Consider the following 57,671-nt stretch of genomic DNA (forward strand, 5'->3'; position numbering starts at 1 on the left):
GACGCACCGGAAGGTGCACGCAGGGTCGTCGTCCGGGAAGCCCGCGACCTGTCCGATTCGGGCCGGTATCGGAAACACGCGGGCATCGAACTCACCGCATCTGCCATCGTCGGTCATCTGGAGGACGCACCGGACGACATGTCCCTCCCCGAGAAGTGGAACTGGTGGGTCGGGTCGCTCGAAATCGCCTACGGAGGCTACACCGAATTTCTCGTCGTTCGCTGGCAGGGAAGCGAGAATCAGTGACTACGGGTTGAGTTGACCGGTCACCATCAGATAGGCGAGCGCGAACTGAATCGCGTTGAACGCGCCGTGGATCAGCGCCGAGACGACGAGGTTTTGCGTGTACTCGTATGCCGCACCGAGGACCGGCGAGAGCACGAGCAGGATGGCGAGATAGACGAGTTTTCCCGCACCCTGCAACGAGAAGAAGTGGACGAGCGCGAAGATCAGACTCGCCAGCGCGATGGCGGGCCACCGTCCGAACGACTCCCGGAGACGCCCCTGGACCACCCCGCGATACAGCAGTTCTTCGCCGGGACCGATGAGCAGGAACGAGAGCGGAATCAGGAGCAAGAACACGTTCGGGTCGCGTTCCCCGATGGCCGCCAGTTCGTTCTGTGCCGACTGAATCCCGAAGGTCGTGAGCACGAGCGACACCACGATGAGACCGCCGTAGAAGACGGCGAATCCGCCGACCGTCCACCCGAGGTCCGAGAGCGTCGGAATTCGTGCGTGGACGTAGCCGAGGCCGCGTCCCGTGTAGTGGAGATACGCCAGTGCGAACAGACCGAAGGAAACGCCCTGTCCCATGACGATCGAAACCGCGACGAGCAACGTCGGTCGGGAGAGCAGGGCGATACCGGCCGCGGAAAACAGAATCGCCGTGAACAGGACGACGATGACCGCGAACGCGTACCCTCCAAATCCCAATCCGACTGCGGTAAACGTCGCCCGAGTCTTCGGGTTCCAGATCGCGCTCATTCGCTCGCCTCATCGAGATTCGCGCCGGTCGCTGTCGTAATTTTCCCGTTCACCCCAAATCCTCCGCCTCGTATGTTTACTCGCAGGGTACTGGTTGTTGTGTAGAAATACTGCCAGTAACCCGGGAACGAAAACGGCGGGAATCGGTTGAGAGAGTGCGAATCGCGGTTGGAATCAAAACGGTGAGAGCGATGATATGAAAATAGGTAGCCGTCCCGATACAGCAATTCGATCTACACGTGTTCGTCCAAGAAGGCCGAAATCCGCTCGAACTCCTCCACGAGGTTTTCGCGGGAGGTGGTGTGGTGCCCCTCGTCCTCGAAGATACAGGTTTCGACGGGGAGGCCCTGCTCGCGGACTTTCGCGGCGATTTGCTCGGCTTCGCCGACGGGGACGCGGGGGTCGTTCGCGCCGTGTTGGATGAACAGCGGGCAGTCGATCTTCTCGGCATCGTGAATCGGACTGATCCGTTCGAGGAGTTCGGGGTCGTCCAGCGAGCCGTACTCCTGTTCGCGGTGACTCCGTCGCCACTCGCCCGTGTTTTCGAGGAAGGTCTCGAAGTCGGCGATGCCGACGAACTCGACGGCGGCGGCCCAGCGGTCCGGGTACTCCGTGATCGCCGCGAGGACCATGAACCCGCCGTAGGAGCGGCCGTAGGCGACGATTCGGTCGGGATCGACGGCGTCCTGCGCGTGGAGCCATTCGACACCGGCCTCGATGTCGGCCACAGAGTCCATGCGCTTTTCCTCGTCGTCCAGATGGGCGTAGGCCTCGCCGTAGCCCGACGAGCCACGGACGTTGGGTTCGAGAACCGCGTACCCCTGCTGGAGGAAGTACTGCTTGGTCGGGTAAAACCACGGCTGACGCTGGTGCTGCGGACCACCGTGGATGTCCACGATGACGGGCGTGTTACCGGGTTCGGCGTTCGGCGGGAGCGTCCAGTACGCCGGAATCTCACGCCCGTCGAACGATTCGAACCGAACCGTTTCGGGTTCGAGGAACGTGTCGCGTGGGATGCCGAGCGTGCCGAAGTCGGTCCACTGCGAGACGCTTCCGGCCTCCGGATCGAGGACGAAAACGTTCTGCGGGTCGTCGCTCCGACTCAACGTGAGCGCGCACTGCTCACCGTCGGGGCCGAATCCCGCACCGAAGAGCACGCCATCGGGGAAGTGAGGCGTCGCCGTTCGCTCGATCACATCGGCCTCGGCGTCCAGTTTGCCCGCGTGCACCTCCGAGTAGCCGTCCACGTTGCGCGCCCAGACGACTCGACCCGTTCCACCGTGGAGCGAGAAGTGAGAAACGTCCCATTCGCCGCCCTCCTCGACCGTCGTGAGAGTTCCATCGTCGAGGTCCAGTCGGGCGATGACGGTCGTGTCGAAATCGTGGTTCGTCACGCAGTAGCAGTTCCCGTCGGCGTCGAACCGCGCGCTGTGGTGCTGCGCGTCGGTGTCGTCGGTAAGTCGCCGATGCTCCCCGGTTTCGGGATCGAGCAGGAACAAGTTCTGATCGAAACTGGCGTTCGCCTTCGAGAGGACGAGACCGGGTTCGCCCCATGCTTCGACCGTCAGAAAGCCGCCCGCCCCTTCGTGAACGAGCGTGGCCGATTCGTCGTCGCGGCCCTGCACGTACACGTCGAACGTCGATCCCTCGCGGCGGTTGGCCGTGAACGCGATTCGTTCGCCATCCGGACTAAAGCCGCCCCACTGGTGGATGGCTTCCGGGGTCGCCGTCAGCGGCGTTTCGGTCCCCGTTTCGAGGTCGTAGCGGTACAGTTGGTCGTGTTCGTCGCTCCCGGTGTCCATGCCGAAGACGACCTCCGGACGCGAGGGCGACGCCGAGACGAACGAGACTCGCTCGTCGTGGCTCGTCAGTCGTTTCGGGAACGAATCCGGATCGTCGAGCGACCAGACCTGCGGCGTCCCCGTCGTGTCGGCGAGGAAGACGAGCGTCCCATCGACCGCGATGGTCGGGGAACTGGCCGAGTCGATACCGAGATAGCGCGTGAGCGGATACGGCGTGGTTGGCATGCTATAGCGTGCGAAGAGGGACGAGAAAAGGATTCGGCTCACGGTAGTTTTGATGGGTCGAAGCGGACGTGTCCGGAAGTTTCGTGATTGTAGTCGTTGCAATCCCAACAGAATCAAACTCGTTCGTCGCAAGCGGCTGAGGACGTTCGAAGTCAGCGCTCCTGTAGCTACGATTACAGCAAACCCGACTTCAGATCCAGCTCCTCACCACGAACGTCGGAGCAAGACCTATCGTGATTCATGACGTTCAATTGATGCGAGAACCCATCAGCGAAGTCCATCCAGCCAATGTCATCGGATCTGCTCCTCGTGTCGGCGTCGATAATCGCGCTCGGAGCGGCGTCGAAACTGCTCGCGGACCGGTACGAGATTCCGAACGTGGTGTTTCTGCTGGGTTTCGGCATCCTGTTCGGACCGGCAGGGGTTGGACTCATCGACCCGACGCTGTTCGACGACTCGCTCTCGACTATCGTCTCGCTGGCGGTCGCCATCATCATCTTCGAAGGGGCGTTCACGCTGTCCGCGTCGAATATTCGTGACGCGCCGAAATCGACGCTGAAACTGGTGACGGGCGGGGCGGCACTGACGTTCGTCTCCCTCTGCGGTCTCGTCCACTATCTTCTCGGCCTCCAGTGGAACCTCTCGTGTCTCATCGCCGCGCTGCTCGTGGCGACCGGACCGACCGTCATCACGCCCGTGTTGAATCAAATCGAGGTTCGAGAGGGCGTCAAGACGCTACTGGAGACGGAAGGCGTTATCAACGACGTGACCGCCTCCGTGTTGGGCGCGGTCATCTTCAGCGTGGCCGCGTTGGGCTACCATCCCGACCCGTTCGGGGGGCACATGGGCGCGGACGTCATCGTGGATTTCGTATCGAGAATCGGAACCGGCGTTCTCATCGGGATCATCACGGCCTTGCTGGCGGGATACGTCCTTCGATACCTGAGCCTGTCTCCACAGAACTCGCGGATCACCGTCATCGGGACGGCGCTGATTTCCTACGCCATCGCGGACGCGTTAGCGTCGGAAGCGGGCATCGTGACCGTGGCGGTCGCGGGCCTGATTCTGGGCACCGTGGATATCCCGTTCGAGCGGGAGATAGCGGGATTCAGCGGCGATGTCACGACCATCGTGTTGAGCGTGGTGTACATCATCCTCGCGTCGCTGCTGGACTTCCGGCATCTCCTCACGCTCGGGGTGGGCGGTCTCATCGTCGTGGTTTTGGCGATGGTCGTGATTCGCCCGCTAGCGGTGTTTCTCTCGACGACCGGGACGCAGTTCACGTGGAACGAACGCACGTTCATTGCCGCCGTCGGCCCGCGCGGGATCATCCCCGCTTCGACCGCGACGCTGTTCTCGCTACAACTCGCCAACGCGGGGGTGCCGAACGCGAAGAGCGTCGTTCACGTCGTCTTCCTCGTGATTTTGGTGACCGTCGTCGTGGAGGCAGGCGGCGCGCCGCTCGCGGCCAAAGCACTCGACATCATACCCATGACCGTACTCATCATCGGCGGGAGCCGAATCGGACGGGCGCTGGCAGACAGGTTGGACAAACGCGGCGAAAACGCCGTCATCATCGAACGCGACGATGCGGTTATCAACGAGTTGCGGTCGGACGGCTACTCGGTGGTTCGCGGCAACGGAACGGACGCGGCCGTGCTCGAAGAGGCGGGGGGTGACCGCGCGAAGATGGTCATCGCCGCGACGAGCGACGACGACCAGAACATCCTCGCCTGCCAGACGGCACGAACGCGGTTCGGCATCGACCGGCTCATCGCACAGGTGAACAAACTCGAGAACGCGGATGCCTTCTCCGACCTCGGCGTTCAGCCGGTGACGCCGGTCACGGCGACGGTAGACATGATGGACGATCTGATCCTCCGGCCGAACTTCTACGAGTGGCTGTCGGCGGTCGGCGACGAGAACGAAATCGCGGAGGTCGTCGTCAAGTCGGACGCGGCCGTCGGCGAACAGATACAACAAATCGAACTAGAGAACGACGCCGTCATCGCACTGTTCCGCCGCGACGACGAATTCATCGTCCCGAAACCGACCCTGAGGATTCGAGAGGGAGACGTGGTGACACTTATCGGAAAGCGGGAAGCGGTCGAACGGAGCGTCGCCATGTTGGAGTAGTCGGAATCGGTCGGATTCGGATCGACCCATCGTCCCGCGTATTTTTGGTGTCTCCGTGAGACGCTACAGGTGACACGGAGAAAATGGAGGACGTATCCCAGCCACCGACCGTCGAGGAAGTGAGCGAACTGCTCGACGCACGGGCGTACGACGACGTGACTGCCTGCCTGAAGCGGTTCGAAACGGCACCGGCCGACGACCGAAGAGGGCTGTCACAGGAACTCCAACGCGTCGGCGAGGAGACGCCCGACGCGCTGGCACCGGTCGTCCCGGCGCTCGTTCGATTCCTCACGGACGCGGAGCGGTCGGTTCGGTTGACGACGGCGAAGACGTTCGTCGCCGTCGCGAAACACGAACCCGACGCCGTCGCGCTGGTCGCGCCAGCGCTCGCCGAACGGCTCGCGGACGACGAGGAGTTCTACTACGTTCGCGCTCGCTCAGCCGAGGCGCTCGGTTACGTCGCCCTCGACCATCCAAATTCGGTCACGTCGCCCGAGCTGATGGCCGATCTGCAGGTCGGGCTGTCGTTCGACGAGCCGGAAGTAAAGCGGAAGCTGGCGAAAGCGCTCGAACACGTCTCGCTCGGCGATCCGAATCGGCTCGCCCATCGCGTCTCGAAGCTCACCGACCACCTCGATGACGACGACGAACTCGTCCGCTACCATCTCTGCACGGCGCTGGTGGCTGTCGGCTGTGCGAAACCCGAAAAAATCGGGGAGGCAACCGACGCGCTCACGCTGCGGTTGAACGACGAATGCGACTACGTTCAGGGGCGTGCCGCCGAAGCGCTGGGGTTGTTCACACGCACGGAGGAGGGGTCGTTTTCGCCGGAAACGACCTCGCTGTTGGAGGCCCGATGCGAGGACGGAGCGGAGTTCGTCCGCGAGAGAGCGGTGTTCGCGCTCGATGCGATCGATGACCCCGAGGCGGCCGACGAAGCGAACGGCGAAATCGGGACACTCGATGGGATCCGCGAGACGACCGAGGAGGCCCTCGACGAACTCACGTCGCCCGACGAGGAGAACGTGTGCCCGAACTGTGGACTCGCACTCCCGGACGCGGGGCCACCGTTGTGCCCCGGTTGTGGGATGCCCTGGTGAGCGGAACGAGGGACATCTCGGAATCCGAAAACGCTTTACTGTTTTAGGCGAGCCTAAAAACATGGCTCGAAACGGGAGAAACGACGATATCTCACGAATGGGACTGCAGAGGGTCCGATACGGTGATCATCGATGACGGCGACCGAGGACAGCTACGACGTCGTCGTCGTCGGCGGCGGCCCGACGGGTAGTGCCGTCGGCGTGTTCGCCGCACGATACGGACTCGACGTCGTGGTGTTCGACCGCGGCAAGTCCTCGCTCCGACGGTGCGGCCATCTGGAGAACTACCTCGGATTTCCGGGGGGTATCGACATCCAAACGTTCTACGAGTTGATGCACGACCACGTCGAGAAAGCGGGGTGTGAACTCGTATCCGATTTGGTCGAATCGGTGGAGTTAGTCGAGGAAGGGGAAGACGGGTTCGTCGTCGAAACGCAAGACGGACGCCGGGTCACGACGGACAGAGTGGTCGCCGCGACCCGCTACGGCGGCGAGTATCTCTCATCGCTGGACGACGGGTCGATGTTCAAGACGTACGAGTACGGCGGCGACGAGTACGAAAAATTCGACAGGTCGTACGCCGAGGACGATGGGACGACGCAAATCGATGGGTTGTACGTCGCGGCACCCGCGGAGGCGGCGGATCGACAGACGCTCATGGCCGCCGGACGCGGTGCACGCGTCGGTATCACGCTCCTCGAAGACGTTCGGGAGGAACGCGGCTACCCCGAAACGATCGCAAGCCAGTACGATTGGATACGACGCGAGGCGGGGAGAACCGGCGAGTGGAGCGACCGTGACCGATGGCGTGAATGGTTCGCCGAGCAGGTACCCGACGACTACGACCTCGACGAGGACGGACGAACCGAACTCCGCGAGCGGGAAATCGACCGGCGGTTCGACGCGTATCTGCCCGACGAAGAGATTGAACGGCGGCGTCGGCAGGGACACGAAACCCTCCTCGAACACATCGACGACGAACTCATCCTCGATGCCGCCCGCGAAATCAGGGACGAACGTGGAGCCGAGGGAAGCGACGGACGAGCGGAGTGACGTTTCTTTCACAACGTCTTTTAGGCTAGCCTAAAAAATCGAAGTAGTTATCAGTTATTAGGCTAGCCTAAAAACATGGCAAGAGACGGTGGAAGCCACGAAATGCCGACACGACGCGACTACGTCAAGTACGGTGGCGTCGTCATCGGCGGCGGGTTGTTGGCGGGATGTGCAAACAAAACGGAAACGGAAGCATCATCCACGACGCAAACGACGACCACATCGAAGTCGTCCGACGGGTCGACGGAGACGGAGAACGAGTCCTATTCGGTTTCGATGGCACCGACCGGGAAGGTCACGTTCGAGTCGGTTCCCGGTCGATGGGTCGCATACGACGGCGGCTATGCGGACATGGGCGTCGCGCTGGGGAAGGCCGATGGGATGACGGGTATCGGTAGTCCGGACCGGTACTACACGGGCGTCTACGACGAACTGCCCGGCGTGAGCGTCGACCGAAAGACGCTCGAAAAGAACGATTTCGGCAAAGCCGGGATGTCCAAAGAACTGTTCTACGAACTCGACAACGACGTGCACGTCATGGACCCGGAGATGCTCGTCAACTGGTTCGACTGGAGCGAGAAGGACGTCGAAGAGATCACGACGAAGGTCGGACCGTTCGTCGGAAACGTGATTTTCCGCCGCGAGGACGAGTGGCACGACTATCGGTACTACACCCTCTACGAGGCGTTCGAAAAGATAGCCGAACTCTTCCAGGAACGGGAACGGTACGAGGCGTTCGAAAAGCTCCACGACGAGTTTATCGCCGATATTCAAGCCAAACTCCCACCGGCCGACGAGCGTCCGAACGTGTTGCTCGTGTACGAAGGGAGCAACGAACCAGTGAAGTTCTCGCCGTATCGGCTCAACGACAAGGGGACCAGCAAGAAGCAGTGGCACGATCTCGGCGTCAGCGACGCGCTCTCCAGTACTGGAATCGACGGCATCAGCACCACCGACCGCGGGCGGATCGACTACGAGACGATGCTCGAAATCGACCCCGACATGATACTACTGCGCGCTCACGAGCGCCAGTCAGCGACCGAATTCCGGAACACGGTCCTCGAATTCATGCGGAACCACCCCGTTGCGAGCAAACTAACCGCCGTGAAGAACGGGCGGGTCTATCGCGGCGGCTACCTGTTTCAGGGACCGATTCAGAACCTCTTCCTGACCGAGCGCGCGGCGAAACAACTGTATCCCGATACGTTCGGCGAGGTAACGAACGACGAACAACTGTTCGACCGTCAGCGGGTTGCAGACATCATCAAGGGAGAGTTCTGAATGCGCGACGGGAGCGACGGATCGACGCGACGCGAGTACGTCAAATACGGCGGCGTCGTCATCGGCGGCGGACTGTTGGCGGGGTGTACGAGCGATTCGACCCCCGAAGACGGGAAAACGAAGACGACGAGCGAATCGACGGACGGGTCCGACGCTGAAACGGTGAAAACGACCGATTCCGACGGGTCGTACACGGTCACGATGGAGCCAGTCGGGGCGGTCGAATTCGAGTCGGTGCCCGTGCGCTGGTCGAACCCCGGCGGTCCCGCGTACCTCGATATGGGCATCGCGCTCGGGCAACTGGACGGACTCGTCGCCACCGGGTTCGGGTTGTTCCCGGCCGTGGCGTTCGAAGCGACGGGAATATCCATCGACGTGGATCCCGACGAAATTCCCGTCATCTGGCAGGACGGCGGCTTCGACAAGGAGGTGTTCTACGAAGCGGACTCCGACGTGCACTTCGCCGACCCGAACTACCTGCAGGCGTACGGCATGTCGAAGAAGGACATCGAGGAGGTGTCGAAGAACGTCGGCCCGTTCTTCGGCGCGTACGGTGCCCGGCCATACGACTGGAACAGCGACTACATGCCGTCGCTGTACGATCTCTTCGACAAGGTTGCCGAAGTGTTCCGCGAGCAGGGCCGCGGGGAACAGTTCCGGCAGTTACACGCGGGGATGCTCGACGACATCGAGGGCCGATTGCCCGCCGAGAGCGACCGGCCGACCGTCGGCGTCCTCTTCGTCGGGTCGAACCCCTCGAAGGGATCGTTTCAGCTCATTCAACTCAGAGAGGAGGGCTTCCGGCAGATGCACTACCGCGATGCCGATTTCGAGGACGCGTGGGCGTCGATGGACGTCCAAGCCGGGGAGTATCCGACGGTCGGATACGAGACGCTGCTGGACGTGGACCCCGACGTGCTCATCTACGACGCACAGATTCCGTCGGCGATGGATTCGACCGAACTCCGCGGGACCGACGAGTGGCGTCGTACCTACGTCGAACCCATGCGAGACCACGCCGTCGGGAGGAAACTCACGGCCGTCAAAGACGACGCCGTCTACCCCGGCGGACCGCCACAGGCGGGACCGCTTCTCAACCTGTTCAACACCGAACGGACGGTCAAGCAGGTGTATCCGGACGAATTCGGCGCAGACGAGAAACTGTTCGATAGACAACGAGTGAGAGATATCGTCAACGGAGCGTTTTGAACATGACAGACAGCAATAACAGTAGGATCGGCGTACCGACACGAAGGCAGTACCTGAAATACGGCGGCGCAGTCGTCACCGGCGGCGTGCTAGCGGGCTGTTCGAGCAGCGAAGGCGAACAGACGTCGGAGAACACCTCGACCGGAGAGACGAGTTCCACGGACGGAACGAGCGAGACGGGCAAAACGACGGACCAAAGCGGCGATGACGGGCCGTACTCGGTGACGATGTCGCCGGTCGGCGAGGTCGAGTTCGAGAGCGTCCCGGAGAACGTGATGATCTACAGCCTACTGTACGCCGACGCGGCGGTGGCGTACGGACACGGCGACGCGGTGAACTCCCTCGGCTTCGACTCCGAGGCCGGTGGAAACACGCTGGACGCGTACTACGAGCGCCTCGACGACGTCTCCTTCGACCGGGACGGGTTGACCCAACTCAACAGCGGGTCGGGAGGCGTCAACATCGACAAGGAGCTGTTCTACAAGCTCGATTCCGACCTCCACATGATCGACCCGGCGCTCGTGGTCTCGTTCAAGGGGTGGGAGAAATCCGATATCGAGGAGATTCAAAAGAACGTCGCACCGTGGTTCGGCAACAACTACAGCCGTCGGAACAGCCAACCGCCGAAGGCGTACCGGGACGACTACCAGTACTACACGCTGTGGGAAATCGCGGAGAAGGTCGCGGCCGTCTTCCGGGAAGAGGAACGCCACGCGAAACTCGCGGCGGTTCACGACGACCTCGTCGACAGGATACAGTCGAACCTGCCGCCGAAGGACGAGCGACCCACCGTCGGTTCCGTGATCTTCATGCAGGGGACGTTCTACCCGTCGAAGATCAACACGGCCGGGTTCGCAAACGCTCACGTCAGACCGCTCGGCGCGACGGACGCGTTCGCGGAGAGCGACGTGACGTTCCAAACCTCGTACGACTACGAAACGATGCTGAAGGTCGATCCCGACGTCATCCTGCATCGGTACGGAATCGCTTCGTACTACAACGTGGAGAAAATCCGGACGCAGTTCGAAGACGATCCGATCGGGAGCAAGCTCACGGCCGTCAAAAACGACGCCGTCTATCCGTCCGGAAACCCGGTTCAGGGTCCGCTTATGAACCTCTTCCAGTTGGAGATGACGGCGAAACAGCTGTATCCCGAGCAGTTCGGCGAGTGGCCCGGATACACGAACGGGGACCCCTATCCCGAAATTCCGGCGGACGAACAACTGTTCGACCGTGGGCGAGTGTCGGACATCGTCACGGGCGGTAACTGATTCCGACGACCCCGTTCGAAGGGACGATCTATCGACGGTAGGCACCCTTTACTTCGGGTATCGCGCCGCATAACAAAGGACGAATCGGTCGCCGAAAGAGACGAGGAAATCATGTTCCAAGCTCACGATCGCGGCCGATTCAGCATCGTATCCGACCTGCACGCGGCCAGTGGGGGCGCGTGAGATGTCCGTCGAGGACAACGAGACGACGGAAAATGCACCATCGTCGGACGCCGAGTACGAGATGTTGTTCTGTGACAACGGCTGGGTCGAGTTACGGAACCCCGACGATTCGGACACCCAGTGGCTGATGGCGAACACGAGCATGGAAATACGCCAGTGAGTCGTCGGAACGACGACTCACAGCGATACGAGAGCACGGTATCATCTCAGAAAGAAAGGAACGGCCGTCTTTTAATCGAAGGATATTAGTTCGAGGTGGAGATGGAGTTTCGAAAGCCAGCTCGGTAATGGCCATTCCGATCGAATTCGGCGTTACAGCGGCTGGCGCAGGCCATTAGTCGGGCGAAACGGGACGCCAGAGGATTTTCCCCTTTAGCCACAACTGTAGAAAACCTCGATGCCGTACTAGTTTCCATGAACATCGCAGGGAGTCTGACCGACGCCGCCACGTTCTTCGGGGAGATGACGTGGAAAACGTGGTGGGCGCTCGTCCTCGGATTCACGATTTCGGGAGCGGTACAGGCGTTCGTAAGCGAAGAGCGGATGACGAACCTGCTGGGGGGGCGTGGATTGCGGGAGATCACCATCGGGAGTTTCTTCGGGATGATCTCCTCCAGTTGCTCGTTCGGGGCCGTCGCGACCACGAAATCGCTGTTCAAAAAGGGTGCATCGCCGGAAGCCTCGTTCGCCGGGTTTCAGTTCGCCAGCACGAACCTCGTCATCGAAATCGGACTGGTGATGTGGATCCTGCTCGGGTGGCAGTTCGTCGCCGCCGACGTGTTCGGCGGGATTCTGATGATCCTGTTGCTCGCCGCCATCACGAAGTACGTCGTCCCGGACTCGTGGTTCGACGCGGCCCGCGATCACGTTCGGTCGGACGAGGAGGAGAGCGGTACTGTCCGTGACCCCGTCTGTGGCATGGAGGTGGACCCGAACGACGAGAGCACGCTCAGCGTCGAGACGGAGGGAGGGACGGAGTACTTCTGTTCACAATCCTGCAAGGAGACGTTCGTCAATCAGCAGGAGGACGCGACGTGGAAGGACAAACTGCTCACCGTCTCGGGGTGGAAGAACGCCTTCCGGAACGCCATCGGCGAGTGGCAGATGCTGTGGGACGACCTGGTCGTCGGGTTCATCGTCGCCTCGCTCCTCGCGGCGTTCATCCCCAGAGCGTGGTGGGCACAGTTGTTCACGCTCGTTCCGGAGGGAACCGTCGGGTGGGTGGTCCTCGGGTCGGCCATCGGCGTCCTCGTGGGCATCATCACGTTCGTCTGCTCGGTGGCGAACGTCCCCTTCGCGCTCGTGCTGTGGAACGCGGGCATCCCGTTCGGCGGCGTCATGTCGTTCATCTACGCCGACCTCATCGTCCCGAACATCGTGGACATGTACCGGAAATACTACGGCAAACGGCTGGCGGCGGTGCTGTTCGTCTCCATCTTCGTCGTAGCGACCGTGGCCGGTATCGTCACCCACTACGCGTGGGCCGCCGGTGGATTGATTCCGAAGCACAACGCGACGGGCGGATCGGTCCCGCACGCCTACACGACGGTGCTCGACGTGATTTTCACCGTCGTCTTCGCCGCGCAGTTGTACGTCACCTACTTCGAATCGAGCGGCGAAGGGGAAGAAGAGATGGCCGCCCACGCGGACTGAAATCCGTTCTCACGTTTTTCGTTTACTCGTCAGAAACCGAGTTCCGCTCGGCGGTTCGCGGCCGTTCGTACTCGCCGAGCGTCGGGTGTGTCTCGCGCATCGAGACGAGAACGATGACCCCGGAAATGAACATCGCGTATGCCGTCACGTAGAACGCGTCGTGGATGGAGAACACGTCGGCCGTGATTCCGATGACGACCGCTCCAAACCCGTATCCGGCATCGCGCCACATCCGATACACGCCGAGTCCGGTCGCTCGCCACGACGGATGTGCGGCATCGCCGACGACCGTGATGAGGTTGGGATACAACAACGCCATCCCGACGCCCGTCACGCCCGCCGTGACGACCCACGACGAAAATCCGGAGACGAGAGTGGTCGCCAGCACGCCCGCACCGGCGACGAACATTCCGGCGACGACCGGCGGCCGACGCCCGATTTTATCGGCGAGTCGGCCGGTCCACAGTTGGAGTACTCCCCAGACGCCGCCGTAGACGCCGACGACGAGACCGATATGGGCGACGCCGAGGCCGGACGCGGAGAGATACAGTGGAAACGCGATCCAGACGAGAACGTCGACGAACTTCTCCACGCTGCCCGCCTGTGCCGCCGCGAACAGCGTCTGATCACCGTACGTCGCTCGTTTGACGACCTCGGAAAACGACAAGTCGGCGTCCGTCTCGTTCCCGTCGGACTCGGCCCGTGCGTACGGGAGCGTTTCCTCCACGAAGAGGACGGAAACGAGGCCGGCGAGAATGACGACGCCGAGCAGGCCGTAGAACGGTTCGGGTCGGAGTCCGTATCGTGCCGCGACGACCCCGGTAACCCACGACCCGACCGCGACGCCGCCGTAGCCGAACGCCTCGTCCAACCCCACCGCGAGTCCGCGTGCCTCGCTTCCCGCGAGGTCGATCTTGGCGTTGACGCTCATGCTCCACGTGAGGCCTTGGTTCACACCCAGTAGCACGTTCGCTCCGGTTATCCACCACCAGTTGGGCGCGTAGATGAGGACGAACGGAATCGGCAGCGCCACGAGCCATCCGGCGATGAGCACGCGCCGACGACCGAACTCCTCGGCCCACTTGCCGCCGTAGAGGTTCAGAATCGCTTTGACGAAGCCGAAACTGACGACGAACGACCCGATGACGAGGAGCGACTCGACGCCGAGAACGTCGCGGCCGAGGACCGGAACGACGGTCCGTTCCGACCCGATGGTGAGTCCGACGGCGAACACGACGAACAACTGAAGGGCGAACTGCCGCCAGTTGCGTCGGATACCCTGTGTGTAGTTCATTCGAAGGGAGATTCGAGATCAGTTCGACGCGCAGTTGTTGGGGCCGAGTTCGAGCGTTTCAGCTTCCGCCGTAGCTCGTTCTTTGCCGGTGTTCACGCGCTTGATTCGGTTGTAGTTCGCGGGCGTGTCCGGCAGGTCTTCGAGGATCGTCTCGACGAACGCCGACTTCGTGTCCATGCCGAACAGTTCGTTGTTCGCTTCGAGGTGTTCGATGGTCGCGCCGAGCGGTCGTATCTCCTCGTCGCTGAAGTGTCCGGGGAGGACGACGGTGTCGTCCGAGAGGTCGGCGAGTCGATCCAAACTGTCGAAAAGGAGCGTCGCGCCCTCACGGGCGACATCGCTCCCGCCTTCGAGGTCGGGTCGGCCGACGCTTCGAACGAACAGCGTGTCACCGCTCAGAAGGGCGTCACCGACGAGGAAGGAAATGCTTCCACGGGTGTGCCCCGGCGTGAACAGGATTTCGACGTCGTAGCTTCCGACCGAAATCACGTCACCGTCTTCGACCGCGGTGTACCGGTCGAGTTCGCGGGCGTCCGTATCGTGGAGATAGTACGGAACGTCCTCCGCTGCGGCGAGGTCACGCCCGCCGCTGATGTGGTCGGCGTGAGCGTGCGTATCCGCGACGGCGACGATGTCGAGGTCACGCGTGTCGGCGAGGTTCTGATACACTTCGGTGTGCTGGCCTGGGTCGACGACGAGCGCTTCGCCGCCGTCCGCGACGAGGTACGAAAGACAGCCGGTACCGGGACGGACGATCTGTGTGACGGCGTCCGAGTCCGTCACGTCGTAGGCCTGATACACCATCGCCCAGCCACGCATGCCACCTTGCATCGATTTGGCGTCGTAGCCGTTGTTTCGGAGCACCTGTGCGGCCCGCTGTGAGATGACGCCAGCGACACAGACGGTCGCGACTTCCGCGTCGTCGGGGACGTCATCGAGCGACTGTTCGAGTCCGATGGTGTTCCCGCCGGATAGTTGGTCGTAGACGGGGACGTTGTGGCTTCCATCGATGTTCCACTCCTCGTAGTCGTCCTCGTTTCGAACGTCGAGGACGTACAGGTCGTTATCACCGTCTCGGAGCCGTGCAGCGACTTCCGTCGGGCTGATATCGGTATTGCTCGACATACACAATACTATGAAATACAGTATTGATAAACCTGTGGGTTTCCACGTTCGTTGCCCGCTTTGGCTATTCGAGGCCGAGCAACCGCTGAAAAGACGACTTTACCGCTCCCGTTCCGGGTTCGAACCGACGATTTTCCGTACTTTTCGTGCGATTCGTTTCACGAACAGAGCGTACTGTTCGACGGGGGACGTGCGACAGTTCGGCCCGTCGTCGATCGTACACGCGTCGCCGGAATCGGTTCGCTGGTTCATGGTTCTCCGTTATCGACGTTCGTCGCCGTAGTCGTTTCGACGGATAGGGCGACGAACGCCACGGGTGAAGATAGGTGCTGCAGCCACTTGTATTGTTCCATCATTGCAAGACACTCTGACCGAAACCTCAACTACTAACATCCCCGACGCCGTAGGGAAAGCCGATGACGTACTACGAAAAGCGGCAAGTGGACGGCGAATTCGACGAGGTCGTCGAGCGAACGACCGACGCGCTGGCCGACGAGGGGTTCGGCATCCTCTCGGACATCGACGTGAGCGAGGCGTTCGCGAAGAAACTGGACATCGAGGACTACCCGAACTACCGAATTCTCGGCGCGTGCAACCCGCCGCTGGCGAAGCAGGGACTCGACGCCGAATCCGACCTCGGCACCCTGCTCCCCTGCAACGTCGTCGTCTACGAGACGGACGACGGCGTGGTGGTCAGCATGGTTGACCCCGAAACGATGCTCTCGGTCGTGGACAGTCCGGAACTGGATGGCATCGCCGACGACGTCAAAAGTCGGTTCGACCGCGTGCTGGCGTCGCTTTCCGACGAGTAAAATTACCTCGCGGACGACTTCTCAAACGACCCGACGAAGTCGGTCGTGAAGCTTTCGACGTCCTTCCAGTCCGTGTACTCGTACTCCCGCGACGTGTCGCTGTCGACGCTCGTCCGTTTCGCGACCTGTTTCATGACGAACCGCTTGAGCGTGCCGTACTGTCTGTATTTGAGCGCCCCCGGGACGACGGCGGTTTCGTCCGGGTTCCACCCCGTCTCCGCGAGGAACGCCGCGACTTCTCGACGGGCGCGGTCCCGCGCCTCGTCGGTGTCTTCGGCGGCGGTGAGGCTCACGGAGAAGAACGCGGACGGCAGTCGGTTCAACTCGTCCACCTGTTTTTTCACGTAGCGCGTGACGTACCGCTGGTGTTTCCCGCCGTGAACCGACGCGCCGATAATGATCGCGTCGTAGTCCGCGAGTCGGAGCGTCTCGGGTCGGTACAGGACGTGCGTGACGGTCGGGTCGTGGCCCGCCGCTTCGAGCACGTCGCCGATTCGCTCCGCGACCGTCGCGGTCTGTCCTTCGGACGTACCGTACAACACGAGTACGCGTGCCATTACTGACTCCTCCCGTTCGAATCCGTCGCGTCCACGGCGACGAGAAATCCCATTCCCGATTGCATCTCCCATTCCCCCATGTCATGTCGTCCGCCGCCGTCGTAAACCGTATGGCCGGGCGCTATGATCGGGTTCTACTGATACCCGAGTGCTTTCAGCCTGTCCGTTATCTCCTCGGGCGGGGCGTCCCCGCCCTCGTCGCTTCGATTCTCGTCGGCGGTCCCCTCGGACACCATCGCGGCGATTCGTTCCTCGACGGCCTCGTGAAGGCCCTCGGGGACCGCGATATTCTCGTCGCCGGAGAGCAGGTCGTTCGACTCTTCCGGGTCGTCGATCCGGTCGTACAGTTCGCGTTTTTCGGATTCCGTGTGGTAGATGTACGTCCACTCCCGAGTCCTGGCGCTCACGAGTAGTTCGCCGTCGTCCAATCGTCGCGGAATCGGCTGATACGTGACGTTCGCCCCGCGAACGGCAACGGACGTAACCGGCGTGGAGTCCGATTTCCGGTCCAGCAAACTCTCGCCGTCGAAGTCGTGTTCGACGCCCATCGCGTCGCAAATCGTCGGCGGAATCGCGTCGAGACCGACGGCACGCTCGACGGCATCGGCGTCGCCGACGGGATGCGAGACGAGGAGCGGGACGTGTATCAGTTCCTCGTACAGTTTCGGGTAGTGAGCGAGGTGGCCGTGTTCCATGAACTCCTCGCCGTGGTCGCCCGCGAAGACGAGGAACGCATCGTCCCGTAGCCCCCGCTTCGAGAGCGCCGAGAGGACGCGCCCGACGCTCTCGTCGACCTGCCGAATCGCGGCGCGGTAGAGCGACTGGAGGTTATCGAGGGTCTCGCCGCTGACCTCCCGGCCGAGTCCTGCCTGGGCGTGTGCCTTGAGCATCTTCAGCGACCCGACGTTGACCCCGGTTTCGTCGCGGACGAACTTCGGGGCGGGGACGTACGGGGTGTGAACGTCCATGTAATGCACCCAGAGGAAAAAGGGCGGTTCCGCGCGCTCGATGAAGTCGATGGCGTGACGCTCCACGTCTTGCATCCGGGAGACGTTTCGTGCCCCGCCGTCGCCGCCGAGCAGTCGCCGGAACGGCGACGCCGCGACTTGAAGCCACGCCTGAACGGTCGGATGGGCGGTGAGGTATTTGCTGTAAAACGAGTCGGTCGTGCTCGACGTGAACGTCTCGAACGCCTCGAAGCCACGGTCGTAGCCCCAATGGTCGGTCAGGAATCCGTTCGCGCCGTTGAACCCCGCAGTCGGAATTCCGGCGTCCCGAAGCGTTTCGGCGAGCGTCGGTCGATCGGAAAGCCCGATGTCGCTCGAATCGGTGAAAACGTGGTCACCGCCGAGAATCGAGGGGAAGGAAAACGGCGTCCAGTTGCCGTGTGCGAAGGCGTTTTTGAATGTGGTACCCCGTCGTTCGAGGTCGGCAATCTCGCCGTCCTTCGGCAGGGCGTCCGCTCGAAGCGAATCGACGGTGAACAGGACGGTAATGGGAATGTCGTTCGTGTTCATCTGTCGCGGTGAGTGATGGTTCGCTACGTGAGAATTCGGTAGCGCGGTCAAATAGCTTGCGAGACGGCAACTCTATTGCCGCTATATTTCACGATAGGACTCGTGAGACGTGGCAGCCAATGGTTCCCTATTCGACGGGTTCGAGTTCCGCGCTGAAGTGACGCAGTTCCTCCATCGGCGGTTCCCAGACGATTTCCAAGCCCGAGAGTTCTTCGCGCTTCTCGCCGACCGCTTCGAAGGTTTCGGCGATGTGCTCCAGATGCTCGCGGAAGTAGGTCCGGCGGGGGAGACAGAGCCGGACGAGTTGCGGGCGGTCCTCGCCGGGGAACGCGAACTCGCCGAGTTCGACGGCGCGAACGCCGCCCTCGCGGTACAGTTCGCCGACGAGAACCTGTCCGGGATACTGCTCGCGCGGGATTTCCGGCAGGAACTCCTCCGCATCCACGTACACCGCGTGGCCGCCGGTGGGACTGTAAATCGGAACGTCCGCTTCGAGGAGCAGGTCGCCGAGTTCGGCGACCTGCTCGACGCGCGACTCGATGTAGGGTTGGGTGACCGCTTCACGAAGACCGACCGCCATGGCCTCCAGGTCGCGTCCGGCAAGCCCGCCGTAGGTCGTGAACCCTTCGTAGAGGATGCCGCGCTGTTTCGCGTGTTCGAACAGGTCGTCGTCGCGCACGCCGACGAACCCGCCGATGTTGGCGAGCGCGTCCTTCTTCCCGCTCATGACGATTGCATCCGCGTAGGAGAGTTCCTCGCGGGCGATGTCGGCCACGTCTTCCCCCTCGAACTCGGCTTCGCGCTGTTGGACGAAGTACGCGTTCTCCGCGAACCGGCAGGCGTCGATGACCAGCAGCGCGTCGAGTTCGTCGGCTACCTCGCGCGCCTCGCGGATGTTCTCGACGCTCACGGGTTGGCCTGCCATCGAGTTGTTCGTGATGGTGACGAGGACCGCGGGGATGTTCTCTTCGCCGACCTCGTCGGCCAACTCGCGGACCTTGTCGGGGTCGAGGTTGCCCTGGAAGGGGTCGTCCGGCGCGACGTCCACGGGACAATCGACCGGTTTTCCACCGTTGTTGACGATGTGTGCCCGCGTCGTGTCGAAGTGGGTGTTGTTCGGGACGTAATCGCCCTCGGAGACGGTAACACCGTAGAGGACGTTTTCCGCGCCGCGACCCTGATGGGCCGGGACGATTTTGTCGAATCCCATCACGTCTGAAACGCTCTCTTGGAGGCGTTTGAAACTGTCACTGCCCGCATACGCTTCGTCGCCGCGCATCATGGCGGCCCACTGTGCATCGCTCATCGTCCCCGTCCCGCTGTCGGTCAGCAGGTCGATGAACACGTCCTGGGAGTCGAGGTTGAAGACGTTGTAGCCCGCCGCTTCGATGTTCGCGACGCGCTCGTCGCGGTCGGGGAGGTGAATCGGTTCGACGACTTTGGCCCGGTAGGCTCGCATATCCGAACTGGGGGAGTCCGTCTTCTTAACCCTGCTGAGAAATCATCGGTGGAAAACGGGCGTATCCGGGTGTCAAACCCCGAATCTGCACATCGCTACTTTCCATAGTCCATCCGTGTCGTGATGCCCTCGATGTGCATGGTGGTCGTTTCGTCGGCCAACCGCTCGACCGTTGTGCGCGTCTCACTCGTACCGCAACGCGTCGATGGGGTCCACACGCGCGGCGTTCCACGCCGGGTAGAGACCGGTGATCATGCCGACGAGGATACCGACCCCGATGGCGACGGGGACGACCTCGTACGCGAAGACGAGCGGCAGGCCGACGTACTGCGTGGCGATGTACCCACCGACGGCACCGAGTGCGACGCCGAATATCGACCCGACGACGCCGAGCAGGACGGCCTGCATCAGAAACAATTGGAGCACGTCGCGGTTCTGCGCGCCGACGGCTTTCATGATGCCGATTTCGCGGGTGCGTTCAGTTACGCTCACCAACATGATGTTGGCGATTCCGATGGCCGCGACGACGAGCGAGATGACCGCGATGCTCGTGATGAACGTCGTCAGCGTCGTGAGCACGTCCTTCAACCGATTCACGAGGTCCTGGTCGGTTCGTACCCGAATGGCGTACTTGTCGGGCGTGAGTTGGACCGCGTCGGAACTGGAGTGAAGGTAGGCTTTCACCGCCCGCTTGCTTTCCGGAATCGTCGCGTGGTTCTTTGCGACCACCGTCAGGAGCGGGTAGACGCGCTCGTCGGTGCCCTGCGTCGGACTCTTCACCGTCGAACTGTAGAACGGCCGTGTCGGGACGTACACCTGCGGGAGCGACCCGCCGCTGTCGAACTGGCCGTTCCCGTTCGAGTGGCGTAACACGCCGACGACGCGGGCGCGCACGGTACTGCCGTCGCTCGTTCTGATCTCGACTGTGTCACCGACGCGGAGGGTGTCGTCGAACATCGTCGCCGCCGCCGGGTTCACCACGACTTCGCGTTTTCCCTGCCGAAACGACTCGCCGTGAGCGAATTTTCGGGTTCGGAACTGCGCTGGCGTCGTCGCCACGATTTGGTTTTGGCTCACCGTTTGGCCACCGTGGGAGAGCGCGATGACGGGGAGGATGCCCCTCGGAACCACCGTCGCGACGCCGTCGATGTGGCGGAGTCGGTCGACGTCGTGGGCGGTGAAGACGGGTTGTGCACCGAATCCGGCTTGGCCGCCGGGTGGACCCGCCCAGACGTACACGTTCGGGGCGTGGCCGCCGGTGAACTCGTGAAGGATATCGACGCGGAGGCTGGTGCCGAGCGTGACGAGCGTGATGACGGCGGCGATGCCGATGACGACGCCGAACGCAGAAAGGGAGGACCGAACACGATGGCTTCGGATCGCCCTGAGGCTCATTCGGAGCGTTTCGCGGAACTCCATTTGTCTCGCTACCGCGTCCCTTCGACCCGCCGCCGCGAATCGATCTCCTCCACCCGTTCGACGGTGCCGTCAAGGATGTGAACCACGCGCTCGGCGTGTTCGGCGATGTGGCGCTCGTGCGTCACCATCAGCACGGTGTTCCCCTCGTCGTTGAGTTCCTCGAACAGGGCCATTATCTGTTGGCCCGTCTCGCTGTCGAGGTTGCCGGTCGGCTCGTCGGCGAGGATGATGGCCGGGTCGTTCGCCAGTGCGCGGGCGATGGCCACGCGCTGACGCTGGCCACCTGACAGTTCGTTCGGCCGGTGGTCCTCCCGACCGCGAAGCCCCACCCGGTACAGCAAGTCGTCGGCCCGCTCCCGGCGGTCGGTTCGTGAGACGCCGCGAAACACGAGCGGAAGTGCGACGTTCTCACGGGCGGTGAGACGCGGCATCAGGTTGAACGTCTGGAAGACGAACCCTATCTCCTCCCCACGAACCCTCGTCCGTTCTTTGTCCGACAGGTCAGTGACATCGCGTCCGTTGATGGAGATGCGTCCCTCGGTCGGCGTGTCGAGACATCCGATGAGGTTGAGGAGGGTGCTCTTTCCCGACCCACTCGGTCCCATCACTGCCGTGTACGCCCCCCGTGGAATCGACAGGTTCACGCCGTCGAGTGCGTGAACCGGCTCCCCCAGAAAGTACGTTTTTCGAACGTCCGTCAGTGTCACCGCATCTCTCTGCCCCTCGTCGGAACTCGCCGAGTGGCTGGCTGCCATAGTACAGGTTACTATCCCGACAGTCTAAACCCTACTCCATAACACGATACCGGGTGCGGGAAAAATAACGACGGAGCGGTGTTACACTCATCGTCGCCGGTTCGGAACGTGAAACGTTTCGCACACCGGGGAATTTCCGTCTCCACGATCGCGGGTTATTCGATCATCGGGAGCGTATATCATCGGTGAATTTCCGATGACCGAACTATCAGGCGTGTGGTCGAAGGACGAACTGATCGAGTACTTCGAGCGGACGACCGTTCCGCTTCGATTGGCCTGTAGAACCCCATCGGGGAGCCTGTGGATGGTATCGCTCTGGTACCTGTACGACGGCGACGCCCTGTGTTGTGCGACCGCCGCGAGCGCGGATATCGTCAACCTGCTTCGGAAGGGTCCGTCCGTCGCCTTCGAGGTGTCCACGAACGACCCGCCGTACACCGGGGTACGAGGGAACGGAACCGCGAGCGTGGAACCCGATTCGGAGAAGGAACTGCTCCGGGAGTTGGTGACTCGGTATCTCGGGGACGCCGATTCGCGACTCGCACGGGAGTTGCTGTCGGACGACCGGAGCGAGGTGACCATCCGGATCGAACCGAACCGCCTGCACAGTTGGGATTTCACCGCTCGAATGGGCGAACCGTCCCCATGACGTGACGACGGGGTGACTTCCGGCAGTTCATACCACCCACCCCGACCTACTTGGGGCGCGCGGACGACACGGAACGCATGAGAATCGACCGGGACCGACTGCGGAAGGACATCGAGGCGAACGCCGAATTCGGTGCGCTGGACGATGCCGAACACGGGCGAACCGTCCTCACTGGAACGGAAGCGAACCGACAGGCACGGGAGTACTTCGTGGAGCGACTGGAGGACGCCGGATTGGACGTTCGCGTGGATGCCGTCGGCAACATCGCGGGACGGTGGACGCCCGAAAGCGCCGACCCGGACGCCGCTGCGGTCGCGGCCGGGGGCCACCTCGATTCGGTTCCGGAGGGCGGCATCTTCGACGGCCCACTCGGCGTGTATTCGGCGTTGGAAGCGGTTCGGGCGATGCAGGATTCGGGAATCGAGGCGACCCGTCCGGTCGACGTCGTCTCGTTCACCGAGGAGGAAGGTCAGCGGTTCGCCAGCGGCCTGCTCGGGTCCTCGGTCGCCGTCGGCGAGCGGTCGGTCGATGACGCGCTGGCGCTGACCGACGGACGAACGACGTTGGCCGACGCGCTCGATTCGATGGAATTTCGGGGAGAGGGACGACTCGATGCGAGCGAATGGGACTCGTGGCTCGAACTTCACGTCGAACAGAGCCGACGCCTCGAACGGGCCGACGTGTCGGTCGGCGTCGTCACGACGATCACCGGGATCACGCACTGTGACGTGGAAGTTCGAGGCGAGGCGAACCACGCCGGGGCGACCCCGATGGCGGAGCGAACGGACGCGCTCGTCGCGTCAGGCGAGTTCGTTCAAGACGTAGAGCGGGCCGCGAACGAAATCAGTGAGACGGCCGTTGGGACCGTCGGAAAGATCGACGCGCGGCCGAACGCGACGAACGTCGTCCCCGGAGCGGTCACGATGGGCGTCGATATTCGGGACGTGGAATACGAGTCGATGAATGAACTCGTCTCCCGTGCCGAGGAGTCGCTCACGATTCTCGAATCGGAGCGCGGCGTCGAGACGACCCTCTCCCGTGACTTCGACCTCGAACCGACGGACATGAGCGAGCGCTGTCGGGAAGCGGTGCACGAGGCGGGCGAAAAGTCGGAAATAGAGACGCTCGACCTCCACTCGGGGGCGGCCCACGACACGATGCACATCGCGGACGTGACGGACGCGGCGATGTTGTTCGCGCCGTCGCGCGACGGGATTTCGCACAACCCCGCCGAATGGACCGACTGGGAGGACTGTTCGACGGCGACGCGAGTGCTCGCCGGTGGGATTGCCACGTTGGCGGGCGCTCAATTCTGAGACAGAGGATCAGTCCTGATATCGAGCCACGTCTTGCCCCGTCAGACGTCGGAGTTGGTCTTCGCTCAGCCCCTCCGTACTGGCTCCCATCTCGTCCAGTCCGACGCCGCTGGTGACGAGGGCGCGGAACGCGACTTCCAGTGGAATATCGACGTCCAGGAGGTCGTCGTTGGGGACGTTGACGACGAAGCCGCCCATCACCGGGTTTGGAGCCATTGGAAGGAAGACGGTGGTCATCTTCTCCTCGCCGGTCGCTTTTCGCACCTCGTCCGGCGTCTCCGCCGTGACGAACGCGAACGTGTACGTGTCATCGGTCGGGAATTCGAGCAGTTTCACGTCCCGAAAGTGGTCCTCGTCGCTCTCGACCATCGCGTCCCCCATCCGCCGGAAGCTTCGATAGACGGTTCCGAGTCCCGGAATCTGGCTGATGGCGTAATCGAAGTTGTCGATGGCGCGCTCGCCGACCGGCGAGTGCGCGACGAACCCGACCATCATTATCATGGACACGATGACCAGTACCGCGATGCCACCGAGGACGAGTATGGAGCTGACAGGAACGAGTCCCAAGATCGGAATCAGCATATTCCTGACAAACTTGAGCAAAACGACGACGACGTACAACGTTATGAGAAGGGGAACGACGACGGTAATACCCGTGAGCGCCGTCTCCCGTGTTTTATCGAATAGTGACAAGTCGTCCGAGGTAGCCATCGTACAGCACACTCGGGCGGGGGAGTAAGAGCGTACTGGCTGAATATTCCAGCAAGAAAATTCATCAGCCACCAGCAGAGTAATCCCTCGGAAGCGCCTAGCTCTATCTCCATGAGTACAATCGCCATCGTGCGACTTCCGGCATCGGACTTCGCACTGGAGGCGACACTCGAACGGGTTCCAGGCGTTACGTTCGAAGTAGAACGTGTCGTCGCACCCGAAGCCGAGCGGGTAATGCCCTACGTCTGGGCGACGGCAGACCCGGACCAGTTCGACGCCCTCCACGCCGCCCTCGAAGACGACCCGACAACCGACGGTATAGAGCTTCTCGCGGACCTGGACGACGAATGGCTGTTTCGAATGGAGTGGATCGGGAAAACCAGATTCGTCATCCACATCCTCGTCGAGGAGAGCGGAACGATAATCGACGCGAACGGCTCTGGCGACGAGTGGAAACTACGGATCCTGTTTCCCACTCGGGACGCATTGGGCGCGACGTACCAGTACTGCGAAGAACACGGCATTCCGCTCGAAATCGAGCAGATCTACCGACTCGACGAATCCCCCCGACGGGGACAGTACGGACTCACGAAGGAGCAGTACGACACCCTCGTCGCCGCGCTGGAGGAGGGCTACTACGACATCCCGCGGACGATTTCGGGCGAGGAACTCTCCCGTGACCTCGGAATCTCACACCAAGCCCTCTCCGAACGACTCCGTCGTGCGTACACGAACCTGATAGCGAACGCGCTCGTCATCGGCGAAGGCGAACTCGAATAGTCGTTTCGTCGCCCGTCCAGTTGCAGTTGAACTATCCTTATTCATCATAAAATATAACGATTATCCAAATATATGCGGGATTGACCGCAGAACGTGGCTTTAATTCGGTCGTCAGTAGAGTATCGTTCGATGGATTACGAGACGATAGCCGATGCGAGGAGCAGTCGATGAGTGCGATATCCGCGTTCACCTCCGCAATCCTCCCGATCATCGCCATCGCGGGCGTCGGATACGTCATCGGGTGGCGAACCGGCATCTCGGTCGGTCAGCTCAACACGGTCGCGCTGAACTTCTTCCTCCCGGCGCTCGTCTTCCACGGAATCGTCACCACCGATTTGAGCGGCAAGACGGTGCTCAACCTCGGTCTCGCCGTCTTCGCGTACACGCTCGTAATGATGGGCGTCGCGTACCTCAGCGGGCGAACGCTCGACCTGCCGGACGCCGCCCTGCCCGGCGTCGTGTTGGCGAGCGCGTTCCCGAACTCCGGGTTCGTCGGAATCCCGCTCACGGAGTTCGTCTTCGGCGACGTCGGGCGAACAACGGCGACGCTGTTTCTCACGATACAGAGCGTCATCCTCTACACGGTCGGCGTCTACGTCGTCTCCGCGAGCAGCGACAACACCGCGGGCGTGCGAAGTGCGGTCCGAGAAGTGTTTCGACTGCCGCTCGTCTACGCCGTCGTCCTCGCGGCGCTCGTCCGTTTTCTGGGCCTCGTTCCGCCCGTCGATGGAACGTTCATGACGACGCTCGATAGCGTCGGGTCGGCGTCAGTCCCGTTGATGCTCACCGTCGTCGGCATCCAACTGGCCGAGGTGGACCTCGGCGGACTGCACCGAATCGCGCTCCCGACGGCGCTCAAACTCGTCGTCGCGCCGGTTCTGGGGGCGGGTATCGCGGTCGTCGTCGGCTTCACGCGACCGCACGTGGGCAACATCTTCATCCTCGAATGTGCGACGCCCGCCGCCGTCACCCCGCTCGCCCTCACCATCGCCTACAGCGACCACGACGAGGAGTCGCTCTCGACCGCCGAGTACATGAGTACCGTCATCTTCGTCACGACGGTCCTCAGCGTCGTCATCCTGACCGCGCTCGTGGTTGCCATTCAGGGCGGCTATCTCTTTTAATCATCAACCGTCATTCGATTCCGGAGATCCGGGCCACGACAACGTCGGAAACACGACCCAGAGGAACTGCACCACGACGACCATGATGAACGGGCCGAGGAAGATACCGTACCAGCCGAAAATCGGCGGGCCGAGGAGATAGGCGAACACGATGAGGCTCGTCGGGAACAGCCGTCCCGAGAGAACCGGACGGATGTAGGTCCGGACGACGTTGTCGAACGCGATTTCCATGATGAGCAGGAGCAGGATCGGGAACCAGAGCCGAACGGGGTCGGTTTCGAGCGCGACGATGGCGAGGTAGGCGACGACGAAGAAGTAGACGATGGAGCGCCCGACGAGCGGGACGATGGTGGCGAGGCCGGTCGCAACCGCCACGAGCATCGTCTGGGGAATCGCCATGCTCGGCGGCGCGACGAGGTTGAGCAGGTTGTAGATGACCGCGGAGAGGATGATGATGACGAAGATGGTCAAGGTGTAGCCGAAGAAAACGGAGTTCAGCCCCTGATCGACGGCTTGCAGGTACCGATAGGTACTCGTTTCCTCGTCCGCGACCGTCCGCCGGAACCAACCCGTGATCGTCGCCTCGTCGCGGACGAGGAAGAAGACGAAGACGAGCGTGAGAAACAGGTTGTACGATTGGGCCGCGAACGCCCCCACGAACCCACGAATCCGGAAGACGAACGATCGAATGGACGGGTTGCTGAGCAGTTCGGAGACCGAATCGTACCACCCCTCGGGTGTCGCCGGAATCGCCCCAAAATTGAAACCCGGAAACAGGGTTCGAACCAGTCGTTCGACGTCTGCGGCGCGGACGGCCGAAAGCTGGCCGAATGCGATCACGGCGATTGCCGCGAGCAGCGCGATGAACGGCAGGATGATGAGCGCCAGCGTCAGGATAGTGGCGATTCCGGACGGCACTCCCCGCTCCTGGAGCCATCTGGCGATCGGTCGGGCGACGTAGTACAAAAAGAGGCCGAAGACGAACCAGCCGAGATACGAATCGAGCGACGTGACGAGCACGACGGCCAACGCGGCGGCGAACACCCACCAACCGAGTTCGGTCGAACTCGGGCCATCGTCGCGCTCGAATTTCATGAACTCCTCCGGATACGGGAGGATACATCGAGAAGGATGATAGTTTGGTGGGTCATTCCGACCGGTCGTCGTCGGGGAGAAGGGTGATCAATTGACTACCGAACGCGATCAGACCGATGAACAACCCACCGAAGGCTATCAAATCGCCATGAGTTCCGGGAACGTCGTAATCGAGAGTCATCCAGATGGCAACCAGCACGAGGAGAATGGCGAACAGGAGGATGTCAGTCGTCCGACTCATACACTTTCGTTTCGTTATTTTCTGATAATCGTTTCGAATCCGTGATAGCAGTGCGTCACCACTCCCGTTGCCACTCGTCGATGACCGTCACGACGCGCTCGTTGAGCGGCACGTCGCCGAACGGTTTCGCGGAATCGATGGCGGCGAGGGTGTCCCGAACCGGGCCGTCGGCCTCGGCCAATCGAAAGTCGATACCGCGCTTTTCGAGGTCCTTGGCTAACGATACGAGCATGTCGGCGGCGGTGAGGTCGACCGTCGGCGACGAGCGCATGTCGAGGACGACGAGCGAGACGGGGCGCTCGCGGGTATCGACCTCGTCCATGACTGCCGCACGGATTGTCGGCGCGTTGGCGAAGAACAACTCGGCGTCCACGCGGTACACCAGCACGCCCGGAACGCGTTCGTTTTCCGGATGGCGCGACAGGTCGCTGAACTCGTCCGACCCCGGAACCCTGCCAATCGTAGCCGTGTGCGGGTAGGTCGCCCGCGCCACGACGACGAGGATCGAGACGAGGACGCCGATGAACACGCCCGACAGCATCCCGAAGAAGAGGACGCCGAGAAACGCGGACGCGGCCGTGGCGAACTCCGGCTTGTCGATGCGGTAGATGCGCTTGAGTTCCGACACGTCGACGAGTCCCGAGACGGCGACGATGACGACGGCGGCGAGGACGGTTTCGGGAAGCGTCGTGAACAGATCGGTCAAAAACAGGAGGACGAGGGTGATAGCAACCGCCGCGACGCCGCTCGTGAGTTGTGTCTTTCCGCCGATTTCGTCGTTGAGCGCGCTTCGGGACATGCTCCCCCCGACGACGAAGCCGTGACCGATTCCCGCCGCGAGGTTCGTGAGACCGTCCGCGAGGAGTTCCTGATTCGCGTCCACGGAGTCGTCGTGCCGCCGGGCGAACGTCTCGACGGCTCCCATCCCCTGGACGTAGGAGAGCAAGAAGAGCGCGAACGCGACGGGGAGCAGGTCGGGGAGTGTTCCCGTGGTCAGCGTCGGAATCGAGAGCGGCGGCAAGCCGTTCGGAATGTTCCCGACGATTTCGACGCCCCGTGCCTCCAGATTCGTCACGGCAACCAGTCCGGTGGCGAGGAGAACAACGAGGAGCGCGGTCGGAAAACGCCTCGCGTAGCGTTCCCCGAGGACGAGCAGGACGATGGCGGCAATGCCGACCGCGAGCGTCGGCAGGTTCGTAGCTCCGAGGTGGGAGACGACGAACCCCAGTCGGTCGAAGAAGGTGCCGCTGGCCCGTGGAATCCCGAACAGTTTGTCGAGTTGGGTCGCCGTAATGTACAGCGCCGCGCCCGCCGAGAAGCCGGTCAGGACGGATTCTGAGATGAAGTTCACGACGAAGCCGAGTCGGAACAGCCACGCGACGACGGAGACGAGACCGACGAGCAGCGTCGTCAGCGCCACGAGCGAGGCGTAGTCGGCCGGGGAGCCGCTGGCCACCGAGCCGACACCCGACGCGACGAGGATGGCGAGCGCGGACGTCGGACCGTAGATGACCTGTTTCGACGTGCCGACGAACACGTACGCGAGGAGGGCGAGGAGACTCGCGTACAGGCCTGTTTCCGGCGGTAGACCGGCCAGCGAGGCGTAAGCCATCCCCTCGGGCAGGATGGCGGCGGCAACCGTGATGCCCGCGAACAGGTCCGGACGGAACAACGACGCATCGTAGCGGGGAAGCCAGCGAGCGATCGGAAGGACCGATTCGACGAGTCCACCGTCCGTATCTCCGTCCCGGTGCGAGGATTCCGGAGCCATTCGATGACCTCAGTTACGAGGGACTCTGTTCGGGCTGTTCCGTCGCCTGCTGATACTTGTGGCGGTACCGCGATATCTTTCGGTAGAGAATCGCAAGGAAGATGCCGTCGTAAACGATGACGAAGGCGATGAACGTCACCCCCGTCAGCGGGAGGTACGTCACCAGCGTATCGTAGGTCGCGTGAATGAGCGCGGCGATGAGCAGGCCCTTGACGATGATGGGACCGCGATTTTCCGGGTTCCCCTTCGCCAAGCCGAGGTAGTAGCCCGCGAACGACGCGTAGATGACGTGGCCCGGGCCGACGAACGACCGCTGTGCGGCGGTGCCGACCACGACGCTGACGAGCCTCGACATCGGAAGCTTGCCCGCCGTGAACAGCGCGTTCGTGATGTACGTGAAGTTCTCGATGGTCGCGAAGCCGAGTCCGGCGAACGCGCCGAACACCGCGCCGTCGATGGCGGCGGAGAGGTACTCGGTTCGATAGGCGTACAACCGCGAAGCGAGCCACTTCGACGTCTCCTCGACCGGACCGACTTCCAGATAGAAGAACAGAACCGTTCCGACGACGGGAATCAGCTGGAAAACGGGTTGCAGCGCCGTGTTGAGCAGGGACGCGAACCCCGCGAACAACACGCCCAGCAGGAACGTCACCGCGAGCGGCGCGAGCGGTTCCCGCTGCACGTCGTCGCCGTACCAGATGAGCGCCGCGAGGACGAACGCCGGAATCACCGACAGAAACGTCAACACCCCCAGCGCCGGTTCCACGAACAGGATGAACCCCGTGGCCGCGAGTTGCGCGACGAACAGCAACACCGCGAGTACGACGAATATCCGTTGCCAGTTGTTCGTGAGCCCACTGTAGATACCGACCGACACCCGGTCGAGCACCGTCCGTTTCTCCCACGTGGTAACGTCGTACAGGTCTTCTTCCCGAAGCGATCTTTCTATCTGCTCGTCTTCACTCCCACCCATAACCCGTAAACAACCCGACACGCCATAATCGTTGTTGGCAACGACGGGCGGTCCACTACTTCGATCCTTCGGACTGCGCGGATCGTGTTGACGGGACAGAGATTTAGCCGAGGCGAACGTTTCTAGGGTCCGACGAAGAAGTTCTTCGGGGACGGGGGGACGATGAAGTTCGTACCATCGAACGCAGAGGGGAGAGGAACGAGCGAGGTGAACGGAGGGAGTCGTGGCTGAGGCGGACGCAGCGGACACGGAGGACGCGGTTTCGGTCTGGGAACCCTTGGGCGAACCCGTTTTCCGGGCGATGTGGACGGCGGCTCTGGTGTCGAACGTCGGGACGTGGATGCAGAACGTCGGCGCGGCGTGGCTGATGACCTCGCTGACCACCTCGGCGCTGTTGGTCGCGCTGGTGCAGACTGCGACGACGCTCCCGGTCGTCCTCGTGTCGCTTCCAGCGGGTGCCATCGGCGACATCGTGGACCGGCGCTGGCTGCTGTTGGTGGTTCAGGCGTGGATGCTGATCAGCGCCGTGATACTGAGCGGGCTGACGGCGGTCGGCGCGACGACGCCATGGGTACTGCTGTTGCTAACGTTCTCGCTCGGCTTCGGCACCGCGTTCCTGAACCCGACGTGGCAGGCGATTCAGCCGGAGTTGGTCCCGCGAAGGGAGCTTCCGGCGGCGATTTCGCTGGGCGCAGTAGGGTTCAACATCGCCCGCGCAGTCGGTCCGGCGGTCGGCGGCCTCATCCTCGCTGCGACCGGCACGGCGACGGTGTTCTTCCTCAACGCGGTGTCGTTCGTCGCCGTCCTCGTCGTCGTGTATCGCTGGAAGCGGGAACCAACGACATCGGACCTACCGCCAGAGCGGCTATCGGAGTCGATCTATCGCGGGGTGCGGTTCGTCCGGAACGCCCCGGCCTTGCGGTCAGTGCTGGCTCGAACGGTGCTGTTCATCACCTTCGCCAGCGCGATTTGGGCGCTGTTGCCCCTGCTCGTCCGCAATCAACTCCACCTCGGCGCGGGGGGGTACGGCATCGTCCTCGGCGTCACGGGTCTCGGGTCGGCGGCAGGAATCACCGTCCTCGAACGGGCGCGAAAGCATTTCACGACGAACCAAGTCGTCCTCGGGGCGTCAGCCCTGTTCGGCCTCGTGCTAGTGGTGCTGGGAACCGTCCACATCGTCCTCGTCGCGCTGGTCGCTGTCGCGCTCGGTGGTCTCGCGTGGATTTCCGTCCTATCGAGCCTGAACACCGCCGTGCAGACGCTCTCGCCCGAGTGGGTCCGTGCACGGACGCTGTCGGTGTACATGCTGTTCTTCCTCGGCGGGATGGCGGTCAGCAGCCTCGGATGGGGCGTCGTCGCCGACCATCTCGGCACGCCGATGGCGTTCGTCATCGCCGGAGTCGGGTTGGTCGGCGGCCTCGTCGGGGGTATTCACTGGCGGATTCCCGAGACGGACGACCTCGACCTGCGACCCTCCGGGGACTGGTTCAACCCCAGAACTGAGTTCGAACCGCCCCCCGACACCGGCCCGGTGCTCGTCAGCGTCGAGTATCGAATCGACCCGGCGACGGCCGACGATTTTCTGGCGGCCGTGGAAAAGTTGGGGCGCGTGCGGCGGCGGAACGGCGCGCGATACTGGAACGTGTTCCGCGACACCGAAACCGACGACCGCTACCTCGAAGTGTATCTCACGGGGACGTGGATGGCCCACCTCCGCGAACACGAGCGCGTTTCGGTAGCCGACCGGGAGATACAGAGCCGAGCGGTGTCGTTTCACGTCGGCGACGAACCGCCGCAGGTCTCGCACTTCGTCTCGGGGATGGACGAGTACTGACGCCGCGAGTATTTGATTGATGGAGAACAGTTATCCCAGTTGTCTGTGTTTGTTTGCGTATGTTCCCTCCAACGAAGAAATCCGTCGTCCGGAACGGTGATGATTCGCCGTGAGGTTCCTCGAATATCTCTCCGACGGCTTCGACCGTCTCGGAGACCTGCTCCCCCTCGCGGTAGTGCCGCTCCTCGCAACTTTCATCGACATCGACAAGATTCGAAAAGTGTCGGAGGTGAACGGGCTCCGACTTGGAGTGTCGTTTCACTTTCCGACGGGCCTACCGACGTTCTGGACGTTCGTGAGCCTCCCGAACACGACGACGGGGATTCACATCTCGCCGATGTGGTATTTCGTGCCGATATACGCCGTCGTCACGAGCATCCTCATGGGCGGCTTTCTCGGAAGTATCCGGGACGGCATCGAAACCGGCAGCTACGATTTCACGTACAACGCTCGCAACTACTTCCTTCCGCTCTTGGGCTACACGGTTCTGGTGTGGGTCGCCATCCTCGCAACAGGCGGTGCCGCGTTGGTATTTGCGCCGCTCATCTTCGTTGCACTTCTCGTACTGTTGGTTCTGAATTTCGTGTTCTACGGCGTTCCCTTCATCGTCGTCGTGGACGACCGTTCGCTGACCGAGGCGCTCCGACGGAGCTACGAACTCGCCACGGGAGAGTCGAAGTACGCCACTTTCGGCGTCGGCTATCTCGTCGTCGTCTTCCTGCTGTCGCTCGTCGGAACGCTCTTCATCAATCTCGGTATCGCCGGTATCGTTATCGGGGCGGTCCTTTCGGCACCCGTTTCGCTCGCGCTGACGGTCGCCACCGTCGAGTTCTTCATCGATCTCAGGTCGCCGGGGAGCAACCCCGTCGAACGACCACCGACCGAACGGTCCGATTGGCCACCCACCGAACGGTCCGATTACGACTAGCACCCACGATTCTCGGATTTTATCACTGTCGGTGCCGAAGCCGTGGCCATGCACGTTGCAGACGAGCGGCCCTCCAATCGGACGGGAAAAACGACGCGTCGGCGAGCGGAGATGATGACACGTGGGTGATGGTGACGATGGTGACGAAGGCTCTGACCTCCGGAGAATCGCGGTCGAGCAGTTCGGCGACGAGGATGCGGAATTCGTGCGGGCTTCCGCACCCGGCCGGGTGAATCTCATCGGCGGACACACGGACTACAACGGCGGCTTCGTTCTCCCCGTCGTGATCGATCGGCGAACCGAAATCGCGGTGCGCCCCCGCACCGGAACCCGCGACCGTCCCGACCGTACCGTTCGCGCATACTCGACGAACTTCGAAGAGAGTCGTGAGTTCTCCCTCGATTCGCCCCCGAGCGAGGGATCATCGTGGCTCGGCTACATCGAGGGAATCGCCCGGGAACTCGCCAAGGGAGCGCCGGGAGTTTCGGGGTTCGACCTCGTCGTGGACGGCGACGTTCCGATGGGGGGCGGCCTGTCGTCGTCCGCGTCGCTCGAACTGGCGACTGCGACAGCGCTGAACGAGGCGTGGGACTTCGATTACACCCCGACCGAACTCGCGGATCTCGGGTGGCGGGTCGAACGGGAGTTCGTCGGCGTCGAATGCGGCATCATGGACCAGTTCGTCGTCGCGCTCGGCGAGCGGAACCACGCGCTGTTTCTCGACTGCCGCACCCGAAACTACGAGCGCTACTCGCTGGACGAGGACGTTCGCGTCGTCGTGACGAACACGAACGTCGAACACGAGTTGGTCGATTCGGCGTACAACGAGCGGGTCGCCCAGTGCGCGGAAGGCGTCGAACTGCTGGACGAACTCCTGTCCGACGACGTGAGCGCACTGCGTGACGTGTCGGTCGCCGAGTTCGAGGCGGTCGAGGACGAACTTCCGGAGACGATACGAGAGCGGTGCGGACACGTCGTGTACGAGAACGAGCGCGTTCGCGAGGCCGCGAACGCGCTCGAAACAGGCGAGATGGCGCACGTCGGGGAACTGATGGATGAATCGCATCGAAGCCTCCGGGACTCCTACGAGGTCAGCTGTCCGGAGCTCGATTTCGTGGTGGAAACGGCGGGCGACATCGACGCCGAACTCGGTTCGCGGATGACTGGTGCCGGGTTCGGCGGCTGTGTCGTGAGCCTCGTCCGGGCGGAATCCGTCGAATCCTTCGCGGAAACCGTTCGGGAGGCGTATCTCGCCGAAACCGGCATCGAACCCGACGTCTTCCCGTGCGCCGTCGGCGACGGCGCACGGGTCGAAGCGGGACTTGAGAACTGACCGCCACGGAATCGAAACGGCGGAGGAAGGCGGGCGGCGGCGAACGTTCGCCGCCGCCCGCCAGCGAACCGGTGGTTCAAACCTGGGAACCCGGCGGTTCATACCGGTGAGACCGGCGGTTCATACCGGTGAAACCGGCGATTCGTACCGGTGAAAATTTGGAGCACGTACCCACGAGAATTATCGTCCTTCCACGTGTAGGCCGTCGTATGACGGAGATCCTTCCCGAGAAGTCGAAGCGTTTCGTACGTGCCGCGGTCGCCGAACCGGACGAAACCCTGCAAGCGATGGAGGAGCGCGGCGAGGACTTCCCGACCGTCGGTCGGGAAGTCGGGCAGTTTCTGCGGTTGCTCGCGTACGCGGTGGACGCCGAGCGGATTTTCGAGTTCGGGTCCGGTTTCGGCTACTCGGCCTACTGGTTCGCCGAGGCGCTGCCGGAGGACGGCGAAATCGTCCTCACGGAGTACGACGCGGACGAACTCGACGAAGCACGGGAGTACCTCGAAGCGGGCGGGTTCGCCGACCGCGCCACCTTCGAGAACGGCGACGCGAACGAAATCGTCGATCATCACGACGGCCCGTTCGACGTGGTGCTCATCGACCACAACAAGGACGGCTATCCCGAAGCGTGGGAGTCGATCCGAGGGAAAGTCGCACCCGGGGGCGTCGTCATCGCCGACAACGCGATGATCGCCGGGCGGCAGGACTTCGACGCGATTCTCGACGCCATCGAAGGTGGAAACCCGGAGATGAACGAGAACACCCGCGGCATCGCGGAGTATCTGCTGGCGGTGCGCGACGACCCCGACTTCGAGACGAGCGTGATTCCACTGGGCGAGGGAATCGCCGTGAGTTATCGACGATAAGTCGGGAAGAGGGGGGAGGGAAGAGAAGGAAGATCAGAACAGCGCGAGCGCGAATCCGGTGGCGACGAGCGACGCACCGAGCGCGAGTTTGAGTCGGGACGGTTCGACGCGGTGGGCGACCCGCCACCCGACGACGACGCCGAGGAGTTCGGGGACGCCAACCGCGACGGCCAGCGGAACCGACACGGCACCCTGCGTCAGGTAGGTCATCGCCGCGAACGCAGAGAGGAACACCGACTGGACCTGTGCGGCCGCCAGCGCGTCGAGCATCGAGACGCCCAGTACGATGAGGACGGGGACGGCGATGACCGGACCGCCGACGCCGAGCAATCCACCCACAACGCCGATACCGAGCCCGAGACCGCCGAATACCGCGATTCCGACCGTCGAATCGTGGTCGAACGACCACTTCGACCCGAGGCCGTGCCGTTCCCGATAGACGATGGTGACGCCGACGAGGGCGGTGAACGCCGTCAGCATGGTGCCGAACGAACCGGCGGCGAGAATCGTGTTGGCGAACGCCCCGAGGACGGCACCGACGATGCTCGGAACCGTCACGAGAACCGCGAGTCGTCGGCCCGAACGCGACCGGAGTTCGCCGGAACGGACGTACGTGAACGTTCCGAGGAGACCCGTGAACACGAACGTCGTCATCGCCGTCCCGGCGACGACGGACGACGAGACGTCCGTGAGCGCGAACAGGGCGACCGTGATGAAGATTCCGCCGGGGCCGACGGCGGTGATGCCGACGCCCGAGAGGAACGCGATGACGACGAGAATCGTCAGCGTCGTCGGTTCGGGGAGCATCCGTCGGGAATCAGAGTCCTCCGGAGGTCAGCGCGTCGATGAAGCCGGGGAGCGAGGTCACGGCGAGGTAAATCGACAGGAGGACGAGCAGGACGTTCAGCCCGGCCATCACGATGCCGTTCTTGTGCTCGCCCATCGTCTTCCGGTCGTTGACCGCCCAGAACAGCACGAGGGCCGTAATCGGCAGGCCGACGATGCCGTTGTACGCCGGGAACAGGAGTATCATGTCGATGATGCTCAGGCCCGCGAACTGGTGGACGAGCGGCGAGAGGCTACCGAGACCGACGCCGACGGCGTAGATGATCTTGAACTCACGGCTCGCGCTGTCGGCGACCTTGCCGCGCGCGTTCTGCAAGAGGTACGCCGGCGTCCACATTATCGGAATGATGCTGTTGAACGCGGCGGCGACGGTCCCGATGAGGAAGACGTACATCGCCCACTTGCCGAACACGCCCGCCAGCGCCTTGCCGGGCGTGATGAACGTGTCGAGTTGGGTGTATCCCGCGGGGCGCAACACGGCGGCCGCCACGACGACGATGGCCGCCGTCGTCAATCCGCCGACGACGTAGCCGATGCCAAGGTCGCGGCGCATCTCCGGGACGTCGTCCTTGCCGACCCAGCCCTTCTCCGAGACGAGGTTCGATTCGAGGAAGAAGTTCGGCCACAGGGCGGTGGTTCCGATGATTGACGCGGCGAGCGTCAGCGCGCCGACGGCCGGAATCTTCGGGATGAACCCACCCACGAGATGGGTCACGGATGGCGTGCTCACGCCCGCAACGACCATGTAGACCACGAGCAGGATGAGCATCATCGCGGTCATGATCCGCTCGATACCGTCGTAGTTCATCACGCCGACGAGGATGGCGAGCACCCCGGTCACCAGCGCGAGCGGTTGCCAGCCGATGGCACCGCCGAGCAGAATCGAGACGGCCTTGCCGACCGCGGCGGTGAGTTCGAGCGTCCACGCGACACAACCGACCGAGAGGAGTACGGCCAGTACCGTCGCGCCGGTTCCCCCGATTTTCTTACGGACGAACGACATCAACGGTTCGCCGAAAATCCCGAGCCGAGCGCTCATATCCTGCGCCATGAACCCGAGGAACACCGCGCCCACGACCGCCCAGAGGAGACCGTAGCCGTACCGAACCCCTGCGGAACTGGCGATGAACACCGATCCCGACCCGAAGTAGCTCGCGACCATAACGAACCCGAGGCCGTACTTCTGGAAGAAGCCGCTCGTGGCGTCGCGGAGGCCCTCCGAATACTGCGCTATCTTCGACTGCCCACTGCTCTTCGTTGCCATTCTGTCAGTATCGTGGGGCGTCGGCCGTTATTTCCCCATGGCTGTGTGTGCAAGGGGTATTTACGTCAAAAATCGGATTGAAAGGTGTTCTGGCCACGAAAATATAAAATATAATCGGCACTTGAAGTAGGGACGAACGAAGGACCGAGCGCCTTCAGGAGGTCATCCGAGTCGTCCGAGCGTGTCGAGGATAAGGTACGCGACGAGAACGGTTTCGATACCGGCGAGGGCGAGCAGATAGGTCGGCGCAGACCGTTCGTTCCGCTCGGAACCGTCGATGTTCCGATATACTAACGCTCCGGCGAGAATCGAGAATGCGCCCAGAGCAGTTCCGCCCGCCGAACTCGCGGTCACGCCGTCCGTGAACGCCGTCACGGCGTTGTCGAGGACGAACCACAGGCCGAACAGTACGAAGTTGTACGCGTACACGTCGGCCCGACGAATCGCCGGGAATGGGGACGAAGACATCCACGTATCCATCTGCCACAGCCAGTCATCAGTTTTCTGGTGACACCGAAAACGCGAAACGAAGGTCACGACCCTGACCACGAGACTTGGTGGTTGCCTACCTCGGAAATCCGAGCGTCGCCCGTCGAAGGGATTCATCAATATCAGAGAGTGTCGTCAGTAGCAGAGAATATCATCAGTATCAAGATATATTTCTGGATAGCTATCCAGAAATCCATTCAGAATTCCGTACAGAAATCCATCAGTAGGCGGCACGGGAGATCAAAACACCGAAAAAGTGGGTCGTTCCGAACGAGGCCGGGTTCTCAGTCCCGCCGACTGCCGGGTTGCGGGTCCACGTGCGGTTTCGCCATCAGATCCGAAAATCGGGCGTCGTCCAACCAGTCGAGCAACTGCACCAACTGCTCGGTTGCCGCCTCGAACAGTTCCGCCCCTTTCTCGGGCGTCGCGTCGGTCTGATCGCCGAACACACCGTTTTCGCTGTTGTCGATGGCGTCGTAGAAGTTCCGCGCGCCGTGCTTCGTGAGGTTTCCGGCCGAGATGTCCATCAATCCGTCGTCGCGGGCCTCCGCCAGTCGGTCCTCGTGCACGAGTTCCGGCGCGATGTGCATGATCATCGCCGTCTCCTTCGGACCGCCGTGAGGGCCGTTGTGTTCGAAGATGCTGCTCACGAGTTCCGGAATCGATTCGTCCCACATCCACTCGACGGCGAAGGCGACTTCGTCCCGACGGAGTCGCCGTCCGACCTCCCGCAAGTGCTCCATGTTGCCGCCGTGGGCGTTGACGTAGACGATGCGGTCGATACCGTGGTAGGTGAGGTTGCGCGAAAAGCTCTCGACGTAATCGCGGAACTGCGGCGGGTCCACCGACATCGTCCCGTGGAACTGCATGTGATGCGTGCTGACGCCGACGTTTATCGTCGGCGTGCAGAGATAGCCCGCCCGGTCGGCCGCCTCGCGGGCCAACGCTTCGGCGATGAGGTGGTCGGTGGCGAGCGGAAGATGCGGGCCGTGCTGTTCGGTCGAACCCAACGGGACGACGGCGACGGATTCCTCCGCGACGTAGTCCCCGAGGTCCGGCCACGCTTGGTCGGCGAGGTACATACGAGAGGGAGGGTGCCGAGAGGGCATAAATTTCAGCACGCCGGAAAACGATTCTCCTAGGACAGGCGGTGACCGGCGAGCGAGAACCCACAATCAGAACCGCTTTTCGATGGACTCGACCCCGGTCATGACTTCGTCGCGTTCGAAGTAGAGACCTTCGAGGAGGATCAGGGTGATGGCGATGCCGAAGACGAGGCAGAACACGCCGAACTCGGCGGTGTAGAGGTGCCAGACGAAGATCGGGAGAAAGAGCGCCGTTCCGATCAGTCCGACGAGCGGGATGACCGAGATCAGTTCGGAGCGTTGCGTGTAGGCGAGCGCGTTCATCGCGCCGAAGACGACGATGAACGACAGGGACGCGAACTCCGTGATTGCGGTGAGGCTGCCGTACACCGTCAGCAGAATCGTCAGTCCGCCGATGACGAACAGCGTTTTCGTCGGGACGCCCGCTTCCCGCGTCGGGGCGAGTCGGTCGGGAAGCAGGTCGTCGGTGCTCATCCCCTTCGCGAACAGTGCGGTGCTGAACAGGGTCGCGTTGATGGCGCTGGCGGTGGAGGCCACCGCCGCGACGCCGATCAGGACGTACCCGATTCTCCCGGAGAACTCCCGGGCGGCGATGGCGAGCGCGAGGTCGGGGCTGGCGATCACGGCCCGCTGGTTCGCCACGCTGAGCGCGACGAACGCGACGAGGATGTAGGAAAGCGCCGAAACGGGAATGGAGATGTAGACCGCTTTTCGGATCGTCGCGACCGGATTTTCGATACTCTCCTGATCGTAAAAGAGGAGTTGCCACCCTTCGAACGACACGAACGCGACCGCGGCCGCGAGAACGGGTGCGTCCGGCTGTTTCAGTGTCCGTTCGACCCCGAATTCGAGTTGTCCGTGGGTGTAACCGTACCTGATGCCGAGGATGATGAACAACAGGACGATGATGAGTTTGAGGGCGACGAGGAGGTCTTCCACCACGCCGGATTCGTGGACGCCGAGGAGGTTGACGCCGATGAAGCCGACGATAACGAGGAGGGACAGGACGGGCCGCGACGGGAGGCCGAGGAACGGGAGTTCGGTGATGCCGAAGATAGCTCCGAAGTACGCACCGAACGCGTAGGCGTACATCGCCATCGTGCCGACGTACCCGACGATCAGCGTCCATCCGACCATCCCGGCCAGTGTCGGCCGGTCGAGAAAGACCTCGATGAAGGCGACCGCACCGCCGGACTCTTCGGTCGTCGGAACCCGTTCGTTGAGCTTGACGTAGGAGTAGCCGGTCGCCATGACGACGATACCGGCGATGAGGTAGGCGACCCACGCGGTCGGGCCTGCGACCCGTGCCACGACGCCGAGGACGGCGAAAATCCCCCCGCCGATGATCCCACCGAGGGCGAACGAAACGGCTTCCGTGAGGCCGAGTCGCTCCGTCACCATCCGTCGTACACGAGGACGCGACTGCTCGAATTGGGTCCTCGAATCGACCCGGAGTAGTCACACGACGGGACGCACTTACGCATCGGCATCGACGGCCTCCCGTTCCCGTTTTCGAACCCGACCGAGCGTATAAATCACGTACACCGCGATGAGCGTGACGAGGCCACCGGCGATGACGTCGCTCCAGAGAACGTTGTCCGAGACGAGACTGGAAACGGTCGAGATGCCGAAGACTATCAGCCCCAACAGGGCGATCATCCATTCGCTCACGAACGAAAGCGACCGACTTCGAAGCAGTCCAACGATGTAGAGGCCCGCGAACAAAACTATCGCGAGGCCCAACAGTGCGTGATCCTCGACTCGAAACTCGGAGCGGAGCGTGAGCGGCGAGAACGTGATCCACAGTCCGAGGAGAACGAGGAGACCGTGCAACCAGATGAGTCTCCGACGTTCGTGCTGGTCGAGTTGCGGGGCCACGGATGCAACGCTCATAGCGAGGTCTGTTACCAGAGTATGTCCTCGGTGGCGACGATAATAAGCGTATTCCACGTTGTCACGTTGGACCCGAGTTTCGAACGGTCCCGGCGGAAGCGTGCGTCGAGCAGGAATTCCGCCGGAAGCGTACGTCGAGTCGAATTACAGTCGTTTCGTCATTCGATGGCGCTTGGTCACGTAGTCGTCGCGCCGGTAGAGCGACTGAGCGACGTGGTTTTCCGCGTGAACGTCGAGCGAGATAAACTCACACCCCTGCCGTCGTGCCCACGATTCGCCCCGCGAGAGGAGCGCGGTAGCTATTCCGTGCCGTCGGTGGCTTCGGCGGACGAACAGGCCGTCGATGTAGCCACGTGGGCCGCGGGCGAAGACGGGCGGGGAATCCCGTTTTTCGACCGATACGTAGCCGATCAAGCCGTCGTCGTCCGCGACGAACGTGGCGATGCTCGCGTCGGAGAAACGGTCTTTCACGTACGAAAATACGTTCGCCCTGACCCCGTGGTCGGCCAGCGTGTCGAAGTCGTCCATCTCCGCCATCTCGCGAGCGAACGGGACCCAGAGGTCGTCCACGAACCGGACGAGTTCCCCCGCTCGCAGTCGTCGAATTCGCATCAGGTCGCCTCTCCGAACCCGTGTTCGGCGAGATATCGCTCGACGTCCGGTCGCGCCGCCTCGCGTTTTTCCTGATGATCACGAAGGAAGGTTTCGAGGCGCTCCTTGGCGATTTGTTTCAGTTCGCCCGAGAGCATCGCGCCGGATTCGTACTTTCGCCGGATTCGTTCGAGTTCGTCGTCGTCCCGAACGAGGTGGAACGCGAGCAGTTCGAACACCATGTCGTCCTCGACGGTTCCCCCTTTCTCGCGGTGTTCCTCGACGCTGGCGCGACCGCCGGTCTTCGCCGCGTCGATTTTCCGCTTCGCGTCCTCGACGGTATCCGTGAGTGCGATGTAACTCGTCGGGTCGGACGAACTCATCTTCCCCCCTTGTAGCCCGCGCATGAACCGATGGTACGTACTCGCGGGTTTTACGTACGCGGTCTCGCGGTAGCGCGAGGCGACGTCCCGCGTCAGGCGAACGTGCGGGTCCTGGTCGATGCCGACCGGGACGACCGTCGGTTTCGGCCCGCCGTTCTCGGGTGCCTGCGGCCGGAGAATGTCGGCGTACTGGGTCAGCGCCGAGGATATCTTTCCGGGTGAGGTCGCGCCGTAGGTCGCCTCGAACTCGTTTTCCGTGATGTACCGCGAGAACAGTTTGCTCCGGGCGAGGTGGTCGTTACCCGCCCCCGACTGGAAGTAAAAATCCGTCCTGTCGAGATCGAGCCCCGCCGCGACGTAGTTCAGAAGGTACTCCTCGACCACCAGTTCGCGGGCGTCTTCGAGCGACACGTCGCGCGTCGCGTAGGCTTCGATATCCGCCGCACAGAGGGTGACCTCGGCACCCATCTCCTGAAACATGCGGACCTGCTCGACCACGGCGAGGTGGCCGAAGTGGAAGACGCCGGAGGGCATGAGGCCAGTCATGACGGCGAACGGGTCGCCCCGGTCGCGGGCGTCGAGGACGGTTTCGAGGTCGCGCTGGCCGAAGACGATGCCGCGCCGGACGAGGCGATTATCGGGAAGACGGTCGGCGAGCGGGCCGATGGGTTCGATGCCGAACCCCTCCATCGTCGCCGAGTAGTCGGCGATTTCGACGTCGCCCCACGGGTCGATGTCGGTCATCGGCCATCACCGCCGAGCGAATCGCTGGTGGAGAACGGACTATCGGTGAAACGATACGACAGGATCAGTTGACTATGCCGTGGTCGGCCAAAATCGACCACCGGCAGTAGTGAACGAAGACATGCCGGTTGCTACTCCGGGAGTTGCGGGCAAAAGGGTTTCGCGGGCGTGAGAGACGGTGGCAAACGCGAGTGGCCGAGCGAGCGATTCGGCCGCCATGGCGGCCGAATCGCAGTTGTCCGTGGCTATCGTAGGGGAGCCATCATGGCAACCGAGATCGGCCGAAAAGAGATCGTTGTTGCGATTCGAAATGCGCCAGCGCCGGTGGTGAACACGTCGTATCTCGCGGACGAGTTGGGCGTCCCCCGTGAGCGACTCGGCGACCAACTCGCGGAGTTGGTCGCCGATGGCGTCCTCGAACACACGGAAGCGCGCGGCCGAGGCCACCTCTGGTGGCTCTCGGCCGCGAGCGAACTGGCCGAGTGAAAAAACGGGGACGACATTGGAGGAATCGGCCGATTGCCCACTTCGCAACACCGGCGCAACTGGACGGTACTGAGGCGTCAATTCAGTTAACGATCATCGGAGCCTCGCCGACCCATCTGTCCGTCTCCGCCGCACGGACCATGAACGCCGCCACAGTAGCTCGCGAGACCGTTGACAAGGTTGTGAGTCCGAGATACCCCGTTCGATAGTCACGAGTGCGTGGGCCGCTCCTGAGCCACGGCGGTCTGACCATGACCCATTCGCAATCGCTCGCCGAGAGCGTTCTCATGAGTCGTTCTCCTCCCCCGGTGAGATCACCTGCGACGAGGTCCACCGCGGACGAGAGAACTCGTCCCGAAACGGAGAACGGGTCTTTTGGATGGGAAATAACTCTGCCGCCGAGAATCACGACCCGTGGAACGTCGTGTGCTTGCATCGCAGTGAGGATGTTCTCCCCGCCGCGAATCGCCACGTCGATAGGGGAACCTTCTGCGGGGCCGAGCGCGCTGAGGACGGCATCGGCCCCCTGCACGGCGCGTTCGACCGCATCAGTGTCGAGAGCGTCACCCTGGACAATCGACAGATGGCTGTTGTCGCGGTGGATCGAATCCACTTTCTCCGGACTGCGAACGAACGCTCGTACCTCGTGCTCCCGTAACAGCGCGGTATCCACGACGTGACGGCCGACGCGCCCCGTCGCCCCAAACACGACGACTTCCATTCAGTTCCCGTCCCCTTCTCTCGTCTCGAGAATGATCTTCCCGCAGAGGTGCCCGTTCTCGCTCAACTCGTGTGCCTGCTGTGCTTCGGCCAGCGGGAACACCGTATCGAGCGTCGGCGCGACGGTACCGTCTTCGAGGAGTTTGGTAATCTCGTCGAGCCATTCCCGGTCGAGGGTGTCCGACCGTTCGACGCGGATGCCGTGCTCGTCGGCCGCCTCCTCCTGTTCCGGCGTGAGGTTCAGCGGGAGATTGTCGATGACCCCGCCCTCCTTCGTGATTTCGAGCGAGCGGGTGAAGGTACCGCCACCGATCGCGTCGATCACCACATCGACCGGTTCGATGGCGTCCTCGAAGCGCTCTTCGCGGTAGTTGACGAATTCGTCCACGCCCAAATCGCGGAGATACTCCTCGTTCGAACCGGAAGCGGTTCCGATGACGTGGGCACCTCGCCGCTTTGCGAACTGGACGGCGAAGTGACCCACGCCGCCCGCCGCGGCGTGAATCAGCACCCTCTGACCGGGTTTGAGGTCGGTCAGTTGCATGGACCGCCACGCGGTGAGTCCCGCCATGGGAACACCGGCCGCCGCCTCGAACGACAGCGACTCCGGTTTCTGACCGAGTTTTCCTTCCGTAGGGGAAACCGCGACCGCTTCCGCGTACGCGCCGCCGTCGCCCGGAAACGGCAGTATCCCGTACACTTCGTCGCCCGGTTCGAACTCGGTCACGTCCATGCCGACTTCATCGACGACCCCGGCGATATCCCATCCCGGAATCCACGGGAGGTCGATGGGGAATGGGGCTCCTTGCCGAATTTTACAATCGGCAGGGTTCACACCGGCCGCGTGAATCCGGACGCGGACCTCGTCGTCGGCCGGTTCCGGAGTCTCTATCTCCTCGTACCGGAGATTCGATGCATCGCCAAACTCGTGAATACGTACTGCTTTCATCCGTGAATTCTCCTGAATTCGTGGTCGTGCTGTACCGCGCTGTGCGCGTTTTTCGTCCGCGCCGTCGGACGCATCGTGTTGCTGTCTGACCACACCGAACGCTACGTCTCCCCGGCGGATGCACCGACTGCCCCGAAAGTGGGGCAGTATTTAAGGGAACGTCGCATGAGTAGTAGCACGGTAGGCGACCAAATCGGACAGGATACGCGATACTGCATGAGATCGATAACGTTCACCATCACTCGACCTGACGGGTTTTACCCGGCCGTCCACGAACTGCTCGTCAGCGAATCCGCCCCCGTCCGAAAATCCATCCTCCACTTGAACACACTGGACGACGGGACGATGGTCATGTTGGCCCACGTCCATGGGAATCCCGACCGCACGCGTCGACTGATCGAGCAAAACCCGGACGTGATCGACTACAGCGTTTCGGAGGAAGGGGACGGTACCGGACTCATGTACGTTCACAGTCATTTTCCGGAACCGATACGTGGGATCCTCCGCCCCCTCGACGAACACGAGGTGTTCTTCGAGTCCATCGAATACATCTCCGAGGAGGAAATCCGCGTGACCATGATCGGCGAGACTAACGAAGTGTTGCAGCGGGCGCTCGCCGCAATCCCCGAGGAGATCAACATCAGCGTCGAGCGCATCGGCGTGTACTCTCCGGGGACGAGCGATCTCACCGGATTATTGACCGACCGCCAACAGGAGATTTTGGACATCGCGATGGAACTCGGCTACTACGAGAATCCGCGCCGTGCCACCCACGGGGAAATCGCCGAGCGCGTCGGAATCGACGCGAGCACGGTCAGCGAACACATGCGAAAGATCGAAGCCCGAGCGTTCGCGTTCCTCGCTTGAAATTCGATATAGGAGCACAAGGGAGGAGTATTCGTTCTCACTCGTTCGGCAACAGCGCGTACAGTCCGAGTGCCATCGCCGACAACACGCCCAGAATGATGAACGCGAGATTCAATTCGTTCGCGTCGGCGAAGACCCCCATAAACGTCGAACCGAGCGAACCGACGAGGAAGAAACCGGTTCTGATGAATCCCCACGCCGAGCCTTGAAGGTGGTCGGGGAGCGCGCCGACGATGAAGGAGTTCGTGACGGCGTTGACCGCCATGCGCGTACCGAGAATCCCGACGACGACCGCTATCGCGAGTTTTCCAGAGACGAGCGTCAGTGCGATGGGAGCGACGACGCCGATGGCGGTGACGACGAGGAGGACGGGTTTGATGCCGATTCGGTCGGCGGCACTGCCCGCGACGATTTGGGACGCCGCGCCGACGACGAACATGAACCCGAACAGCAGGGCGGCGGTTCCCTGACTCAGTCCCTTCGTCTGGAGATACGTCGGGAGGAACGCGGTGATCCCCTGATAGGCGAAGAGCAATATCGCCACCGAGAGGGTCGCGAGCAGGATGGAGCGGTCCGAGAGCGTCCCGACGAGTTCGCCGAACTCCGGTAGCGTGGAGGACGAGGCCGTGTCGGATTCACCGCCGTCGGAGACGGCGTCGGTCTCCGACGGGTCGTCGCTCCGACGGTCGTCCTCGGCGGGACGTTCGGGGACGACGTTCCACGCCATCACCGCCATGACGAAGAACGGGACCGCCAACCCGGCGAGGATGGCCCGCCAGCCGACATCGGTCACGACCGCCGCCGCGATGTTCGGGAGGAACGCGGACCCGAGGCTACCGATGGCCAACGTGATGCCGAACGCCGCGCCCGCGTTCCGCGTGAACGTCCGCGAGAGGACCGTCCCCCGACTCGGGCCGTAGAGGCCGGACGTGAGTCCGTAGGCCGCGCTGCCGAGGAAGAAGACGCCGAAAGCCGGCGCGAACCCGAGGAGGAGCATGCTGAATCCGGACAGACCGAGGCTCGCGGTCAACAGCCGTCGCTCCCCGAGACGGTTGACCAACACCCCCGCCGGGAACTGCATCAAGGCGTAACCGATCCAGAGGGCGGTGATGGCGAGTCCGGCGAGCGAGTCGGAGATGTGGAGATTCGATTCGATCTGGGGCAACAGCGTCGGGAGGATAAACCGCATACCGAGCGTGAACGCCCACCCGATTGCGACGGTGACGAGCAGCCAGCCCCGGCCGTCACCGCGGAGGCCGCGAACCGTCTCCCGTAACTGTCGAGATAGCGAACGATAGCGAGCGGACATCTGGTAGTTCGAGGATGGTTCGGCGGCCGGTTAAATGGGCGGATGTCACCCAATCTTCACCGGTATTCCGCCGTCACGACGATACCCGGCCCCCCTCGCCGGAGCGGTTTTGTCGATAGGGGTCGTCATCGCTCGGACGATGGAAACGGAATCGGAACCGGTTCGGGGACTCGTGGACGTGGACGTACAACCGCTGTCGGCGTTACATGAGCGCGTTGGGGAGCGCGTCGAACTCACGGTCGGCGGCGACCCCGACGAGGACGCGCTCGTCGACGAATTGGCCGACATGGACGTGGTGTTCACGACCTCTCGCCTGCCGATTTCGCGGCGAGTCCTGGAAGCGACGAACCTCTCGGTGGTCGCCAAGTTCGGCACCGGCCTCGACAACGTCGATGTCGAAGCCGCGAACGACCACGGAATCCCGGTGACGCACACGCCCGGACTCAACGCGCTCTCCGTGGCCGAACACGCGCTCGGCCTCCTGCTGGCGACGCTCCGACGAACGGTTCACGCCCAGCGCGTCCTCGAATCCGGCGGCTGGCGGGACGAAACGCCCATCGGTCGGCAACTCTCGGGGAAGACGGTCGGCATCGTCGGCTACGGTCGAATCGGCCAGCGGTTCGCCACGCTGCTCGACGGGTTCCACGCCGAAACGCTCGCGTTCGATCCGTACGTGGAGCAGGAGGACGCGGAACTGACGGGCACGGCGATGACGACGCTCGATTCCCTGTTGGAACGGAGCGACGCCGTCGTGATCACCACCGAGTTGACCGACGAGACGCGCGGCATGCTCGACGAAGCGGCGTTCGCCGCGATGAAACCGTCGGCCGTCGTCGTCAACGTCGCACGGGGGGCAGTCATCGACCAATCGGCACTCATCGGGGCGCTCCGCGACGAAACCATCGCCGGTGCCGGACTCGACGTGTTCGAGTCGGAGCCGCTGACCCCCGATTCGCCGCTCCACGGGTTCGAAACGGTCACGCTGACGCCGCACATCGCGGCGCGAACCGAGGAGGCGAGCGTGGCCTGCATCGACCGTTTGGCGACGAACGCGCTCGCCCTGCTCGACGGGCGGACGGTTCCCGACCGCTATCTGGCGACGGGGTCGGGGTTACGATGATCGGACCGACAGGTCGGCCCCTTGCAATCGACGGGCGTTGATGGCGACGATGACCGTGCTCGCGGACATGAGCACGGCACCGACGGCGGGCGAGAGCAGGATGCCGAACGGCGCGAGGACGCCCGCCGCGAGCGGGAGCGCGAAGACGTTGTACCCCGTCGCCCAGACGAGGTTCTCCTGCATCTTCCGGTAACTCGCACGGCTGAGGCGGATCAGTTTCACCACGTCGAGCGGGTCGTTCTCCACGAGGACGATGTCGGCGGATTCGATGGCGACGTCGGTACCGCTCCCGATGGCGATTCCGACGTCCGCGCGCGTCAACGCCGGTGCGTCGTTCACGCCGTCGCCGACCATCGCCACGCGCTCGCCGCCCGCCGTGAGGTCCGTGACTCGCTCGTCCTTCTCCTCCGGCAGCACCTCGGCGAAGTAGGTGTCGATACCCAGTTCGTCGGCCACGGAACGGGCGACGGCCTCGCTGTCGCCCGTCAGCATGGCGACTTCGATTCCCATCCCGTGGAGCGCATCGACGGTCCGCTTGCTCGCCTCCCGAACCACGTCCGCCAGCGCGAATCCGGCGACGACGTTCCCGTCGGAGACGAGGTAAACGACGGTCTGGCCCTTCTCACCGGCAGTTCGGGCGAAGTCCGAAATGTTCTCGGGGAGAGCGGCATCGAGGGAATCGAGCAGGTTCGGCCCGCCGACGAGCGTCTCTCGGGTCTCGACCGTCGCGCGAACGCCGCGACCCTTGATGTTCTCGAAGTCGCTCGCGGTCGGGATCGAGACGTCCTCGTCGTTCGTGTGGCGACGGACCGCTTCGGCGATGGGGTGTTCGGAGTCGGCTTCGACGGCGGCCGCGACGGCCGATGCCCGCCGGTCGTCCCATCCGTCCGCCGTCTCGACGTCGACGACGCCCTGTTTTCCTTCCGTGAGCGTCCCCGTCTTGTCGAACATGACGATATCGAGGTTTCTGGCGTCCTCCATCGCGGTGCGGTCACGGACGAGGACGCCGTTCGTCGCGGCCATCGAGGTGGTGATGGCGACGACCAGCGGGACCGCCAACCCGAGCGCGTGCGGGCAGGCGATGACCAACACCGTGACGACGCGTTCGACCACGTCGAGGCCGAACCCCGTGGCGAGAATCCACGCGACCGCCGTGACGGCGGCGACGCCCAGCGCGACGTAGAACAGCCACCCGGCGGCCCTGTCGGCCAGCAGTTGCGTTCCGGATTTGCTCCCCTGTGCCTCCTCGACGAGTCGCACGATACCGGCGAGGGCCGTCTCGTCGCCGGTCGCCCCGACTCGGACCCGGAGACTTCCGTCCCCGCTGTTGACCGTTCCGCCGATGACGTCGTCGCCGGGGTGTTTTCCCACCGGGCGCGATTCGCCGGTGATCATGGCTTCGTCGGCGGACGACTCGCCGTCCTCGACCGTACCGTCCGCGGGGATGCTCGCCCCCGGTCGGACGAGCACTCGGTCGCCGACTTGCAAGTCGGCGACCGGAACCTCGTCCGTCGTTCCGTCATCCGTGATTCGCTCCGCCGTATCCGGCATCAGTCGGGCCAGTTCGTCCAGCGCACCGGAGGCCTGCCGGACGCTCCGCATCTCCATCCAGTGACCCAACAGCATGACGTCGATGAGCGTCACGAGTTCCCAGAAGAAGCCCATCGTCCCGGGGAGGACGAACACCGCCGCGATGCTGTAGACGAACGCGACCGTGATGGCGAGCGAGATGAGCATCATCATCGCTGGTTGGCGGTTTTCGAACTCGACCCGCGCCATCGAGAGGAAGGGAACCCCGCCGTACGCGAAGACGATTACGGCGAAAACCGGCGTTACCCACTCGCTCCCCGGAAATCTGATCGCGGTGTAGCCGAGCGTCAGTTGAACGAACTCGCTGAAGTAGAGCACCGGTACCGAGAGAACGAGACAGACCCAGAACCGACGCCGAAACATCCCCTCGTGGCCGTGATGGTCTATCTGCGCCGGACGGTCGTCGCGGGACGACGGTGTTTCGGCGTCGTGTGGTTCCCCAGGACTATCCGAACTGACGTGTGACATCTTCACCCACCCTGGAGGGGATACGCCGGTGAGAATCATCAAGCTGTCCACAATTATGCGTTCGGAACACGAGATAACCGTCCGTAGAGGTGGTGAAACTGGGGAATTTATTTATTATGAACGATTCTGATAACAATCCTGTCGTGTAATTTTTTGGCCAATAGCGTTTTGGATGCCATCTCCCTGATGGGTAGCAATGGCAGCGAACGCCCCTCCAGCATCCCGCGCTCGAAACGTCCTCCTGATCTGTCTCGATACCGTTCGGGCGGACTTCTTCGCCGAGTACGCGAAGCGTCTCCAACGACTCTCGGACGTGACGTTCACCGGGTGTCGCGCCGCGAGTTCGTGGACGGTTCCGAGTCACGCGAGCATGTTTACCGGGGAGCTACCCTCCAAACACGGCGTCCACACGTACAACCGCCGGTTCGATACCATCGACCGCGACGAGACGTTCCTGTCGGAGTTGGACGGGTACACGACGTTCGGCGTGAGCGCCAACGCCTTCGTCAGCCCGACGTACGGCTTCGATTCGTGGTTCGACGAGTTCGCCGCTGTCGAACCGAAACACCGCTATCCGGAGGCGACGAGCCTCAACGAGGTCGGCCAGGAAACCGACGGCTCCGAGAAGTACACGGAGTTCCTTCGGGCGGCGATGGCGGACGACCACCCAATAGAGAGCCTGAAAAACACGGCCTACGGTGTGCTCCACCAGACGACGAAGACGGGTCCCGTCCCGAAACTGGTGGACAACGGTGGGTCGGCGGTGCTCGACGCGACGAAACGACGGGCCGACGATGCCGACGAACCGTTCTTCGGTTTTTGTAACCTGATGGACGCGCACACGCCACTTCAGCCGTGCCGGGCGTACGACTCGGAGCTACTTCGTGGCGTGCCGAACTCGTGGACCTCGGAACAGTACGGCGTCTGGGAACTGATGAACGGGGAAGACGAGCACGAGGACTACTGGCGTATCCGTCGGCAGGTGTACGGCGCGACGATCGAGTACATAGATCGACTCCTCTCGACGTTCGTCCACGACGTGCTCGATTCGTCGCGGCGCGAGACGACGATCATCGTCACGGCGGACCACGGCGAGAACCACGCCGAGGAAGCCGACGACTACCTCGCAAACCACAAGAGCAGCCTCTCGGAAGGGCTGTTGCACGTGCCCCTCTGTATCATCAACCCACCGGCGGGCTACGAACCGGAGGAAACCGGGTACGTCTCGCAACTCGAACTCGGCCGTCTCGTCACTGGGCTTGCGAACGGCGAGACGCCCGACGTCTCGCACGACGAGATACCGGCCGAACTGGTCGGGCTGAGCGCCGGACCGGAACCGCCGGAAAACCGGGAGTACTGGGACCGGATGATGCGCTGTGCGTACGAGGAAGGGGAAAAGACGGTCTGGGATTCGCTCGGGACGCGAACCGAGTACGAACTCGACCCGAGTCGGCTATCGTGGCAGCGGAAGGTCGAATCGGACGAGGACGGAGCGGACGAACCGGACGACGAGTCCCCGTTCTTCGCGGACGCCATCGCCGAGGCGAAAGCGACGGCCCAAAGCGAAGACCGGGACGAATCGGACGACGAAATCGACGCATCGACCGAGTCGCGCCTGCGAGAGCTGGGATATCTGTGAGTGGATCCCGCATCCCTCCGGGGGGAGGGATACCGACGGTTCGACGCCGGACCGACGAAACACAAGAAATAACCACCGACGGTCGGATACCAACAGCAGACGCCAATGGCTGACGACTCCTCGGACTCATACTCACCACTGAAATCGATCTCCCGTGGCGCGTCCTTCTTCATGGTCGGGAAAGGGCTCGACAGCGGGCTTCGGTTTCTGTTGAGCATCGTGCTGGCACGTGGGCTCACTACTGGTGGAAACGCTGTCATGTTCAGCGTCTACACCTTCGGGTTCGTCGTCATCCAATTCGTGGAGGTGCTGGCAAACCTCGGCACCGACCAGTCCATCCTGAAGTTCATCCCCCAGTACGAGGACGAACCGAGGAAACGGCAGCGGATGGTCGGACTGGCGTATCTCACGTCGCTGATCGCCGGTTGTGCCGTCGGCCTGGGGCTCTACATCGGGGCACCAGTCATCACGGGAATCGCGGCCGAGTCCTTTCGGCCGTACCTGACCGACGTGCTTCGAGTCCTCGCCGTCATCGTGCCGTTTTTCACGCTCACGAGTTGTATCAAGAGCGTCTTCAAGAGCCTCGAACTGCCGGAGTATCAGGTGTTCATCATGAACGTCCTGACGCCGGTAGTGCGGTTCGCCCTCGTCGGTGTCGCGCTGCTCCTCGGGTACGAACTCGTCGGCGTGACGGCGGCGACGGTCGTCGCCACGATTCTCGTCTTCGCCGCGGCGGCGTGGCTCGTGTGGTCGAAGACCGACCTCGTGCCGTCGTTCCGGGCGTCGAAAGGCGAAATCAAGGAGTTCTACAACTTCTCGCTGCCGTTGACGCTGAATCAGGCCGGGTACGTCCTCTCGAACCGCGTCGATATCATCATGATCGGCATCTTCGTCACGTCGATGTCGGACGCCGCGGGAATCTACCGGGCCGCCGCCGTACTGGCCGGACTGCTCATTCTGCCGCTGAGCGCGTTCAGCCAACTGTTTCCCCCCATCGCCTCCCGACTGTACAGCAACGGGAAGATGGACGACCTCGAATCGCTGTATCGACGGGTCACGCGCTGGACGTTCACGATGGCGCTGTTTCCGGCGGTCGGCGCGGTAGTCTTCGCCCACCAACTGCTCCTCCTGTACGGTAACGCGTTCACGCAGGGGGAAGCGATTCTGTTCCTGCTCGTCGTCGCGCAACTGGCGAACGCCAGCGTCGGCCCGAGCGGTTACGTGTTGATGATGACCGACAACCAGTACCTCGCGCTCGCGAACCAGTGGATTCTGGGCGTCTGCAACGTGGTTCTCAACTACGTCTTCATCCAGCAGTTCGGCCTCATCGGGGCCGCCATCGCCACGGCGACGGTCATCATCTCGGTCAACGCACTCCGCGTCGTCGAGGTGTGGCACTTCGTCGGTCTCTTCCCGTACTCACGAAAATACGCCAAGCCGATAATCGCGGGCGTCCTGTCCGCGGTTTCCATGCTCGGCGTGAAGGCCGCCGTCGGCGGACCGCTCTCGGCACACCTCCCGACGACCGCGGCCGCGCTCGCACAGGGTGTGGTCGGCGGCGTCGTCGGCCTCGCCGTCTTCGCCGGGGTGCTCTACCTGCTCGGCATCGAGCGGGAGGACCGGGAGTTCGTCTCCGAAAACGTCCCGCTGTGAGATTCGTCGAGCGTTTTGACGTATGTATCGCGAAGACAGCGGGAGTCTCGAATGAGAATCCCGAGTGAAAGTCCCGAGCACGCGGCGACGCCGCGTGCTCGGGTGGTGACGGCGGTTGGATTTTCCGCGGTTCGGTTTTCCCCGGTTCGGTTTTCCCCGGTTCAGGTTTCAGCGATTTTCGACCTTCCGGTGACTTTCGGCTTTCGTCTCAGTAGGTGAGGCTGAAGTGCTGGGAGTCGTTGCCGGTGCCGCCGTTCTCGTAGGTGAAGTAGTAGTCGATGGCGTCACCGGACGAGAAGTCGCCGACCACGTAGTCGGGAGTGGTTTCGAGCGTGTGGGTGTCGCCGCTCTTGTTCATCCGGTAGTTGTACTGTGACCCGCCGTTGACGGTGTAGTGAACGTCCACCCAGTTCGACCCGACGTTCGAGACGAACGTGAACGACAGTTCGTCGACGGTTGAGTCGCTGTCCGACCCGTCGATGCGGGAAACGCTTTGGTTGAAGTCGCCACTGCCCGACGAGTTCGTTGTGACGCTCACTGTGTTGGACGCGCTCGACTCGTTGCCCGCACCGTCCACGGCCGTCACGGAGAAGTCGTAGGTCGTCCCGCCGGAGAGTCCGGAGACCGTCGTGGACGTGGTACCCGCCGAGACGGTCCCGTTCTGCGAACCGTTCACGTAGACCGCGTAGTGGTCGAGTCCCGACCCGCCGGTGTCGCTCGCGGCGCTCCAACCGAGATCGACCGACGACGTGGTGTGGCCGGACGACGAGAGGTTCGACGGGGACGACGGTGCAGTCGAGTCTCCCGAACCGCCACCGCTGCTCCCGCCGGTGCTCGAATTCATCGAGTTGGCTCCGACGGAGAGCGACGTACCGTCCGAGAAGTTCACCGTGATCGCCGCGTTCCCGCCGTTGTAGGCGACGTAGGTCTTGTCGCTCCCGCTCCCGAAGACGTACGCCAGCGGATAGTCCGCGGTGACCGACGGGTTGGGGTTGCCCATGCCGTCGATGGCGTAAATCCAGTGGTACGTGTGCGCCTTCGTCTCGCCCGATTCCGGCGTGTAGGAGCCTTTCTTGGCTTGGAACATGCTCTTGGCGTCGCTCGGGTTCGAGAACACGCGGTAGTTCCACATGATGTCGGGCCAGAGGTTCCAAGCGCCGCCGTTGTCGTCGTTGGCCACCGCCTCGGAGTAATTTCGCTCGGCCAAGTCGGCGTCCCAGCCGAGATACAGCGAGTGACCGGCGTACGGCAGGTAGTTGATGCCGTGTACCGCCTCGGCGTCGGCGTTGAACCACGTCGCGTAGGAGTACTTGTCGCTCCAGACGATACCCGCCGTGTCGTGACCCCAGGCGTCGGGTTGGTTCCCGTCGTCCACGTCGAACCAGTACTCCATCGCGGAGATGACCTCGTGGGTGTATAGGTAGGCCGCCCAGTTCAGCATCTCGTCGTTGTCGGTGTACACCGCCCACTCGACCATCGCCCCGTAGGCGTTGATGGCCTCCGAGGACGATTCCTGGTCGTTGCCGTCCGCGAACTCCGCGGTACCGGCGGCCCACGAGTGACCGCCGAACGGGCTGAAGTTCCGCAAAAACGGGAACGAATCGGCGGGATTGGTCGCGGGTTCCTGTGCGTTGGCGCGGTTCGGCCGTTCCCAGTTGGCGAAGTCACGGACGATGAGGTCGACCATGCCGCCCCAGTTGCCGTCGTCGCCCCACGAGTCGTCGGTTCGCGAGAGGGCGGCGGCACCGCGGACGAAGTAGCCGTAGTGGAAGTGGTGGTCGTTGAGGCCCGACGCCGACCCGTACGAGTCGGGGTAGCCGATGAACGTGCCCCAACTGTCGTCGTAGTAGAACAGGTTCGAACTCTCGCTGCTTCCGGCGACCAGCCAGTCCTCCATCCGCGACTGGATGGCGTCGTACAGCGCGTCGCGTTTGCTCGTGTTACCGACCTGGTCGGCGATGGGTGCGGCCGCGGCCGCCCGACCGAACTCCTTCCCGGTCGAGTACGTGTCGCTGCCGCCGAGGCTCGACGACACGTCACCCACGTAGCCCGAGAGTTCCGATTCGTCGTACGTGCCTCGGTCGGGGAGATACGGGAGGACACCTCGGAACGGGTGGGTCGTCGTGAACGACGACCCGCTGGTCGTCTTCATCGTCCCGCGGGGGCACACGTACGTGTCGCTCAGCAGGGCCTCGTCCGTGTACTTGTGCTGGTGCGGATACAGTCCCGTTATCGTCCCGCTGGCCTGACTCTCGGCCTTGTCGTCCGTGTTGAACGAGTAGGTCGTTCGGACCTCGCTCGCGGACTGGTCGTAGGTCGGACTGACGCGAGTCGCGTCACCGGCCCCGGTGTCCATGACGAAGTTGTAGGCGTACTCCTCGAACGTGTCGAGCGTCGAGGTGTTACCGTCGGGGAGGATGGCTATCGACAGATAACCGCCCGACAGCCCGTTGGTCAGCGTGGCCGAACCGGTGCCGGACCAGTCGTCGCCCGACGGCGCGAACAGGCCGTAGTGGTTGCCGTTGTGGGTCACGCCGAGGACGTTCCCGCGGTCGGCCCAGACGTTCGGGGTCGCCGGAAAGTCCAGTTCCGCACCGCCGCCCGTGTACTCACAGAAGACGAAGGGCAACCCCGTCGTCAGCGACGCCCTGAGGGTCGTCCCCGTTCCGCTTCCCCATTTCAGCGTCACGGACCAGTCGCTGTGGCCGTCTACGCGCGTGTCGGCGAACGATGAGGTGGCGGTGTGGCCCAGCGTGAAGTCGCTGCTGACGTCCATTATCGCGGCAGTGTCAGAGGTCGTCCACGTCGACGGGTTGCCGACTTCGAGACCGGCCTCCACCGCCTGTCCGTATCCGGGGTCGAAAAAGAGGTTCTCCGAATACCCCTCGACCAGTGCCGACGTCCACCAATCGTTCGATGGAAGCGGCGCTTGGACGTTCCCGGTCGTATACAGCGTCGAAGGTGGTCCGTCCTCTCCCGATGGCTTCGTCCCGGCGTAACTTCCGTTGCCGACGCCGTGAACGTCGCTTGCCGCCATTGCCGGTGCGGGAATCCCCGCCGCGCCGGCCAGTCCGGCGGCCCCGAACGCCTTGAAATACGTGCGCCGCGAGAGCGATAGCCCGTCGTTCGATTCGGCTGGTTCGTCCGATTCGTCCGTCTGACTCTGCCGTTCGTCGGCAGAATTGCGAGTTGGCTCGTGCATATGTTCGTGTCCTGCTGTGCGATTAATCCCTGATCAATCGCAATAAAATACTACTTATTGAGTAGTTATAATTATTACTCAAAAATTTGAATTATTAACGGGTAGCGACCATACTAATAATTATTTGATACGAGTGGTGACGAGTGAACCCGAATCCGGAACTCGTCGATCACCACCCGTCATCGTTCATCGCCACCCCATCATCCATCACCCCCGTCACCGTTCATCGCCACCCCCTCATCCATCACAATCCACGTGAGGACCACGCTCACAGCGGACGGTTGATCACGCGTAAGTGTTCGGGAAAGCGAGCGAAACGACGATCGAATGGGGAGAACGGAAGCAGTTATCCCGTTTCCGCCCGCGTTTCCGTCGCTTTCTTTACCGCTTCGCGGCCGCCCATCGCGGCCGCGACCATCGAGAGACCGCTCGTGAAGAGGCCGATACCGAACAGGAGTCCGACGGCCCACGTCGCGGAACTCGGGTACGACAGCCAGACGAAGAAGGCGACGAGGATCGACGCAATTCCGCTGATGGCGATCCATAGCCACCCGCGCTCCGGTCGGAGTCGGAACCCCATGGCCAACTCGACGGCCCCCTCGACGAGGAAGAAGATGACGAGGAGGATGGTTAGCGCCGTGAGTCCGACCAGCGGGTTCAGGAGGAACGCGATACCGCCGATGGCGAAGATGATTGCCAACAGCAGTTGAAAGACGAATCCCGTCCACCCGCGCCCCGAAAACGCGTGGACGAAGTGGGCGACCGCACCGATCACGAGGTACACGCCGAACAGAAACGACAGCGTGATTCCCGTGAAGAACGGCGTCAGGATCGCCAGTAAGCCGACGATAGTGAGTACGACGCCGACACCCATGAGGAGTCGCCACGTATCTTGA

52 protein-coding genes (2 of these 52 running past the window's edge) are annotated in these 57,671 nt (G+C 62.8%); 23 read left to right on the top strand and 29 right to left on the bottom strand.

All coding sequences use genetic code 11. The annotated features are described in order from the left end of the window. Positions 1-246, top strand: the 3' portion of a protein-coding gene (locus NKF25_RS17210; protein ID WP_066148437.1) for a hypothetical protein. Its footprint begins 42 nt before the window's first position; 246 of the gene's 288 nt are visible here — the last part of the coding sequence; the start codon falls outside the window, past its left edge; it ends in the stop codon at positions 244-246. On the opposite strand, the gene NKF25_RS17215 is transcribed toward NKF25_RS17210, so the two are convergent. Further along, on the bottom strand, positions 247-984 hold the full coding sequence (locus NKF25_RS17215) for a type II CAAX endopeptidase family protein (protein WP_253227889.1): 738 nt from the start codon (positions 982-984) through the stop codon (positions 247-249). A 233-nt stretch (positions 985-1,217) separates the two neighbouring features. Next, entirely contained in the window at positions 1,218-3,011 is a 1,794-nt protein-coding gene (locus tag NKF25_RS17220; RefSeq protein WP_253227890.1) for a S9 family peptidase, read from the bottom strand. Positions 3,012-3,299: 288 nt separating this feature from the next. Between NKF25_RS17220 and NKF25_RS17225 the strand changes: the two genes are divergently transcribed. The 8 genes from NKF25_RS17225 (at position 3,300) to NKF25_RS17260 (ending at position 12,897) form a co-directional block, all read left to right on the top strand. After that, entirely contained in the window at positions 3,300-5,147 is a 1,848-nt protein-coding gene (locus NKF25_RS17225; RefSeq protein ID WP_253227891.1) for a cation:proton antiporter, read from the top strand. 83 nt (positions 5,148-5,230) lie between these two features. Beyond that, complete coding sequence (locus NKF25_RS17230; RefSeq protein ID WP_253227892.1) at positions 5,231-6,247, top strand: HEAT repeat domain-containing protein; 1,017 nt, start codon at positions 5,231-5,233, stop codon at positions 6,245-6,247. Between the two features lie 132 nt (positions 6,248-6,379). After that, positions 6,380-7,300, top strand: coding sequence for an FAD-dependent oxidoreductase (locus NKF25_RS17235; protein WP_253227893.1), 921 nt, complete (start codon positions 6,380-6,382; stop codon positions 7,298-7,300). 75 nt (positions 7,301-7,375) lie between these two features. Beyond that, positions 7,376-8,581, top strand: a complete 1,206-nt coding sequence (locus NKF25_RS17240; RefSeq protein ID WP_253227894.1) for an ABC transporter substrate-binding protein — start codon at positions 7,376-7,378, stop codon at positions 8,579-8,581. Then, positions 8,582-9,790 carry an ABC transporter substrate-binding protein gene (locus tag NKF25_RS17245; protein ID WP_253227895.1) on the top strand — a complete coding sequence of 403 codons (1,209 nt, stop codon included), beginning with the start codon at positions 8,582-8,584 and terminating at the stop codon, positions 9,788-9,790. Between the two features lie 2 nt (positions 9,791-9,792). Further along, a complete protein-coding gene (locus NKF25_RS17250) occupies positions 9,793-11,061 on the top strand; it encodes an ABC transporter substrate-binding protein (protein WP_253227896.1) in 1,269 nt (422 codons plus the stop codon). A 184-nt stretch (positions 11,062-11,245) separates the two neighbouring features. Beyond that, a complete protein-coding gene (locus tag NKF25_RS17255) occupies positions 11,246-11,404 on the top strand; it encodes a hypothetical protein (protein ID WP_253227897.1) in 159 nt (52 codons plus the stop codon). Positions 11,405-11,658: 254 nt separating this feature from the next. After that, complete coding sequence (locus NKF25_RS17260) at positions 11,659-12,897, top strand: permease (protein ID WP_253227898.1); 1,239 nt, start codon at positions 11,659-11,661, stop codon at positions 12,895-12,897. Positions 12,898-12,919: 22 nt separating this feature from the next. On the opposite strand, the gene NKF25_RS17265 is transcribed toward NKF25_RS17260, so the two are convergent. The 3 genes from NKF25_RS17265 to NKF25_RS17275 form a co-directional block, all read right to left on the bottom strand. After that, positions 12,920-14,191 (bottom strand): MFS transporter, encoded by a 1,272-nt coding sequence (locus NKF25_RS17265; protein WP_253227899.1) that lies wholly within the window; start codon positions 14,189-14,191, stop codon positions 12,920-12,922. Positions 14,192-14,209: 18 nt separating this feature from the next. Next, positions 14,210-15,316: an MBL fold metallo-hydrolase gene (locus NKF25_RS17270; protein WP_253227900.1), complete on the bottom strand. Its 1,107-nt coding sequence runs from the start codon at positions 15,314-15,316 to the stop codon at positions 14,210-14,212. 99 nt (positions 15,317-15,415) lie between these two features. After that, positions 15,416-15,568, bottom strand: a complete 153-nt coding sequence (locus NKF25_RS17275; protein WP_253227901.1) for a hypothetical protein — start codon at positions 15,566-15,568, stop codon at positions 15,416-15,418. A gap of 164 nt (positions 15,569-15,732) precedes the next feature. Between NKF25_RS17275 and NKF25_RS17280 the strand changes: the two genes are divergently transcribed. Continuing rightward, positions 15,733-16,128 (top strand): DUF302 domain-containing protein, encoded by a 396-nt coding sequence (locus NKF25_RS17280; RefSeq protein WP_253227902.1) that lies wholly within the window; start codon positions 15,733-15,735, stop codon positions 16,126-16,128. A gap of 2 nt (positions 16,129-16,130) precedes the next feature. Here NKF25_RS17280 and NKF25_RS17285 read toward each other — a convergent pair whose 3' ends face one another. The 5 genes from NKF25_RS17285 to NKF25_RS17305 form a co-directional block, all read right to left on the bottom strand. Beyond that, positions 16,131-16,685, bottom strand: a complete 555-nt coding sequence (locus NKF25_RS17285) for a flavodoxin domain-containing protein (protein WP_253227903.1) — start codon at positions 16,683-16,685, stop codon at positions 16,131-16,133. A 134-nt stretch (positions 16,686-16,819) separates the two neighbouring features. Continuing rightward, positions 16,820-18,202, bottom strand: a complete 1,383-nt coding sequence (locus tag NKF25_RS17290) for a sulfatase-like hydrolase/transferase (RefSeq protein ID WP_253227904.1) — start codon at positions 18,200-18,202, stop codon at positions 16,820-16,822. Positions 18,203-18,329: 127 nt separating this feature from the next. Next, the gene (locus NKF25_RS17295; protein WP_253227905.1) at positions 18,330-19,661 is read right to left on the bottom strand and encodes a tryptophanase; all 1,332 of its coding nucleotides are present in this window, start codon (positions 19,659-19,661) and stop codon (positions 18,330-18,332) included. A 183-nt stretch (positions 19,662-19,844) separates the two neighbouring features. Then, entirely contained in the window at positions 19,845-21,080 is a 1,236-nt protein-coding gene (locus tag NKF25_RS17300) for an ABC transporter permease (protein ID WP_253227906.1), read from the bottom strand. Positions 21,081-21,088: 8 nt separating this feature from the next. After that, positions 21,089-21,835 (bottom strand): ABC transporter ATP-binding protein, encoded by a 747-nt coding sequence (locus NKF25_RS17305; protein WP_253227907.1) that lies wholly within the window; start codon positions 21,833-21,835, stop codon positions 21,089-21,091. 196 nt (positions 21,836-22,031) lie between these two features. Here NKF25_RS17305 and NKF25_RS17310 point away from each other — a divergent pair, with 196 nt between their 5' ends. Both NKF25_RS17310 and NKF25_RS17315 read left to right on the top strand, forming a co-directional pair. Further along, entirely contained in the window at positions 22,032-22,484 is a 453-nt protein-coding gene (locus NKF25_RS17310; protein WP_253227908.1) for a pyridoxamine 5'-phosphate oxidase family protein, read from the top strand. A 77-nt stretch (positions 22,485-22,561) separates the two neighbouring features. Beyond that, the gene (locus NKF25_RS17315; RefSeq protein WP_253227909.1) at positions 22,562-23,800 is read left to right on the top strand and encodes a M20 family metallo-hydrolase; all 1,239 of its coding nucleotides are present in this window, start codon (positions 22,562-22,564) and stop codon (positions 23,798-23,800) included. 9 nt (positions 23,801-23,809) lie between these two features. Here the strand turns inward: NKF25_RS17315 and NKF25_RS17320 are convergent, their stop codons facing one another. Next, on the bottom strand, positions 23,810-24,511 hold the full coding sequence (locus tag NKF25_RS17320; RefSeq protein ID WP_253227910.1) for a DUF502 domain-containing protein: 702 nt from the start codon (positions 24,509-24,511) through the stop codon (positions 23,810-23,812). A gap of 111 nt (positions 24,512-24,622) precedes the next feature. On the opposite strand from NKF25_RS17320, the gene NKF25_RS17325 reads away from it, so the two are divergent. Both NKF25_RS17325 and NKF25_RS17330 read left to right on the top strand, forming a co-directional pair. Next, complete coding sequence (locus NKF25_RS17325; RefSeq protein WP_253227911.1) at positions 24,623-25,291, top strand: helix-turn-helix domain-containing protein; 669 nt, start codon at positions 24,623-24,625, stop codon at positions 25,289-25,291. A 167-nt stretch (positions 25,292-25,458) separates the two neighbouring features. Further along, complete coding sequence (locus NKF25_RS17330; protein WP_253227912.1) at positions 25,459-26,415, top strand: AEC family transporter; 957 nt, start codon at positions 25,459-25,461, stop codon at positions 26,413-26,415. 3 nt (positions 26,416-26,418) lie between these two features. Here NKF25_RS17330 and NKF25_RS17335 read toward each other — a convergent pair whose 3' ends face one another. The 4 genes from NKF25_RS17335 to NKF25_RS17350 are packed head-to-tail and all read right to left on the bottom strand — an operon-like array spanning position 26,419 to position 30,495. Then, a complete protein-coding gene (locus NKF25_RS17335; RefSeq protein ID WP_253227913.1) occupies positions 26,419-27,510 on the bottom strand; it encodes an AI-2E family transporter in 1,092 nt (363 codons plus the stop codon). Positions 27,511-27,562: 52 nt separating this feature from the next. Then, complete coding sequence (locus tag NKF25_RS17340) at positions 27,563-27,751, bottom strand: hypothetical protein (protein ID WP_253227914.1); 189 nt, start codon at positions 27,749-27,751, stop codon at positions 27,563-27,565. A 55-nt stretch (positions 27,752-27,806) separates the two neighbouring features. After that, a complete protein-coding gene (sulP, locus tag NKF25_RS17345) occupies positions 27,807-29,522 on the bottom strand; it encodes a sulfate permease (protein ID WP_253227915.1) in 1,716 nt (571 codons plus the stop codon). A gap of 13 nt (positions 29,523-29,535) precedes the next feature. Continuing rightward, entirely contained in the window at positions 29,536-30,495 is a 960-nt protein-coding gene (locus tag NKF25_RS17350) for a PrsW family intramembrane metalloprotease (RefSeq protein WP_253227916.1), read from the bottom strand. Positions 30,496-30,718: 223 nt separating this feature from the next. On the opposite strand from NKF25_RS17350, the gene NKF25_RS17355 reads away from it, so the two are divergent. The 4 genes from NKF25_RS17355 (at position 30,719) to NKF25_RS17370 (ending at position 35,456) form a co-directional block, all read left to right on the top strand. Beyond that, positions 30,719-32,329 (top strand): MFS transporter, encoded by a 1,611-nt coding sequence (locus tag NKF25_RS17355; RefSeq protein ID WP_253227917.1) that lies wholly within the window; start codon positions 30,719-30,721, stop codon positions 32,327-32,329. Between the two features lie 109 nt (positions 32,330-32,438). Beyond that, complete coding sequence (locus tag NKF25_RS17360; RefSeq protein WP_253227918.1) at positions 32,439-33,257, top strand: hypothetical protein; 819 nt, start codon at positions 32,439-32,441, stop codon at positions 33,255-33,257. Between the two features lie 121 nt (positions 33,258-33,378). After that, positions 33,379-34,590 (top strand): galactokinase, encoded by a 1,212-nt coding sequence (galK, locus tag NKF25_RS17365; RefSeq protein WP_253227919.1) that lies wholly within the window; start codon positions 33,379-33,381, stop codon positions 34,588-34,590. 209 nt (positions 34,591-34,799) lie between these two features. Further along, a complete protein-coding gene (locus NKF25_RS17370) occupies positions 34,800-35,456 on the top strand; it encodes an O-methyltransferase (RefSeq protein WP_253227920.1) in 657 nt (218 codons plus the stop codon). Between the two features lie 33 nt (positions 35,457-35,489). Here the strand turns inward: NKF25_RS17370 and NKF25_RS17375 are convergent, their stop codons facing one another. From NKF25_RS17375 to trpS, 8 genes are all read right to left on the bottom strand, one after another. Then, on the bottom strand, positions 35,490-36,263 hold the full coding sequence (locus NKF25_RS17375; RefSeq protein ID WP_253227921.1) for a sulfite exporter TauE/SafE family protein: 774 nt from the start codon (positions 36,261-36,263) through the stop codon (positions 35,490-35,492). A 10-nt stretch (positions 36,264-36,273) separates the two neighbouring features. Then, entirely contained in the window at positions 36,274-37,566 is a 1,293-nt protein-coding gene (locus NKF25_RS17380; protein ID WP_253227922.1) for a divalent metal cation transporter, read from the bottom strand. 162 nt (positions 37,567-37,728) lie between these two features. Continuing rightward, a complete protein-coding gene (locus NKF25_RS17385) occupies positions 37,729-38,034 on the bottom strand; it encodes a hypothetical protein (RefSeq protein WP_253227923.1) in 306 nt (101 codons plus the stop codon). Between the two features lie 305 nt (positions 38,035-38,339). After that, positions 38,340-39,137 carry a creatininase family protein gene (locus tag NKF25_RS17390; RefSeq protein WP_253227924.1) on the bottom strand — a complete coding sequence of 266 codons (798 nt, stop codon included), beginning with the start codon at positions 39,135-39,137 and terminating at the stop codon, positions 38,340-38,342. A 93-nt stretch (positions 39,138-39,230) separates the two neighbouring features. Continuing rightward, positions 39,231-40,562, bottom strand: coding sequence for an APC family permease (locus tag NKF25_RS17395; RefSeq protein ID WP_253227925.1), 1,332 nt, complete (start codon positions 40,560-40,562; stop codon positions 39,231-39,233). A gap of 75 nt (positions 40,563-40,637) precedes the next feature. Then, a complete protein-coding gene (locus NKF25_RS17400) occupies positions 40,638-41,054 on the bottom strand; it encodes a QueT transporter family protein (protein ID WP_253227926.1) in 417 nt (138 codons plus the stop codon). Between the two features lie 144 nt (positions 41,055-41,198). Next, a complete protein-coding gene (locus NKF25_RS17405) occupies positions 41,199-41,666 on the bottom strand; it encodes a GNAT family N-acetyltransferase (protein ID WP_253227927.1) in 468 nt (155 codons plus the stop codon). Next, positions 41,666-42,772, bottom strand: a complete 1,107-nt coding sequence (trpS, locus tag NKF25_RS17410) for a tryptophan--tRNA ligase (protein WP_253227928.1) — start codon at positions 42,770-42,772, stop codon at positions 41,666-41,668. Before trpS ends, NKF25_RS17405 begins: the two co-directional genes overlap by 1 nt. 264 nt (positions 42,773-43,036) lie before the next feature. On the opposite strand from trpS, the gene NKF25_RS17415 reads away from it, so the two are divergent. Next, complete coding sequence (locus NKF25_RS17415) at positions 43,037-43,258, top strand: hypothetical protein (RefSeq protein WP_253227929.1); 222 nt, start codon at positions 43,037-43,039, stop codon at positions 43,256-43,258. Positions 43,259-43,340: 82 nt separating this feature from the next. Here NKF25_RS17415 and NKF25_RS17420 read toward each other — a convergent pair whose 3' ends face one another. Then, on the bottom strand, positions 43,341-43,979 hold the full coding sequence (locus tag NKF25_RS17420) for an NAD(P)H-binding protein (RefSeq protein WP_253227930.1): 639 nt from the start codon (positions 43,977-43,979) through the stop codon (positions 43,341-43,343). Continuing rightward, complete coding sequence (locus tag NKF25_RS17425) at positions 43,980-44,927, bottom strand: NADP-dependent oxidoreductase (protein ID WP_253227931.1); 948 nt, start codon at positions 44,925-44,927, stop codon at positions 43,980-43,982. Between the two features lie 216 nt (positions 44,928-45,143). Between NKF25_RS17425 and NKF25_RS17430 the strand changes: the two genes are divergently transcribed. After that, positions 45,144-45,794: a helix-turn-helix domain-containing protein gene (locus NKF25_RS17430; RefSeq protein WP_253227932.1), complete on the top strand. Its 651-nt coding sequence runs from the start codon at positions 45,144-45,146 to the stop codon at positions 45,792-45,794. A 37-nt stretch (positions 45,795-45,831) separates the two neighbouring features. Here NKF25_RS17430 and NKF25_RS17435 read toward each other — a convergent pair whose 3' ends face one another. Next, positions 45,832-47,103, bottom strand: coding sequence for an MFS transporter (locus tag NKF25_RS17435; protein WP_253227933.1), 1,272 nt, complete (start codon positions 47,101-47,103; stop codon positions 45,832-45,834). A gap of 139 nt (positions 47,104-47,242) precedes the next feature. Between NKF25_RS17435 and NKF25_RS17440 the strand changes: the two genes are divergently transcribed. Next, a complete protein-coding gene (locus tag NKF25_RS17440) occupies positions 47,243-48,223 on the top strand; it encodes a hydroxyacid dehydrogenase (protein ID WP_253227934.1) in 981 nt (326 codons plus the stop codon). On the opposite strand, the gene NKF25_RS17445 is transcribed toward NKF25_RS17440, so the two are convergent. Next, the gene (locus NKF25_RS17445; RefSeq protein WP_253227950.1) at positions 48,215-50,176 is read right to left on the bottom strand and encodes a heavy metal translocating P-type ATPase; all 1,962 of its coding nucleotides are present in this window, start codon (positions 50,174-50,176) and stop codon (positions 48,215-48,217) included. The genes NKF25_RS17440 and NKF25_RS17445 overlap by 9 nt on opposite strands. A gap of 301 nt (positions 50,177-50,477) precedes the next feature. Between NKF25_RS17445 and NKF25_RS17450 the strand changes: the two genes are divergently transcribed. Both NKF25_RS17450 and NKF25_RS17455 read left to right on the top strand, forming a co-directional pair. Further along, positions 50,478-51,920, top strand: coding sequence for a sulfatase-like hydrolase/transferase (locus NKF25_RS17450; RefSeq protein ID WP_253227935.1), 1,443 nt, complete (start codon positions 50,478-50,480; stop codon positions 51,918-51,920). Between the two features lie 105 nt (positions 51,921-52,025). Then, the gene (locus NKF25_RS17455; protein WP_253234820.1) at positions 52,026-53,573 is read left to right on the top strand and encodes a flippase; all 1,548 of its coding nucleotides are present in this window, start codon (positions 52,026-52,028) and stop codon (positions 53,571-53,573) included. 208 nt (positions 53,574-53,781) lie between these two features. Here the strand turns inward: NKF25_RS17455 and NKF25_RS17460 are convergent, their stop codons facing one another. Further along, positions 53,782-56,775: a glycosyl hydrolase gene (locus NKF25_RS17460; protein ID WP_253227937.1), complete on the bottom strand. Its 2,994-nt coding sequence runs from the start codon at positions 56,773-56,775 to the stop codon at positions 53,782-53,784. Between the two features lie 346 nt (positions 56,776-57,121). Continuing rightward, positions 57,122-57,671, bottom strand: the 3' portion of a protein-coding gene (locus NKF25_RS17465) for an HdeD family acid-resistance protein (protein ID WP_253227938.1). It continues 47 nt past the right edge of the window; 550 of the gene's 597 nt are visible here — the last part of the coding sequence; its start codon lies beyond the right edge, outside the window — the gene reads right to left on this strand; its stop codon occupies positions 57,122-57,124.

It is taken from the genome of Haladaptatus sp. AB643 (assembly GCF_024136975.1).
GTDB lineage: Archaea > Halobacteriota > Halobacteria > Halobacteriales > Haladaptataceae > Haladaptatus.

Coding starts and splice junctions, on each gene's coding strand:
- NKF25_RS17320 (WP_253227910.1), bottom strand. CDS start 24,511: ATGGCTACCTCGGACGACTTGTCACTATTCGATAAAACACGGGAGACG.
- sulP (WP_253227915.1), bottom strand. CDS start 29,522: ATGGCTCCGGAATCCTCGCACCGGGACGGAGATACGGACGGTGGACTC.
- NKF25_RS17295 (WP_253227905.1), bottom strand. CDS start 19,661: ATGCGAGCCTACCGGGCCAAAGTCGTCGAACCGATTCACCTCCCCGAC.
- NKF25_RS17375 (WP_253227921.1), bottom strand. CDS start 36,263: ATGCTCCCCGAACCGACGACGCTGACGATTCTCGTCGTCATCGCGTTC.
- NKF25_RS17370 (WP_253227920.1), top strand. CDS start 34,800: ATGACGGAGATCCTTCCCGAGAAGTCGAAGCGTTTCGTACGTGCCGCG.
- NKF25_RS17420 (WP_253227930.1), bottom strand. CDS start 43,979: ATGGAAGTCGTCGTGTTTGGGGCGACGGGGCGCGTCGGCCGTCACGTC.
- NKF25_RS17455 (WP_253234820.1), top strand. CDS start 52,026: ATGGCTGACGACTCCTCGGACTCATACTCACCACTGAAATCGATCTCC.
- NKF25_RS17310 (WP_253227908.1), top strand. CDS start 22,032: ATGACCGAACTATCAGGCGTGTGGTCGAAGGACGAACTGATCGAGTAC.
- NKF25_RS17275 (WP_253227901.1), bottom strand. CDS start 15,568: ATGAACCAGCGAACCGATTCCGGCGACGCGTGTACGATCGACGACGGG.
- NKF25_RS17405 (WP_253227927.1), bottom strand. CDS start 41,666: ATGCGAATTCGACGACTGCGAGCGGGGGAACTCGTCCGGTTCGTGGAC.
- NKF25_RS17350 (WP_253227916.1), bottom strand. CDS start 30,495: ATGGGTGGGAGTGAAGACGAGCAGATAGAAAGATCGCTTCGGGAAGAA.
- NKF25_RS17220 (WP_253227890.1), bottom strand. CDS start 3,011: ATGCCAACCACGCCGTATCCGCTCACGCGCTATCTCGGTATCGACTCG.
- NKF25_RS17435 (WP_253227933.1), bottom strand. CDS start 47,103: ATGTCCGCTCGCTATCGTTCGCTATCTCGACAGTTACGGGAGACGGTT.
- NKF25_RS17250 (WP_253227896.1), top strand. CDS start 9,793: ATGACAGACAGCAATAACAGTAGGATCGGCGTACCGACACGAAGGCAG.
- NKF25_RS17450 (WP_253227935.1), top strand. CDS start 50,478: ATGGCAGCGAACGCCCCTCCAGCATCCCGCGCTCGAAACGTCCTCCTG.
- NKF25_RS17230 (WP_253227892.1), top strand. CDS start 5,231: ATGGAGGACGTATCCCAGCCACCGACCGTCGAGGAAGTGAGCGAACTG.
- NKF25_RS17425 (WP_253227931.1), bottom strand. CDS start 44,927: ATGAAAGCAGTACGTATTCACGAGTTTGGCGATGCATCGAATCTCCGG.
- NKF25_RS17290 (WP_253227904.1), bottom strand. CDS start 18,202: ATGAACACGAACGACATTCCCATTACCGTCCTGTTCACCGTCGATTCG.
- NKF25_RS17390 (WP_253227924.1), bottom strand. CDS start 39,137: ATGTACCTCGCCGACCAAGCGTGGCCGGACCTCGGGGACTACGTCGCG.
- NKF25_RS17340 (WP_253227914.1), bottom strand. CDS start 27,751: ATGAGTCGGACGACTGACATCCTCCTGTTCGCCATTCTCCTCGTGCTG.
- NKF25_RS17415 (WP_253227929.1), top strand. CDS start 43,037: ATGGCAACCGAGATCGGCCGAAAAGAGATCGTTGTTGCGATTCGAAAT.
- NKF25_RS17235 (WP_253227893.1), top strand. CDS start 6,380: ATGACGGCGACCGAGGACAGCTACGACGTCGTCGTCGTCGGCGGCGGC.
- NKF25_RS17325 (WP_253227911.1), top strand. CDS start 24,623: ATGAGTACAATCGCCATCGTGCGACTTCCGGCATCGGACTTCGCACTG.
- NKF25_RS17385 (WP_253227923.1), bottom strand. CDS start 38,034: ATGTCTTCGTCCCCATTCCCGGCGATTCGTCGGGCCGACGTGTACGCG.
- NKF25_RS17330 (WP_253227912.1), top strand. CDS start 25,459: ATGAGTGCGATATCCGCGTTCACCTCCGCAATCCTCCCGATCATCGCC.
- NKF25_RS17315 (WP_253227909.1), top strand. CDS start 22,562: ATGAGAATCGACCGGGACCGACTGCGGAAGGACATCGAGGCGAACGCC.
- NKF25_RS17215 (WP_253227889.1), bottom strand. CDS start 984: ATGAGCGCGATCTGGAACCCGAAGACTCGGGCGACGTTTACCGCAGTC.
- NKF25_RS17395 (WP_253227925.1), bottom strand. CDS start 40,562: ATGGTGACGGAGCGACTCGGCCTCACGGAAGCCGTTTCGTTCGCCCTC.
- NKF25_RS17280 (WP_253227902.1), top strand. CDS start 15,733: ATGACGTACTACGAAAAGCGGCAAGTGGACGGCGAATTCGACGAGGTC.
- NKF25_RS17445 (WP_253227950.1), bottom strand. CDS start 50,176: ATGTTTCGGCGTCGGTTCTGGGTCTGTCTCGTTCTCTCGGTACCGGTG.
- NKF25_RS17270 (WP_253227900.1), bottom strand. CDS start 15,316: ATGTCGAGCAATACCGATATCAGCCCGACGGAAGTCGCTGCACGGCTC.
- NKF25_RS17300 (WP_253227906.1), bottom strand. CDS start 21,080: ATGGAGTTCCGCGAAACGCTCCGAATGAGCCTCAGGGCGATCCGAAGC.
- NKF25_RS17265 (WP_253227899.1), bottom strand. CDS start 14,191: ATGAACTACACACAGGGTATCCGACGCAACTGGCGGCAGTTCGCCCTT.
- NKF25_RS17400 (WP_253227926.1), bottom strand. CDS start 41,054: ATGAGCGTTGCATCCGTGGCCCCGCAACTCGACCAGCACGAACGTCGG.
- NKF25_RS17240 (WP_253227894.1), top strand. CDS start 7,376: ATGGCAAGAGACGGTGGAAGCCACGAAATGCCGACACGACGCGACTAC.
- NKF25_RS17335 (WP_253227913.1), bottom strand. CDS start 27,510: ATGAAATTCGAGCGCGACGATGGCCCGAGTTCGACCGAACTCGGTTGG.
- NKF25_RS17245 (WP_253227895.1), top strand. CDS start 8,582: ATGCGCGACGGGAGCGACGGATCGACGCGACGCGAGTACGTCAAATAC.
- NKF25_RS17380 (WP_253227922.1), bottom strand. CDS start 37,566: ATGGCAACGAAGAGCAGTGGGCAGTCGAAGATAGCGCAGTATTCGGAG.
- NKF25_RS17460 (WP_253227937.1), bottom strand. CDS start 56,775: ATGCACGAGCCAACTCGCAATTCTGCCGACGAACGGCAGAGTCAGACG.
- NKF25_RS17305 (WP_253227907.1), bottom strand. CDS start 21,835: ATGGCAGCCAGCCACTCGGCGAGTTCCGACGAGGGGCAGAGAGATGCG.
- trpS (WP_253227928.1), bottom strand. CDS start 42,772: ATGACCGACATCGACCCGTGGGGCGACGTCGAAATCGCCGACTACTCG.
- NKF25_RS17440 (WP_253227934.1), top strand. CDS start 47,243: ATGGAAACGGAATCGGAACCGGTTCGGGGACTCGTGGACGTGGACGTA.
- NKF25_RS17285 (WP_253227903.1), bottom strand. CDS start 16,685: ATGGCACGCGTACTCGTGTTGTACGGTACGTCCGAAGGACAGACCGCG.
- NKF25_RS17225 (WP_253227891.1), top strand. CDS start 3,300: ATGTCATCGGATCTGCTCCTCGTGTCGGCGTCGATAATCGCGCTCGGA.
- NKF25_RS17430 (WP_253227932.1), top strand. CDS start 45,144: ATGAGATCGATAACGTTCACCATCACTCGACCTGACGGGTTTTACCCG.
- NKF25_RS17260 (WP_253227898.1), top strand. CDS start 11,659: ATGAACATCGCAGGGAGTCTGACCGACGCCGCCACGTTCTTCGGGGAG.
- NKF25_RS17255 (WP_253227897.1), top strand. CDS start 11,246: ATGTCCGTCGAGGACAACGAGACGACGGAAAATGCACCATCGTCGGAC.